The sequence below is a fragment of the Chryseobacterium sp. MIQD13 genome (assembly GCF_050496705.1).
Classification (GTDB): Bacteria; Bacteroidota; Bacteroidia; order Flavobacteriales; family Weeksellaceae; genus Chryseobacterium.
In genome coordinates this window covers 692056-748024 of record NZ_JBNWAF010000002.1, presented here as the reverse complement: position 1 = coordinate 748024, position 55969 = coordinate 692056, and the positions used below count along the sequence as shown (strand labels likewise).

The 55969-nt window shown below is 37.0% G+C and carries 60 protein-coding genes, 2 tRNA genes and 1 pseudogene (2 of these 63 running past the window's edge); 38 read left to right on the top strand and 25 right to left on the bottom strand.

Features of this window, described 5'->3' with window-relative positions:
• A protein-coding gene (locus ACQWU4_RS10390) for a penicillin-binding transpeptidase domain-containing protein (protein ID WP_429935696.1) crosses the window boundary here: on the bottom strand, positions 1-852 show its 5' portion. It extends 6 nt beyond the left edge of the window; only the first 852 of its 858 coding nucleotides appear in the window; it begins with the start codon at positions 850-852; its stop codon lies beyond the left edge, outside the window.
• A gap of 456 nt (positions 853-1308) precedes the next feature.
• On the opposite strand from ACQWU4_RS10390, the gene ACQWU4_RS10385 reads away from it, so the two are divergent.
• Positions 1309-2184, top strand: a complete 876-nt coding sequence (locus ACQWU4_RS10385) for a hypothetical protein (RefSeq protein ID WP_429935695.1) — start codon at positions 1309-1311, stop codon at positions 2182-2184.
• Between the two features lie 285 nt (positions 2185-2469).
• On the top strand, positions 2470-4599 hold the full coding sequence (locus tag ACQWU4_RS10380; RefSeq protein ID WP_429935694.1) for a carboxy terminal-processing peptidase: 2130 nt from the start codon (positions 2470-2472) through the stop codon (positions 4597-4599).
• A 51-nt stretch (positions 4600-4650) separates the two neighbouring features.
• Here ACQWU4_RS10380 and ACQWU4_RS10375 read toward each other — a convergent pair whose 3' ends face one another.
• Positions 4651-5154: a superoxide dismutase family protein gene (locus tag ACQWU4_RS10375; protein ID WP_429935693.1), complete on the bottom strand. Its 504-nt coding sequence runs from the start codon at positions 5152-5154 to the stop codon at positions 4651-4653.
• A 149-nt stretch (positions 5155-5303) separates the two neighbouring features.
• Here ACQWU4_RS10375 and ACQWU4_RS10370 point away from each other — a divergent pair, with 149 nt between their 5' ends.
• From ACQWU4_RS10370 to ACQWU4_RS10330, 9 genes are all read left to right on the top strand, one after another.
• Complete coding sequence (locus tag ACQWU4_RS10370) at positions 5304-6206, top strand: AraC family transcriptional regulator (RefSeq protein WP_429935692.1); 903 nt, start codon at positions 5304-5306, stop codon at positions 6204-6206.
• Positions 6207-6298: 92 nt separating this feature from the next.
• Positions 6299-8542, top strand: coding sequence for a TonB-dependent receptor (locus ACQWU4_RS10365; protein ID WP_429935691.1), 2244 nt, complete (start codon positions 6299-6301; stop codon positions 8540-8542).
• Positions 8543-8623: 81 nt separating this feature from the next.
• A complete protein-coding gene (locus tag ACQWU4_RS10360) occupies positions 8624-9274 on the top strand; it encodes a hypothetical protein (RefSeq protein ID WP_429935690.1) in 651 nt (216 codons plus the stop codon).
• Positions 9275-9403: 129 nt separating this feature from the next.
• Entirely contained in the window at positions 9404-10732 is a 1329-nt protein-coding gene (locus ACQWU4_RS10355; RefSeq protein ID WP_429935689.1) for a 2TM domain-containing protein, read from the top strand.
• Positions 10719-11021: a 2TM domain-containing protein gene (locus tag ACQWU4_RS10350; RefSeq protein ID WP_429935688.1), complete on the top strand. Its 303-nt coding sequence runs from the start codon at positions 10719-10721 to the stop codon at positions 11019-11021. The genes ACQWU4_RS10355 and ACQWU4_RS10350 overlap by 14 nt, the downstream gene beginning before the upstream one ends.
• 72 nt (positions 11022-11093) lie before the next feature.
• Positions 11094-11663: a methyltransferase family protein gene (locus tag ACQWU4_RS10345; protein WP_429935687.1), complete on the top strand. Its 570-nt coding sequence runs from the start codon at positions 11094-11096 to the stop codon at positions 11661-11663.
• Positions 11664-11861: 198 nt separating this feature from the next.
• Entirely contained in the window at positions 11862-12158 is a 297-nt protein-coding gene (locus ACQWU4_RS10340; RefSeq protein ID WP_429935686.1) for a 2TM domain-containing protein, read from the top strand.
• 21 nt (positions 12159-12179) lie between these two features.
• The gene (locus ACQWU4_RS10335) at positions 12180-12455 is read left to right on the top strand and encodes a 2TM domain-containing protein (protein ID WP_429935685.1); all 276 of its coding nucleotides are present in this window, start codon (positions 12180-12182) and stop codon (positions 12453-12455) included.
• Between the two features lie 55 nt (positions 12456-12510).
• Positions 12511-13254 carry a LytR/AlgR family response regulator transcription factor gene (locus ACQWU4_RS10330; RefSeq protein WP_429935684.1) on the top strand — a complete coding sequence of 248 codons (744 nt, stop codon included), beginning with the start codon at positions 12511-12513 and terminating at the stop codon, positions 13252-13254.
• 126 nt (positions 13255-13380) lie between these two features.
• Here the strand turns inward: ACQWU4_RS10330 and ACQWU4_RS10325 are convergent, their stop codons facing one another.
• Positions 13381-14277: a hypothetical protein gene (locus ACQWU4_RS10325; protein WP_429935683.1), complete on the bottom strand. Its 897-nt coding sequence runs from the start codon at positions 14275-14277 to the stop codon at positions 13381-13383.
• A gap of 99 nt (positions 14278-14376) precedes the next feature.
• Here ACQWU4_RS10325 and ACQWU4_RS10320 point away from each other — a divergent pair, with 99 nt between their 5' ends.
• From ACQWU4_RS10320 to ACQWU4_RS10300, 5 genes are read left to right on the top strand one after another with little or no spacing between them, the layout of a single operon-like run.
• Complete coding sequence (locus ACQWU4_RS10320; RefSeq protein WP_429935682.1) at positions 14377-16227, top strand: SPFH domain-containing protein; 1851 nt, start codon at positions 14377-14379, stop codon at positions 16225-16227.
• A 39-nt stretch (positions 16228-16266) separates the two neighbouring features.
• Positions 16267-16701: a hypothetical protein gene (locus tag ACQWU4_RS10315; protein ID WP_429935681.1), complete on the top strand. Its 435-nt coding sequence runs from the start codon at positions 16267-16269 to the stop codon at positions 16699-16701.
• Between the two features lie 34 nt (positions 16702-16735).
• On the top strand, positions 16736-17167 hold the full coding sequence (locus ACQWU4_RS10310) for a hypothetical protein (protein WP_429935680.1): 432 nt from the start codon (positions 16736-16738) through the stop codon (positions 17165-17167).
• A 31-nt stretch (positions 17168-17198) separates the two neighbouring features.
• Positions 17199-17957, top strand: a complete 759-nt coding sequence (locus ACQWU4_RS10305; RefSeq protein WP_429935679.1) for a glycine-rich domain-containing protein — start codon at positions 17199-17201, stop codon at positions 17955-17957.
• Positions 17958-17973: 16 nt separating this feature from the next.
• A complete protein-coding gene (locus ACQWU4_RS10300; protein ID WP_429935678.1) occupies positions 17974-18327 on the top strand; it encodes a hypothetical protein in 354 nt (117 codons plus the stop codon).
• A gap of 72 nt (positions 18328-18399) precedes the next feature.
• Here the strand turns inward: ACQWU4_RS10300 and ACQWU4_RS10295 are convergent, their stop codons facing one another.
• Together ACQWU4_RS10295 and mnmA are read right to left on the bottom strand one after the other, a co-directional pair.
• On the bottom strand, positions 18400-18591 hold the full coding sequence (locus ACQWU4_RS10295) for a hypothetical protein (RefSeq protein ID WP_429935677.1): 192 nt from the start codon (positions 18589-18591) through the stop codon (positions 18400-18402).
• Positions 18592-18669: 78 nt separating this feature from the next.
• On the bottom strand, positions 18670-19857 hold the full coding sequence (gene mnmA / locus ACQWU4_RS10290) for a tRNA 2-thiouridine(34) synthase MnmA (RefSeq protein ID WP_429935676.1): 1188 nt from the start codon (positions 19855-19857) through the stop codon (positions 18670-18672).
• A 117-nt stretch (positions 19858-19974) separates the two neighbouring features.
• Here mnmA and ACQWU4_RS10285 point away from each other — a divergent pair, with 117 nt between their 5' ends.
• The gene (locus ACQWU4_RS10285; protein WP_429935675.1) at positions 19975-20502 is read left to right on the top strand and encodes a hypothetical protein; all 528 of its coding nucleotides are present in this window, start codon (positions 19975-19977) and stop codon (positions 20500-20502) included.
• A gap of 303 nt (positions 20503-20805) precedes the next feature.
• Here the strand turns inward: ACQWU4_RS10285 and ACQWU4_RS10280 are convergent, their stop codons facing one another.
• The gene (locus ACQWU4_RS10280; protein ID WP_429935674.1) at positions 20806-23340 is read right to left on the bottom strand and encodes an ATP-dependent Clp protease ATP-binding subunit; all 2535 of its coding nucleotides are present in this window, start codon (positions 23338-23340) and stop codon (positions 20806-20808) included.
• 152 nt (positions 23341-23492) lie between these two features.
• On the opposite strand from ACQWU4_RS10280, the gene ACQWU4_RS10275 reads away from it, so the two are divergent.
• The 5 genes from ACQWU4_RS10275 to ACQWU4_RS10255 are packed head-to-tail and all read left to right on the top strand — an operon-like array spanning position 23493 to position 27147.
• On the top strand, positions 23493-23717 hold the full coding sequence (locus tag ACQWU4_RS10275; protein WP_111954019.1) for a uroporphyrinogen decarboxylase: 225 nt from the start codon (positions 23493-23495) through the stop codon (positions 23715-23717).
• Positions 23717-24811 (top strand): glycosyltransferase, encoded by a 1095-nt coding sequence (locus tag ACQWU4_RS10270; protein WP_429935673.1) that lies wholly within the window; start codon positions 23717-23719, stop codon positions 24809-24811. The genes ACQWU4_RS10275 and ACQWU4_RS10270 overlap by 1 nt, the downstream gene beginning before the upstream one ends.
• A 49-nt stretch (positions 24812-24860) precedes the next feature.
• The gene (locus ACQWU4_RS10265) at positions 24861-25280 is read left to right on the top strand and encodes a SufE family protein (RefSeq protein WP_429935672.1); all 420 of its coding nucleotides are present in this window, start codon (positions 24861-24863) and stop codon (positions 25278-25280) included.
• Between the two features lie 2 nt (positions 25281-25282).
• Complete coding sequence (locus ACQWU4_RS10260) at positions 25283-26254, top strand: glycosyltransferase family 9 protein (protein ID WP_429935671.1); 972 nt, start codon at positions 25283-25285, stop codon at positions 26252-26254.
• Positions 26254-27147 (top strand): glycosyltransferase family 2 protein, encoded by an 894-nt coding sequence (locus ACQWU4_RS10255; protein ID WP_429935670.1) that lies wholly within the window; start codon positions 26254-26256, stop codon positions 27145-27147. The genes ACQWU4_RS10260 and ACQWU4_RS10255 overlap by 1 nt, the downstream gene beginning before the upstream one ends.
• Before the next feature lie 54 nt (positions 27148-27201).
• Here ACQWU4_RS10255 and ACQWU4_RS10250 read toward each other — a convergent pair.
• From ACQWU4_RS10250 to ACQWU4_RS10240, 3 genes are all read right to left on the bottom strand, one after another.
• A tRNA-Val gene (locus ACQWU4_RS10250) sits at positions 27202-27276 on the bottom strand.
• Positions 27277-27309: 33 nt separating this feature from the next.
• Positions 27310-27384 (bottom strand) — tRNA-Val (locus tag ACQWU4_RS10245).
• A gap of 42 nt (positions 27385-27426) precedes the next feature.
• Entirely contained in the window at positions 27427-28671 is a 1245-nt protein-coding gene (locus tag ACQWU4_RS10240; RefSeq protein WP_429935669.1) for a bifunctional folylpolyglutamate synthase/dihydrofolate synthase, read from the bottom strand.
• Positions 28672-28769: 98 nt separating this feature from the next.
• On the opposite strand from ACQWU4_RS10240, the gene ACQWU4_RS10235 reads away from it, so the two are divergent.
• From ACQWU4_RS10235 to ACQWU4_RS10215, 5 genes are read left to right on the top strand one after another with little or no spacing between them, the layout of a single operon-like run.
• Positions 28770-30095, top strand: a complete 1326-nt coding sequence (locus tag ACQWU4_RS10235; RefSeq protein WP_429935668.1) for a TolC family protein — start codon at positions 28770-28772, stop codon at positions 30093-30095.
• A gap of 1 nt (position 30096) precedes the next feature.
• Positions 30097-30696: a SprT-like domain-containing protein gene (locus ACQWU4_RS10230; RefSeq protein ID WP_429935667.1), complete on the top strand. Its 600-nt coding sequence runs from the start codon at positions 30097-30099 to the stop codon at positions 30694-30696.
• Positions 30690-31772 carry a mannose-1-phosphate guanylyltransferase gene (locus ACQWU4_RS10225; RefSeq protein WP_429935666.1) on the top strand — a complete coding sequence of 361 codons (1083 nt, stop codon included), beginning with the start codon at positions 30690-30692 and terminating at the stop codon, positions 31770-31772. The genes ACQWU4_RS10230 and ACQWU4_RS10225 overlap by 7 nt, the downstream gene beginning before the upstream one ends.
• A gap of 32 nt (positions 31773-31804) precedes the next feature.
• Entirely contained in the window at positions 31805-32467 is a 663-nt protein-coding gene (locus ACQWU4_RS10220; protein WP_429935664.1) for a hypothetical protein, read from the top strand.
• Positions 32436-32969: a GNAT family N-acetyltransferase gene (locus ACQWU4_RS10215; protein WP_429935662.1), complete on the top strand. Its 534-nt coding sequence runs from the start codon at positions 32436-32438 to the stop codon at positions 32967-32969. Before ACQWU4_RS10220 ends, ACQWU4_RS10215 begins: the two co-directional genes overlap by 32 nt.
• A 99-nt stretch (positions 32970-33068) precedes the next feature.
• Here the strand turns inward: ACQWU4_RS10215 and bcp are convergent, their stop codons facing one another.
• Entirely contained in the window at positions 33069-33518 is a 450-nt protein-coding gene (gene bcp / locus ACQWU4_RS10210; RefSeq protein WP_429935661.1) for a thioredoxin-dependent thiol peroxidase, read from the bottom strand.
• A gap of 33 nt (positions 33519-33551) precedes the next feature.
• Between bcp and ACQWU4_RS10205 the strand changes: the two genes are divergently transcribed.
• Positions 33552-34172: an endonuclease III domain-containing protein gene (locus ACQWU4_RS10205; protein ID WP_429935660.1), complete on the top strand. Its 621-nt coding sequence runs from the start codon at positions 33552-33554 to the stop codon at positions 34170-34172.
• A gap of 76 nt (positions 34173-34248) precedes the next feature.
• On the opposite strand, the pseudogene ACQWU4_RS10200 reads toward ACQWU4_RS10205, so the two are convergent.
• Together ACQWU4_RS10200 and ACQWU4_RS10195 are read right to left on the bottom strand one after the other, a co-directional pair.
• Positions 34249-34684 (bottom strand): annotated as a pseudogene (locus ACQWU4_RS10200) (DinB family protein).
• 122 nt (positions 34685-34806) lie between these two features.
• On the bottom strand, positions 34807-36603 hold the full coding sequence (locus tag ACQWU4_RS10195) for a DUF885 domain-containing protein (protein ID WP_429935659.1): 1797 nt from the start codon (positions 36601-36603) through the stop codon (positions 34807-34809).
• Between the two features lie 168 nt (positions 36604-36771).
• Here ACQWU4_RS10195 and ACQWU4_RS10190 point away from each other — a divergent pair, with 168 nt between their 5' ends.
• The 4 genes from ACQWU4_RS10190 (at position 36772) to ACQWU4_RS10175 (ending at position 39440) form a co-directional block, all read left to right on the top strand.
• Complete coding sequence (locus ACQWU4_RS10190) at positions 36772-37233, top strand: hypothetical protein (protein WP_429935658.1); 462 nt, start codon at positions 36772-36774, stop codon at positions 37231-37233.
• Between the two features lie 172 nt (positions 37234-37405).
• Positions 37406-38110, top strand: coding sequence for a MotA/TolQ/ExbB proton channel family protein (locus ACQWU4_RS10185; protein WP_429935657.1), 705 nt, complete (start codon positions 37406-37408; stop codon positions 38108-38110).
• Between the two features lie 9 nt (positions 38111-38119).
• Complete coding sequence (locus ACQWU4_RS10180) at positions 38120-38518, top strand: ExbD/TolR family protein (RefSeq protein WP_429935656.1); 399 nt, start codon at positions 38120-38122, stop codon at positions 38516-38518.
• A gap of 34 nt (positions 38519-38552) precedes the next feature.
• A complete protein-coding gene (locus ACQWU4_RS10175) occupies positions 38553-39440 on the top strand; it encodes a ferric siderophore ABC transporter substrate-binding protein (protein ID WP_429935655.1) in 888 nt (295 codons plus the stop codon).
• A 15-nt stretch (positions 39441-39455) separates the two neighbouring features.
• Here ACQWU4_RS10175 and ACQWU4_RS10170 read toward each other — a convergent pair whose 3' ends face one another.
• The 10 genes from ACQWU4_RS10170 to ACQWU4_RS10125 form a co-directional block, all read right to left on the bottom strand.
• A complete protein-coding gene (locus ACQWU4_RS10170) occupies positions 39456-39848 on the bottom strand; it encodes a hypothetical protein (protein WP_429935654.1) in 393 nt (130 codons plus the stop codon).
• A 65-nt stretch (positions 39849-39913) separates the two neighbouring features.
• On the bottom strand, positions 39914-40147 hold the full coding sequence (locus tag ACQWU4_RS10165; protein ID WP_429935653.1) for a four helix bundle protein: 234 nt from the start codon (positions 40145-40147) through the stop codon (positions 39914-39916).
• 201 nt (positions 40148-40348) lie between these two features.
• Entirely contained in the window at positions 40349-41752 is a 1404-nt protein-coding gene (locus ACQWU4_RS10160) for a nucleoside recognition domain-containing protein (RefSeq protein ID WP_429935652.1), read from the bottom strand.
• Between the two features lie 178 nt (positions 41753-41930).
• Positions 41931-42464 carry a DUF6973 domain-containing protein gene (locus ACQWU4_RS10155; RefSeq protein ID WP_429935651.1) on the bottom strand — a complete coding sequence of 178 codons (534 nt, stop codon included), beginning with the start codon at positions 42462-42464 and terminating at the stop codon, positions 41931-41933.
• 54 nt (positions 42465-42518) lie between these two features.
• A complete protein-coding gene (gene accD, locus ACQWU4_RS10150) occupies positions 42519-43373 on the bottom strand; it encodes an acetyl-CoA carboxylase, carboxyltransferase subunit beta (protein ID WP_429935650.1) in 855 nt (284 codons plus the stop codon).
• A gap of 91 nt (positions 43374-43464) precedes the next feature.
• Positions 43465-44535, bottom strand: coding sequence for a class II fructose-bisphosphate aldolase (fbaA, locus tag ACQWU4_RS10145; RefSeq protein ID WP_429935649.1), 1071 nt, complete (start codon positions 44533-44535; stop codon positions 43465-43467).
• A gap of 70 nt (positions 44536-44605) precedes the next feature.
• Positions 44606-45472, bottom strand: coding sequence for an NAD kinase (locus ACQWU4_RS10140; RefSeq protein WP_429935648.1), 867 nt, complete (start codon positions 45470-45472; stop codon positions 44606-44608).
• Between the two features lies 1 nt (position 45473).
• Positions 45474-46049: a CBS domain-containing protein gene (locus tag ACQWU4_RS10135; protein WP_429935647.1), complete on the bottom strand. Its 576-nt coding sequence runs from the start codon at positions 46047-46049 to the stop codon at positions 45474-45476.
• Between the two features lie 262 nt (positions 46050-46311).
• On the bottom strand, positions 46312-46842 hold the full coding sequence (locus tag ACQWU4_RS10130; protein ID WP_429935646.1) for an RNA methyltransferase: 531 nt from the start codon (positions 46840-46842) through the stop codon (positions 46312-46314).
• Positions 46843-46847: 5 nt separating this feature from the next.
• Complete coding sequence (locus ACQWU4_RS10125; RefSeq protein WP_429935645.1) at positions 46848-47465, bottom strand: toxin-antitoxin system YwqK family antitoxin; 618 nt, start codon at positions 47463-47465, stop codon at positions 46848-46850.
• 55 nt (positions 47466-47520) lie between these two features.
• Between ACQWU4_RS10125 and ACQWU4_RS10120 the strand changes: the two genes are divergently transcribed.
• Positions 47521-48120, top strand: coding sequence for a hypothetical protein (locus tag ACQWU4_RS10120; RefSeq protein ID WP_429935644.1), 600 nt, complete (start codon positions 47521-47523; stop codon positions 48118-48120).
• Between the two features lie 9 nt (positions 48121-48129).
• On the opposite strand, the gene ACQWU4_RS10115 is transcribed toward ACQWU4_RS10120, so the two are convergent.
• Positions 48130-49092: a bestrophin family protein gene (locus ACQWU4_RS10115; protein ID WP_429935643.1), complete on the bottom strand. Its 963-nt coding sequence runs from the start codon at positions 49090-49092 to the stop codon at positions 48130-48132.
• 171 nt (positions 49093-49263) lie between these two features.
• Between ACQWU4_RS10115 and ACQWU4_RS10110 the strand changes: the two genes are divergently transcribed.
• The 3 genes from ACQWU4_RS10110 (at position 49264) to mutS (ending at position 54321) form a co-directional block, all read left to right on the top strand.
• Entirely contained in the window at positions 49264-50142 is an 879-nt protein-coding gene (locus ACQWU4_RS10110) for a cupin-like domain-containing protein (protein WP_429935642.1), read from the top strand.
• Between the two features lie 56 nt (positions 50143-50198).
• Positions 50199-51662, top strand: a complete 1464-nt coding sequence (locus ACQWU4_RS10105; protein WP_429935641.1) for a T9SS type A sorting domain-containing protein — start codon at positions 50199-50201, stop codon at positions 51660-51662.
• A 67-nt stretch (positions 51663-51729) separates the two neighbouring features.
• Positions 51730-54321 carry a DNA mismatch repair protein MutS gene (gene mutS, locus ACQWU4_RS10100; protein ID WP_429935639.1) on the top strand — a complete coding sequence of 864 codons (2592 nt, stop codon included), beginning with the start codon at positions 51730-51732 and terminating at the stop codon, positions 54319-54321.
• 106 nt (positions 54322-54427) lie between these two features.
• Here mutS and ACQWU4_RS10095 read toward each other — a convergent pair whose 3' ends face one another.
• Positions 54428-54586: a bacteriocin gene (locus ACQWU4_RS10095; RefSeq protein WP_429935638.1), complete on the bottom strand. Its 159-nt coding sequence runs from the start codon at positions 54584-54586 to the stop codon at positions 54428-54430.
• A 32-nt stretch (positions 54587-54618) separates the two neighbouring features.
• A complete protein-coding gene (locus tag ACQWU4_RS10090; protein WP_429935637.1) occupies positions 54619-54780 on the bottom strand; it encodes a hypothetical protein in 162 nt (53 codons plus the stop codon).
• A 139-nt stretch (positions 54781-54919) separates the two neighbouring features.
• Between ACQWU4_RS10090 and ACQWU4_RS10085 the strand changes: the two genes are divergently transcribed.
• Positions 54920-55408 (top strand): TlpA family protein disulfide reductase, encoded by a 489-nt coding sequence (locus tag ACQWU4_RS10085; RefSeq protein WP_429935636.1) that lies wholly within the window; start codon positions 54920-54922, stop codon positions 55406-55408.
• Positions 55409-55418: 10 nt separating this feature from the next.
• A protein-coding gene (locus ACQWU4_RS10080) for a thioredoxin family protein (protein WP_429935635.1) crosses the window boundary here: on the top strand, positions 55419-55969 show its 5' portion. Its footprint extends 109 nt past the window's final position; the window shows 551 of its 660 coding nt (coding positions 1-551); it begins with the start codon at positions 55419-55421; its stop codon lies beyond the right edge, outside the window.

Below are 55969 nucleotides of genomic sequence, written 5' to 3'. Positions count from 1 at the left end.
ATTAATAAAATCAGATAATACGGATTCTGTTATAGATTTACGGCATTTTGCGAACTGGGAATTTTCAGGATATACACTTTCTGTAAGGCGGGTTGCAAAGAAATAGACATTACCGGCAGTTTCTGTATATCCTACCCACCAGCCTATATCTTTTCCATTTTTTCTGGTCCATCCTGTTTTGTCATGAAATACCATTCCGTTTTCTTTTTTGGATATCATCATTTCCTTTACGGTATCCATATTCTTTTCGGAGAAAGGCAGCCTGTTTTCGTACAGGTCAACCAGGAATGTGATTTGATTCACCGGAGTGATACCGAATTCACCATAATTCCAGAAGTCTGTACCTGTGCTGGTGATATTCTGGTTTCCATAGTGGATTTCCTTAAGAAACTTTTTATACTTTTCCTTTCCTATTCTTTCAGCCATCTTTACATAGAACCATATCGTTGAATTTTTATAGGCATTCTTCATATCAGTATTTTTATTCCATGCATCCATTCTGCCTCCAAAAAATTTTTTTTCAGTACCGTCCCATTTCAATACCTCATTTTCATCTAAGACAGCTTTGGTTTCCAATGCAATTAATGAATTAGGTATTTTGAAAGTGGAAGCGGGAAGCGTTTCTGTATAAGCGTCCAGACTGTCTGTATACAGCCATTTTTTGTGCTGATAATCATAAATAGTAGTGCTTCCTTTAACCTTACATTCATCAAAATATTTTTGAAAGAGGGATTGGCCCTTTATTCCGTTAATATTGAAAAACAACACCAGTATGATCAGGAAGATGAATTTTAATTGCTTACTTAATAAATGGAGACTTTTTGGTTTTAGAAAATAGATATGGGTAATCATGTTAGATATATTTCAGGAAATAATTATACAATACAGGAACAGAGATTTTATTCTGATTTTAGAAAATTTTTTTCGTACAAACGTATAAGGTAAACAAATATAATTGCAATTATTAGTCTTGTATATTGATGAAAAATACAAGCCTTAATGGATTGAAACTGCATATAAAATTTAAAGATTTGTTAACCCCGGAGAATAATTTATTTTCAATTTAAATTATTGATAATTAGCATGTTTTGTTATTATGTAACGCTTGTTTTTTTCATGATAAAGCAAACTGTAATCTTGTTATTAAAAAGTTTTATTTGAAATTTTGTAATCATTCTTGTCTTACAAAATAAATAAGGAGAACTGACATTGAAAAAGTCTACATATAGTATCTCATATTTTTTTATCAGACTCAAGTAGGGATTTAAAAAATGCTAAATATTCTAAAAACACAACTTAAATTTTAAAATGAAAAAAACTATTTTGATTATTACGTCTATAATGGGTTCAATGCTCATGGCGCAAACCGGAAATGTTGGGATCAATACGGACATGCCTCAAAAAACTTTAGACGTAAACGGGGATTTCCGTACCCAGAAAACAGACTCTTCCACAAATGTGAACTATTTAATGGAAACCAATAATAGTACGATGCTGCCTGGTTTTAATCTATCTATTATTTCTGATACAAACAGTGGTGACGGGCATTATGAGTTGGCTAATAAAAATTCGTATATGAATTCAATAGGAGAGGGAAGCAACGTTTCTAGTATAGGAATGTCATCTTCAGGAGCTATTAACATAGGAGCAAACACCGGAAACATTAATTCAAGTATTGGAATAAACAGTAATGGGGTTGGAACAATTGTTCAGAACCCTACAACTTCAACTGTTACAAGGTTCAGTATACTGAATACCGGAACTCTTGGCCCTTTTTTCAGTTACTCAAATAATGGAACAATAACCGGAGAGTATTTTCTGCCGAGAAATTATGGGAAAAGAGGGCAGATACTAACTACACATGGTGCACCAAGCGATGCCGGTAATGGCGGACAATCAAATGTTCTTACATGGCGGGATGTTGCCGACCTCATTATATTAAAAGCACCCAATGGAAGCTGTTATAAGCTTACAGTTAATAATTTGGGAATACTTGGAACGGCAGCTGACGGCGATTGTGCGGTGGATGCCTATAATCCGTCCTCATTCGCAAAAACTTCTTCATCTCCTGTATTGCAGGAAGATAATTTGTTAAAAATGATCAATGAACAGAATAAAACGATTGAAATGCTGAAATCTCAAATGAAACAGGTACAGGACAGGAATAAAAAAACAAGAAAATAATATAAACTAAATAAACTCCACAGCTGCCATAGAATGCAATTCTGTGGCAGTATTTATTCAGATATTCCCGGATTTCACAGGAAGAACTTATGATAAATATCCATTAAATACGACATAGATAATAAAATCGGCTTTAACTATAATACATTTCGTTAAATTTCTTGTAAAAGTGTCCTGTAATTGTAAATAAGGTATTAAATTTGATAGTTTGTAACACTCAGTTAATTACTGCTACTAATTGAGATACTTTTTTATAAAAAATTAATAAAAATACATGACCCGTTTATGTGGAAAAATTTCAAACTGAATAAATTTTTACTTCTTATTCCATTAACAAGTCTAATGTTTTGTTTCAACTCGCCGAAGAACGATGATGAAAAGATGCAGACGATTATGGTGAGCGTAAAGAATACACTTTCTTATTTACATTACAGCCCGAAACCCATCAATGATGCCTATTCCAAGGACGTTTATAAACATTATTTCGAACTGGTAGATCCCGCAAAAAGATATTTCCTGCAGTCTGATATGGATGAATTCAGCAAGCATGAAACAAAGCTTGATGATTATATCAGCCAGGGTGATCTTACCTTCTATAAACTTACGATAGACAGACTGTACCAGAGAGTGGACGAGATAGACAAGATTACTCAGGACATCTTCAGCAAACCAATTAACCTGCAGGAAGACGAGTCTTTGACTCTTGAGCCTAAACTTAAAAAAGTACCTGTGAACAAGCAGGAGCAGTATAACGAATGGAGAAAGTATATAAAATACAATATTCTTCAGGAGGTTGAATCTATGAACAGCAAAGAAGAAGCCCAGAAAGAAAAGAAAGACTCCGTTCAGAAATATAAGTTGAAAGATACAATCAAATATCAGCCGCTTAGCCAGGATCAGAAGATCAAAAAAGCAACTGATGAAGTGAAAGATCTTGTAAAAGATACCTTCACAAGATTCAAAAAAAGAAAGAAAATGGATTGGTTTACCGTGTATATGAATGCGTATACTGAAGTATTCGATCCACACACCAATTACTACTCTCCAAAAGATAAAGAAGACTTTGATACTCAATTCACTGGAAAAGTGATTGGTATCGGAGCTCTTATTCAGGAGAAAAAAGGAAATCTTTTCTTAGGAGCATTAACAATCGGTGCGCCGGCATGGAAATCTAAACAGCTTTCAGAAGGTGATAAGATCTTAAAAGTTAAATCGAAACCGAAAGATGATGCCGTAAATGTTGTGGGAATGCTTTCTGATGAAGCTGTAAGGTTGATCAGAGGTGAAAAAGGAACGCCTGTGACGCTTACAGTTCAGAAAAAAGACGGAACCATTAAAGATGTAACCATGATCCGTGAAGAAGTAGCTATTGAAGACACATTCGCAAGAAGTATCGTAGTAAATTCTCCAAACGGAAAGAAATACGGATTTATCAATCTTCCAAGCTTTAATGCTGATTTTGAGGATGCTAAAGGAAGAAACGCTTCTGATGATATCAAAAACGAGATCATTAAACTTAAGCAGCAGAACATTGAAGGAATTGTCCTTGACCTTAGAAATAACGGAGGAGGATCGCTGACGGAAGTTGGGGATATCATGGGACTTTTCATGGATGCAGGACCTTATGTACAGGTAAAAGACGGAAACGGAAAGATCCAGACTTTAAAGAATAAAAATGAAACTCCGATTTGGACAGGACCTTTAGTGATTATGCAGAATGAGCTTTCGGCTTCGGCTTCCGAGATCCTTGCAGGAGTAATGCAGGATTACGGAAGAGCAATGATCATCGGTTCTCCGCAGTCTTTCGGAAAAGGAACAGTGCAGACTTTTGTAGATCTGAACAGATTCTTAAATACAGAAGACGATTTCGGATCATTAAAGCTGACGATTCAGAAATTCTACAGAATTACAGGAGAATCTACACAGAGAAAAGGAATTGTTTCCGATATCCAGATGAAAGACTTCTTTACCTATGCAGAAGTAGGAGAGCGCTATGATGATTATGCTTTAGCCTGGGATAAAATTCCAAGTACTAATTTCCAGAAACTGAACTACTTCAATATCCAGGCTCTTGAAAAAGCAAGTGCAGACAGAATGGCTAAGAACAGCAACTACCAGTTATTGCTTGAATCTGCCCAATGGAGAGAAAAACTGGATAAAGAAGAAAACATTACGCTTAACATCGATAAGTTTAATGAATTGATGAAGCAGAGAAAAGCTCAGATCGAGAAATTCAAAGCTTTAACCAAGTTTGAGAACGGTCTGAAATTCATGATGTATCCAAGCGAAGTGGAAAGAGAGAAAAAAGACGAAGCTTTCAAGAAAAAATCTGAAATGTGGATCAAAAACCTTAAAAAAGATCCATACCTGCAGGAAGCAATGAACATCGTTTCCGATATGGGAGCAAAATCATAAAAACAAAAAAACCGCTGAAATGTTCAGCGGTTTTTTTATTGCAAAAAAGAATTATTTAATTTCTACACACCCAACTCTTCCTCCTGCATTTCCGGTAGGCTGCGTATGGAAATCATCCGCAGAAGCATGTACGATCAAGCCTTTTCCGATGATATTCTTAGACTCATCTGTACAGCCAAGACACCATTTATTGGTTTTGAAAGTAAGGACAGCTTTTCCGCTCTGATCAGCCGTTAAATTACCGATATCTCCCATATGGAAATGTTCAGCACCCCATTTTCCATGATCATTCTTGGACGGATTCCAGTGTCCGCCTGTAGAAGTTCCATCCGCTGCAGAACAGTCACCTTTTTCATGAATGTGTACCGCATGAATACCCGGAGTAAGATTCGTTACTTCAAGTTTCATGGTCACTTCTTCTCCTTTCTGGGTAAACTTTGCCGTTCCGCCCGTCTGTGTTCCGCTCTTGGCATTAACTGTGTACGTTTTTGTTGTGCAGCATGAAGCCGCTAAAAATGCACACCCAGCCAGTAATGCTAATGTTTGTCCTTTCATTTTTAAATGATTTAAAGTGATTTTAACGTTAAATTTATAAAAGATTTTTCAAAGCACTTTATGATTTCAATCCTTTTTTCAAAAACAGCAACATATGACAAGTGAAACAGGATGTATCTTGATACCTTTACTGATCAGTATTTTTTAAAATGGAAGAACACAAAAAAAGAATCATTAAAGCAATACAATACATCGATAATAATCTCGATGCCAATCTTTCCCTCGAAAAAATTGCTGAAATAGCCATGTATTCCCCCTTCCATTTTCACAGGATTTTCAGGTTTATTACTGGCGAAACCCTCCAGAACTATATCATCAGAAAGAAAATAGAAAAAAGCGCCTTTTATCTGGCTGTAAAAAAGGAAATAGAGATAAAAGAGATCTTTCTTGATCTTGGATTTTCCAATCATTCCGTGTTCAGCAAGACTTTTAAAAAATATTATGGAATTGCCCCGTCTGTCTTCCGAAATTCTGCTCCGGAAATTTTTCACAAGATTTTACAGATACACAACAAGAACGGACAAATAGATACAGTTTTCAGCCAATACATTTGCAATGTAGAAAACCTGTTAAACTGGACAAAAATGAATTTAAAAATTGAAGTAAAAGAACTGCCGGAAATGAATCTGGCCGCAGTAATGAGCCTGGGAATTGCCAATGTGGAGCCTTCCTATGATGTACTCATAGACTGGGCAAAAAAGAAACAGCTGTTTCCCCGCGAGAATGTCAAAATGATCTCCGTGTATCATGACAGTTTTAAAGTGACTCCTCCTGACAAAGTAAGAATCCATGCATGTATGCTTCTGGATAAAAGTTTGGAGGGAAGTGAAGGACTGATCTTCTCAGAAACCATCAATGCAGGAAAATTTATCGTAGGAAGCGGAGAAGTTACCCTTCAGGATTTCGAGCAATGCTGGGTAGCTCTGTTTCTTTGGATGAATGAGCATCATTATTCCATGAGAAAAACATTTCCATTTGAAATTTATCATTCCAATTTTAAAGAACATCCGGAGGGTAAAATGACTGTGGATTTCTGTATCCCGATTCATTAATTTCCCATTCAGAAGCCAAAGTATGCCTTTCAGTAAAATTTATTTTAAAGAAAGGCATATTCCTTATTATTTTTGACCCGAAAATTAACTCCATGAAAACACAAGGAAATAAACTTTTACTGCTGATTGCTTTTCTGTCCTTTATTGCAGGATATTCACAGATCAGGATCTCAGGAAAGGTCACTTTTAAAGGCAAAGGCATTAACGAAATAAATGTCACATTAAAAGACACTTATGATGGTGCAACTACTGATGCACAAGGAAATTTCTCCTTTGAAACATCAGAAAAGGGTAATCATATTTTATCTTTTACCCATCCAAAATACCAGCAGGTGGAAAAACCTGTTGTTATTGAAAATCAGGATATTTCAGTCAATGCAGAACTTAAAGAACAGATCAGCGAAATTGATGCCGTGGTAGTTTCTGCGGGTTCTATAGAAGCAAGTGATAAAAAGAGAGCCACTGCATTGCTTACTCCCATTGATATTTATACTACAGCAGGAGCAGACGGCCAGATTTCTTCGGCTTTAAATTACCTTCCGGGTGTTCAGAAAGTAGGGGAAACAGAAGGCCTTTTCATCCGAGGAGGAACAGGAACAGAATCCAAAATCTTTATGGACGGAAGTCTTATTAATAATTACTTCTCCAATTCAGTTCCGGGGATTGCAGGAAGAGACCGCTTCAATACCTCTCTTTTTAAAGGAAATATTTTTTCAAGTGGCGGATATTCCGCATTATACGGACAGGCTCTTTCCGGTGCACTGATGCTGGAAAGTGTGGATCTTCCCGATCAGAGTTCTTACGATTTCGGAATTTCGCCGATCTTTTTAAGTGCAGGATTTCAGAAACTGAGTGAAGATAAAAACCATTCTTTCGGGGCGACTCTGGGCTATTCTCTTTTGAGCGTTATGCAGAAGGTTTTTAATTTCAATACAGATTTTATTGATGCTCCACAGGGTTTGAATGGTGATTTCAACTTTAGAATCAAAACAAAATCAGGCGGATTTTTCAAATATTACGGAATGTATGATTCCAATAAAATGGGTGTGAAAACAGAAAGCCTGGAGCCGGAATATGATTTTGCGCTGGTAAGACTTAAAGGGAAAAATACTTACCACAATCTGTCTTTTAAACAGAAATTCGGGAAATATCTTTTGAATGCCGGGACTTCTTATTCTTACAACAGGTCTGATCTTAATTTTTCTACGGAAACCAATGATACAGAGTCAGGTAAGACTGAACTTTTAACCGATGGAAATTATATTAATTTTAAAGCCGTTCTTGAAAGAAAGATCAATAAAATCAGTGCGGTGAGAGCCGGTTTTGAATTGAATAATACAAGTGAAAATCTGAACTTTGGAGAAGTCCAGAAAAACTATAAAGATCTCATATCTGCTGTTTTTGCAGAAACAGACCTTGGATTCAGCAATGCACTGTCTGCCAAAATAGGAGTAAGGGCAGAAAACTCTTCTTATTTGGGAAAAAGCAATATTGCACCGCGTTTTGCACTGGCTTACCGTCTGGCAAAAGACTGGACGACTTCCTTTGCTTACGGACTGTTTTACCAGAATCCTGAAAGCAAATATATCAACTGGCCAGCAGATCTTGATTTTCAGAAGTCCCAGCATTATATTTTTCAGGTTCAGAGAGCATCAGACGGGAGAAGTCTTCGTTTTGAAGCTTTTTATAAGAAATATGACCAGTTGATCAAAACATTTAATATCACACCGGATAAAGAGCAGAATCAGCAGGTACAGACTGCTTTGAACAATGACGGTTATGGTTATGCAAAAGGACTTGAACTGTTCTGGAGAGACAAAAAAACCTTTGAAAACATAGATTACTGGATCAGTTATTCCTTTCTTGATTCAAAAAGAGATTTTAATAATTATCCGGTAAGTCTGAAACCCAATTTCGCCTCTGCACATACGCTTTCTGCCGTTGCCAAAAGATTTATCCCGGAATGGAAACTGGGCGTTAATTTATCCTATACCTATTCCAAAGGCCGTCCTTATTATGATATTGCAACGAAAACTGAAAACAGCAACTCGGTAAATTACATCAGAAATGAAGGAAAACTGAAAGATTATAATGCCCTTAATATCAGCTTCAATTATCTTCCGAATCTTGGAAAAAAAGATGCTAAAGCTTTTACAGTCTTCGTATTGAGCGTTTCCAATGTTTTAGGATCTAAAAACGTTTACGGATACAATTTTTCCCTTGACGGATCAAGAAGTTCATCGGTCGTTCCGCCAGTCAATACCTTTGTATTTATAGGAGCTTTCATCAGTTTTGGAGTGGATAAAACTCAGGATGCAATCAATAATAATTTATAAAATAACAGCAACGGATATCATAATGATTACAAAATACATAACTTCGGAGATACAATTAACTAACTTAAAAAAATTGATATAATGAAAAAATACCTATTAAGTTTCGCTTTAGCTTTTATGAGTTTAACAGCTTTTGCACAGGCAGATTACGAAAAAATAATGGCCGAAAAAATTGCAAAAACAGAAACATGCAAAACCCCGGAAGAGTTCCAGACTTTAGCTAATGATTTTCAGAGAATCGGAAATAAGGAAAGCTCAAAATGGCTGCCTCCATACTATGCAGCATTCTCCCAGATCCAAAAAGGAAGACTGATGATGAGAAACGGCAATATGGATGGATTGGATGAAACGGCCGGTCAGGCTGATCAATATCTGGCTTCGGCACAAAACCTTGCAGGAGCAGACAACGCAGAAATCCATTTGCTGAAAAAAATGGCTGCTTCCTTAAGAATGATGGTGAATCCGGCTCAACGTTACATGACGGATGGCGCTAAAGCTATGGAAGAATTGGAGATTGCCGCAAAACTTGATCCTTCAAACCCAAGAATTGCTCTTATCAAAGCAGAAGATACCTATTTTACTCCTGAACAATACGGAGGAAGTAAGACTAAAGGAATGGAAATGTTCAAAGATGCCATTGTAAAATTCAATTCTTACCAACCAAAAACAGCCTTAGATCCTAACTGGGGCAGGGCGGAAGCTGAATATTTTATCAATATGCCGGCAAAATAATAACGAAAATCAAACCTTCCTTAGCCGGAAGGTTTTTTTATTCCATTCGGGAAAGAAAATCTGCCCTTCAGTAAAAAATAATTTTAGATACCTTTATTAAAGACTAATTTTGAGCCAAGAAAACGGACCATGAAACGTAAATATTTTATTTCATTACTTTGGATATCATTGGGAACAGCTCTATTCTTCTTTGTGTTTTTTAATGAGAAAACCTTAAAGAATTTTTTAATGACGCTGCTTCTTTCAATGATGTATTCCTTTGTGCTGGGAGTCGGAAATGGCTTAATTAATGATTTTCTCAATAAAAAGTTCCCCTGGTCCGAAACGACAAGAACAAGAGCCATTCTGAGTATTATTTCCATCGTTATCGGAAACTTTATTCTGGTGTATTTCTGTAATTACATGAACTATGTTGTGATTCAGAAGGTAACTACAGCTGACGTTTTTTTCTCCGGGAAATATGGAGTTACCAACTGGTTTATGATCAATATTGCACTTCTTATCTCTGCATTTCTTCATGCAAAGAGCTTTATGGAAGAGCTTAAAAAAACATCGAGGAAAGAAGTAGTGGAACAGAAGCTGATCGCAAAATCGGCCAATGCACAGTTTGAAAGTCTTAAAAACCAGCTGGATCCACATTTTCTTTTCAATTCCCTGAATGTTCTGAGCTCTCTTATCGATGAAAATCCGAATCAGGCACAGAAGTTTACTGCTTCAATGTCAAAGATTTACCGATATGTACTTGAACAGAAGGATAAAGAACTTGTAACGGTAGAAGACGAGATTGAATTTGCAAAAACCTACTGTGAACTTTTAAAAACCAGATTTGAAGACAGTGTAGATTTTGTTTTTGATGTGAAAAAAGAAGATTACAAAAGATATGTTGTACCGCTTTCGCTGCAGCTTTTGCTCGAAAACTGCATCAAACATAATTTTGCGACCTCTTCAAAACCTTTGGTTATCAAAATATTTTCAGACAACGATACGCTGTGTATTGAAAACAATCTTCAGGCAAGGGAACAGATGAAAGAAAGTGCAGGCATTGGTCTGGCTAATATTGTTCAGCGGTATGCATTACTTACGAAGAAAAATGTTTTCATTGAAAAATCAGAAGATTATTTTAAAGTAAAAGTTCCGATACTTTCTGATAAACCAAGCAATACCAGTGTAAAAGATGATGACGAGAACGGATCTTATGAGAAAGCCAAAAAACGCGTGAAAGAATTAAAAGGCTTTTATGCCAATTTAATTTCCTATTGTACGGTCATTCCGTTTTTGGTAATTATTAACCTGATGACTTCTCCCAGAGACCTTTGGTTTTATTTTCCAATGTTAGGGTGGGGTATTGGCCTCGTTTCCCATGCATTTCGTGTCTTTGGTGTAGGAGAATCCTGGAAAGAAAGGAAGATCCGGGAAATAATGGATAAACAAAAAAACAGAGACCATGGAAAATTATGACGAAAATGATATCCGCTATCAGCAGGCCAAAAGACAGGTTGAAAGGCTTAGCGGACTTTACAGACACTTATTCCTGTACATTGCTATTAATGCTGTAATAGTTATTTATAACTGTGAGCACCTGAGACCGGGAGAAAGCTATTTCCAGTTCAAAAACTTCTTTACGGCTACATTTTGGGGAATTGGACTTATAGCCCATGCAATAGTCGTTTTTTTGCCCAATCTGGACTTTGTTAAAAATTGGGAGAAGAAAAAGATCAGGAAACTGATGAATAAAAAGGAGAATTGAAGATTCAGAAATGATAGAATTCAGAATCCAGCTGTAAAATAACGAGTTTATATTTAACCTAAATCCAAAACTATGCATCTGTTGCAAATCATATTCTCAGTTTCCATGTTTGTTTGGTTTCTTACAGAGATTCTTTATAAAAACATGCTGAGATCCGGCAAAGAAGACCAAAAAGATAAAGATCATTCTACCCTGAATATTTTATGGATGGCCATTCCGTTTTCCATAGCGGCTTCGGTAACGGCATCTTATATGACGAAGTTTCCCATTGCAAAAGGAAGCTGGATCTTATATACAGGTGAGGCTTTTATCATTATAGGAATTATTTTTAGATTCATTATCATCAGATCTTTAGGGAAATACTTTACGGTAGATGTCACGATAAAGCAGGATCACAAAATTAAGAAAGAGGGTTTTTATAAATATATGAGGCACCCTTCCTATGCTTTTTCTCTTTTAACGTCTTTAGGATTAGGGATTTATCTCAATAATTGGATTTCGCTGATTCTGGCTTTCCTGCCTCCGTTCTTAGCTTTCATTTACCGCATTAAAATTGAAGAACAGGCTCTTGTAGAGCAATTTGGGGAAGAATATACAGAATACAGGAAAAAGACAAAAAAACTGATCCCTTTTATCTACTGATTCAATATTTTCAAAGGTTATTCATTCGAATACGGTTAGCTTATAGCCTTGTAATTTTACCCAAATAATAATTAAGCTTACCTTTTTACTGTTCAGTAATCATATTCTACCATTCGGTCATATAAAATTGAAACAAGGTCTTTTTCTGTATTACCTTTGACTCAACAAAATGACAAACAATCTTTAAAAATTATAATTATGGAAACAATAGGTTATACAAAAGAAACATTAGCTTACGAAAAAGCAGCAAAAAGAGTTAAAGAATTAAAAGGATTCTATGGGAATCTTACTTCTTACTGCCTGGTTATTCCATTCCTCTTAGCATTGAATCTTCTTACTTCTCCAAAACATTTATGGTTTTACTGGCCGATGCTGGGATGGGGAATAGGAATTGTTGCCCATGCAGTAAACGTTTTCGGGATAGGAAAAGAATGGGAAGAAAGAAAAATCAAAGAACTGATGGATCAGGAAAAAAGAAATACAAAAACATTATAATACCTTAAAAACTTTAAAATCATGGATTACAACAGTGCATACGAAAGAGTCAGCCAGCTGAAAAAATTCTATAAAAGCCTTCTTTGGTTTGGAATCGTGGCCGGAATTATATTTTTTGATGATATTTTTGAGAATGGAAGAATCGGCTTCTCTTTATTTGACGGATCTGTCATTCTGGTGATTTGGGGAATTATTTTAACTGTAAAAGCAGTAAAATTATTCCTTTTCGATACAGAATGGGAAAATGATATCATTGAAAAAGAGATGAAGAAAGATAAAAAGAACATAGATTTTTAAGCTGTCTGTTTTTTATCTAATTTTATCCGCTATTTAAAACTAAAACCATAACTCAATGATCAAAACTGTCATTATCGAAGATGAAAAGCCTGCTTCAAGAAAACTGGAAAGAATGCTGGGTAATTTTCCTGAAATTGAGATTGTTGCGAAAATAGAATCAGTAGAAGAAGGGGTAGCCTGGTTTTCAGAAAACGAGCACCCGCAGCTGATCTTTTCCGACATCGTTCTGGGAGACGGACTGTCTTTCGATATTTTTGAAAAAGTGCCTACCAAAGGATTTATCATCTATACCACAGCCTTTGATCAGTATACTTTAAAAGCATTCAAGCTGAACAGCATCGATTATCTTTTGAAGCCTATTCTGGAAGAAGACCTTTCCGGAGCAGTCGAGAAATTCAAATCCTTTATCCCGGCCAGTAATACAACCGGTTCTGAAGATATCAAACAGTTGATCAGGAAGGAGAAATCTACACTTTCCAGGGTTTTAGTGAAAATTGGGTATAATCTGAAAATCGTTCAGACCCATGAAATAAGCTGTTTTTTCAGTGAAAACAAGATCGTGTATCTTCAGACGGCAGACCGGGTTTATCCCTCAGATTTTACTTTGGACGAACTGGAAGATATCTTGGAAGAAAAGAAATTTTTCAGGGTGAACAGACAGTTTATCATCAATTCGGATTATATAAAAAACATCCACACATCACCTTATTACAAAGTTGATATGGAATTTCAGCCCCAGGAAGAGATCACAGTCAGCCGGGACAGAGTGAAAGATTTTAAAGAATGGCTGGTAGGCTAGAATAAGATGTCAGATTGGAGACATCAGACTTTAATAATGGGCTATTTATTCTGGATGTCTATACTTATAGCATGAATTTGACTTACACCCCCAAACTCTCTTACTCTAAAACTCTAAAACCCAAAATTACCTGTAATCTATCCTGTTAGACTCAGTATCTTCAAGCTGTTTTATAATAGATTTGGGGATCTCATCACTATCTATCGGAAAGCTGATAGAGTCTGAAATAAAAGACTTCCTGTCCGCCTTCTGAAATATTTCGAACAGAGCTATCGGCTCTTGGTTAAAACTGATACATGTACTTATAAAATGCAACTCATGGAGCTTATACTCTGGATTTTTAAGCTTTTCCTTGATATCTTTTATCCTTGAGATAAAATGCCTCTGCCGGATGAACGTATTGCTGTTCATAATGATGAATACATAATCTGAGTACGCAGTCACTTTTCCAAAATACTTGTGGTGATCTCCGCCGCTTCTCTCAATATAATACTCCCCCGAAGTCTCAGACTTATAAATTTCCATGGCGGAGCGCCAGATCCTGTTATCTTTTACTTCAGATGGGTTATCCGGTAAATTTCTGTTATAAGAATACCAGCAGCCTACCAAACGGTCTAATAGTGAAACATTCTGCTTACCGTTATTCATATCAATTCTGAGATCACTGAAGTTGAATGCTCCTGTATGGGAATTGATAAAATCAATGTAATTTGAATATCCCAGAACTTTGACAATCAGACTCAGTTTTGCCAGATTCGGTTTACTCAAAACTGAATTGTCATTCTGGTAATATTTCTTTAATTTGTTGATTATCAAATGCTCATAAAGATAATTGGAGCCTAAGATATCAGCTTTCCTTTTTATGTTTTTTTCCTCATTATCATTGATGATGAGGTCGTTAATTTCTGCCACAATATAGGACCATTCAGTTTTTGTGACATCTTCCCAATGGTTTTTCTTTAAGAAATGCAGACTCAGGAAATTCATAAGTTTCTCAAGATGCAGAATATCTTCTTTTTTCATAAGACTAATTTAAGATTTTTTTAAAACCAAAAAATACTGCTGTAAGACTTTTATATTTTAAAATCCATGAAAATTTGAATATAAACAAAAATAAACATCATGGAAATAGAAAACATTTTACAGTCGCCCTGGTTAATACCGGCAGCCATCATTATTGGAAGTCTCTTATTCTATAAATTCATTTTAAGAGTGTTTTTCGGACTTGTTATTATCCCAGAAGATAAAATAGGCTTGGTCACTAAAAAATTTGTGCTGCTTGGAAAACAGGAATTACCGGAAGGCAGAATCATAGCCACAAATGGGGAGGCAGGATTTCAGGCCCAGACTCTGGCTCCGGGAATCTACTTCTGGAAATGGATATGGCAGTATTCCATCCATTTTCAGCCTTTTACAATTATCCCGACCGGAAAAATAGGACTGATACTGGCAAAAGACGGTCAGGAACTTGAAACGGGAAGAATTTTAGCCCGAAAAGTAGAATGCGATTCCTTTCAGGATGCAGAAGCATTTTTAAAAAATGGCGGCAGAAAAGGAAGGCAGACGGGAGTTATTGCACCGGGATCATACAGGATTAATACCTTATTATTTGAAATTTCATTAACGGATATGACACAAATTCCGGATAATGCGGTAGGAATCATCACTACTTTGGAAGGGAAACCCCTGGAAGAAGGACAAATCGCCGGGAAAATAGTAGAAGAGCATAATAAATTTCAGGATGTCGATTCTTTCCTGAATAATGGCGGGTATAAAGGTTTACAGGAGCAGGTGATTTTAGCCGGCTCTTATTTTTTAAACCCCTGGTTTGTTATCCTGGAAATGGTGAAGATGACAGAAATTCCGATAGGCTCTGTAGGCGTAGTGATCAGCTACGTAGGAAATGAAGGAAAAGATTTAAGCGGGATAGAATTTAAACACGGAAATATTGTGGAAAAAGGATGTAAGGGAGTCTGGGCAGAAGCATTGGGACCGGGTAAATATCCTATCAATCCGTACATTATGAAGACAGAGCTGGTTCCTACCACAAACCTTGTCTTAAACTGGGCCTCTGCAAGAAGTGAAGCCCATCAGCTTGATAAAAATCTTTCCACAATCACAGTACGAAGTAAAGACGGCTTCCCTTTCAATCTGGATGTTTCCCAGATCATTCACATCCCTTCCAATGAAGCCCCAAAAGTAATCGCCCGTTTCGGGAATATGATGAACCTAGTAGGTCAGGTTTTAGAGCCGACCATTGGAAATTACTTCAGAAACTCAGCGCAGGACAGTGACGTAATTGCTTTCCTCGGAACCCGTAAAGAACGTCAGCAGTCGGCAAGAGAACACATCAGCAATGTACTGGAACAGTATAATGTTTCCGCAGTAGATACGCTGATCGGGGATATTGTGCCTCCTGAAACCCTAATGAAAACCCTGACAGACAGAAAGATAGCGGAAGAACAAAAGACAACCTTTGAAGTGCAGAAACTGGCACAGGAAACCCGCCAAAGCCTTGAAAAAGAAACTGCAGTTGCAGATATTCAAAAAGAAATAGTAACGGCCGATCAGGGAGTACTGATTGCGGAACGTGTTGCAGCAGCTGCAGTGAAAAAAGCAAACGGAGAAGCAGAAAAAACAAGATTACTTGCCAAAGCCAATGCTGAACAGATCTCCTTAATGGGTAATGCCGAGGCAGAAAAAATCCTTGCTATCGGTAGATCCAATGCTGAAGCTTATAAACTGTCGGTGGAAGCAATGGGAGAAGATAACTTTACCCAGCTGAAAGTAATGGAATCCATTGCCAGCCAGAATGTTAAAATAATGCCGGATGTACTTATAGGAGGAAGCAGTGATTCTGCTAACGGGGGAATCAGCGGGCTGCTCGGATTGAAGCTTTTAGAGCAAATAGACGCAAAAAAACCGGTTAAAAGGCCTGAAAAGAGAAATTTTGATGACACTTCTCAAGACTAATCATTAACTCTTTCCATAAAACTTTATAAAATCAAAACCATGTACAAACAAATATTAAAAACAGACAATCCAAACAAAATTGTAATTGAAAAATACATGAAAGAACCCGGCTTCTTAGGATTAGGCTTCCTTTTCGGGGACTATAAACTTCAGGTTACCGTTACGTTTGATCTCGAACAGAAGAAAATTACAGAGGCACGTAAAAACAAAACCACCGAAATATTTTTTAAGGAAATCACTTCCATATGGGTTCATAAAGCTCAGTTTATAGAAGAAGACGGATTGGATTACAGGGTAGCAGTATTTCTTGAAAAAGGAACCTTCTTCGGTCTGTATGTTTTCGAGGAACCTCACTTTGGAAGAGCCTTTTTTGAAATGCTTGAGCTGCAGATCACCGGGACAAATGAACCTTTTAGAATTCATTCTTTCCAGGAAGTTAATCAGAGAATGAAAAAAAATTCTTTAACAAAATAATTTAACCACAGAAAATAATCTTAAACATTAAAAAATGGCAACTATTCAATTTTACAGACCTGTGGGCCATCCACGGGATAACAGCAGAGCTTACATCATTAAAATAAACGGAGTAAAGAGAGCGGAACTTTTTAACGGTGATACCCGGTCCATTGAAATTAAAGAAGGGATCCATGAAATTAAGGCAAAAGTATCGATGGATACGGCAGGAAGCAAACCTTTAAAGATAAACGTTCAAAAAGATCAGGTATTGAAGTTTGATGTCATACAGAATGAAAGCAGCCTGAACCTGCTGTCTGTTTTCAGTATCGGAATATTTGCAATAGGGGGATTATACAGCCTTTTTGGTCACGTATTCTTCTTATTCCTCGCTATTCCCCTGATTATCTTCGGTATTCCGATGCTTATTGCAAAGAACGGAAACTATCTGTTATTTAAACAGAATAATAATGATATAAAAACCTGAAAACTAAACTAATCATTAAACAAATCAAAAAATGAACACCAGCACATTAATAAAAGATCAAGAGCTATGGCAAAGAATCTGTGATTTTTCCATAGACAGGAAGCATGCGGTATTTCCGTTTTCCAAAAAACTGGCTAAAGAAGAAAACTGGACGTCAGATTTTACGGAAAAAGCGATAGAAGAGTATAAAAAATTCGTTTATCTCTGCTGTATCGTGCCAAACGGAGCCTCACCAAGTGAAACCGTAGACAAAGTATGGCATATGCATCTTATTTATACCCAGAATTACTGGGAAGAGTTCTGCCCTGATATTTTAAGAAGAAACCTCCATCATCATCCTTCCAGTGGCGGAATTTCAGAAAAAACAAAACATCAGAACTGGTTTTCGGATACATTAAAGAATTATAAAGAAGTTTTTCACCAGGAACCTCCTCCGGAAATCTGGAATAACCAAAACGAAAAAACAGATACAAAACGGATGAATTTCTGGTCAAAAACGGTTAAAATATTGTCTTTTGTGTCTTTTATTTTAATGCTGAGTTCCTGCTCGGATTTTGGAGATATTATTGGAAATGTCATTTTTCTGGCAGCGGTTCTGCTTATTTTTTTCTTTGTGGTGTTGATGTGGTCTTCAGGGACAGGCAACAGTATTGACAATGAGGGGCTTAAGTCTAAAACCAAAGACGGAGGAAGTGACACTTCGGGAGGAGGTGGTTCAAGCTGCGGAAGTAGTTGTGGGAGCAGTTGCGGTGGCGGTTGTGGTGGCTGTGGCGGAGGATGTGGGGGTTAAATAAAAATGAAAAGTCATGACAAAGATCATCACACACTCAATACCGGCAGCACTAAGTTTTATCTGGCTTGCAATATGCTGCCGGACATTCAATCCGATTGCTTTAACGGGGCCGGGATTTTTAAAATTTTACCTGATTCTGACCATAGGATTTTATCTATCCGTTTTCTTTTTAAAATACCTGGGTGAAAATGTTTCAAGAACTTCCTTTTACTTCATGTCCCTTATTTTCGCTTTGGGAATTATAAAACTAATCAGAGGTTTAATTCTGGATAGACCTGTAGGAATATTGTTCAGTATTCTTGTGGCAGAGATTATTGCGATTATGGCTGTTAGGTCAATTCAGTTAAACCATAAGATTAAGAAATAAGATAATTCATTTAACAACAAGAAACCCGAAACAAAATGCTTCGGGATTTTATAAATATTAATTTTGATTTAATTATTTTCCAGCTTTGTAACCATATTTGCGGACCATTACACCAGTTACAACTGCAAGAATAAGGGTAACGGCAATATTGGAATTTTCCGGATGTACAATTACCTGATAAAGATTAAAGCCAAAAATAGCAGAAACAACAGCAATTAAAATTTGATTTGCGAAAGCATACAGGTTTTTTAAAGAAGTTTTCATAGTGATATTTTTATTGTTATTTACTAAGTAAGTCTGACAATCTAAAATACGTTACAGAAAATTTCAAAAAATTTTTCTTTATGCAATTACTCCGCTTCCGATCAGCTCTTCGCCAATATACCATGATGCAAACTGTCCTTCAGCAATGGCAGACTGAGCTTCTTCAAATTCAATATAGGCTGCATTCCCGAACTGATAAAGAGTAGCTTTCTGTAAAGGCTGTCTGTATCTGAATCTCGCCATTACCTCCATTGAACCACCATTTTCCAGTTTCATATCTTCACGAACCCAATGTACTTCAGAATTATCAATTTTTAAGGCTTTCTTGTGAAGCCCCGGAAAGCTGTGACTTTCACCAACGAAAAGAATGTTGTTTTCCATATCCCTGGAGATCACAAAACAGCTTTCTTTATGTCCGCCGATACCAAGGCCCTTGCTTTGCCCGATCGTGAAAAATTGGGCTCCCTGATGCTTTCCGATCACTTTTCCGTCCGTTTTTTTATAATTGATCTTCTGGGATAAAAATTCCAGTTCTTCTTCTTTTGATAAAAATTCCGGCTTTTCTGCTGAAAATATAGGTGAATCCTTGAAAATCTCTACAATTTCCCCTTCTTTAGGAACCAGTTGTTGCTGCAAAAACTGAGGAAGACTTACTTTACCGATAAAACACAATCCCTGCGAATCTTTTTTATCTGCAGTTACAAGACCGATTTCCTTGGCAATTTCTCTTACCTGGGGTTTTGTAAGCTCTCCAATAGGGAATAAAGCTTTCGACAGTTGATCCTGGCTTAGCTGACACAGGAAATAAGACTGGTCTTTATTGTTGTCTTTTCCTGCCAAAAGATGGAAAATTTCCTTTCCGTTTTCATCAATAGTAGAGCTGACCTGTGCATAATGTCCGGTAGCCACCTTATCAGCGCCTAAAGACATTGCTGTTTTCATAAAAACATCAAATTTAACTTCTCTGTTGCATAAAACATCAGGGTTCGGGGTTCTTCCTTTCTGGTATTCATCGAACATGTAATCAACGATGCGCTCCTTGTAAAGCTCACTCATATCAATTACCTGAAACGGAATTCCCAGTTTCTGGGCAACCATCAGGGCATCATTACTGTCCTCTATCCACGGACATTCATCTTCCAAAGTCACGGAAGCATCATTCCAGTTTCTCATAAACAGAGCTACCACATCGTGTCCCTGCTGCTGCAGAAGATATGCTGTAACGCTAGAGTCTACCCCTCCGGATAATCCTACTACTACTTTCATTTTATTTCAATTTTACGAAACTCTTAACGGGAGTTCTTAGTTTGACGTGGCAAAAATACAACTAAATAAATTCGTAAAAAAACCATAATTTTAAGCATTGATAAAAACGATATTAATATGAAAAAATTTATTATTCCTCTGATGCTGATGCTTTCAGGATCAGTATTTTCCCAGGTTTCGGTAGGTACACAGGGGCAGGATAACAACAGATGGACTTTCGGGGGCGGAATAGGTTTAGGGTTCGGAAGCAACAGTGCATTCTATCTTCAGGCTTCTCCCAGAGTTGGATACAGATTAACGGATGATCTCGAAGCCGGAGTTGTGGGAAGTGTTTCCTGGCAGACCTCCAATTATTATAAATCCACCATGTTCGGGGTAGGGCCTTTTGCCAATTATTATATTGCGAGATCTTTTTATGTAGGAGCCAATCTTCAGCATTATTTCATCAATTATAAAGATAAATATTATGATTATAAGGTAAATGATGAGGAGACGGCTTTATATCTTGGCGGAGGCTATATGCAGAGGATAGGAGGGAATTCTTTTATGCAGATCGGGGTGATGTATAATGTGCTTTGGAAAGAGAATTCCAGTATATTCTCAAGTGGATTGGTTCCAAGTATAGGATTTGTGGTAGGACTTTAAACTTTTGCTTTAAGGATTTCACTTATCCCGAAGGTTGATTTTTGCATATAATTTTTTAACCACAGATTTCACAAATTTGCACAGATGTTTGCGTTTTATTTTGAGAATATCATACCTCAATATTATTGAAAAATAATTTGTTTACAGGGTATGCTGCTCTTATTTATATATAATCATCTGTGTAAATCTGTGGTCAGAATAAGCACAGATCATTATCAATAAAAGCAGGCTTTAGACAAAACATATCTAAAACAAAAAGCACCGGAATTTTCCGGTGCTTTTTATTATAATTCTATTTTTTATTTACGATTGGGAAGATTTTTCCGTTGTTTTCTTTGTTTTCGGAGCTTTTCCAATCAATGCATCTTTGGTATCATTAAGATCTAAGATCACTGTTTCACCTTCAGATAATTGCTTGTTTACCAGCATTTCTGCCAACAAATCTTCAATGTATTTCTGAATAGCTCGTTTTAGCGGTCTTGCTCCAAAATCCTTATCCCATCCTTTTTCAGAAATAAAGTCTTTTGCCTCATCGGTTAGTTCTACTTTATAGCCTAGTTTTTCAAGTCTGCCGTAAAGTTTACCTAGCTCAATGTCAATGATTTTCTTGATATCATCCTGTACAAGGGAGTTGAAGATCACAATGTCATCAATTCTGTTTAGGAATTCAGGAGCAAATGCTTTTTTAAGGGCATTTTCAATTGTGCTTCTTGCTCTTGTGTCAGAGCTTGTCTTTTTAGCTGAAGTTCCGAATCCTACACCGTCTCCGAAATCTTTAAGATCTCTTGTTCCGATATTTGAAGTCAGGATAATGATCGTATTTCTAAAGTCGATTTTTCTTCCCAAACTGTCTGTAACGTGTCCTTCATCCAAAATCTGTAGAAGAATATTAAATACATCAGGGTGAGCTTTTTCAATCTCATCCAGAAGAACCACAGCATAAGGTTTTCTTCTTACCGCTTCAGTTAATTGTCCGCCTTCTTCATATCCAACATATCCCGGAGGCGCTCCAACTAATCTTGAAACAGCGAATTTTTCCATGTATTCACTCATGTCAATTCGGATCAGGGATTCATCAGATTCGAAAAGCTCTCTTGCCATTACTTTCGCAAGCTCGGTTTTACCAACTCCGGTTGTTCCAAGGAAGATAAATGTACCGATAGGACGGTTAGGATCTTTAAGACCTGCTCTGTTTCTCTGGATTGCTTTCACAACTTTCTTCACAGCGTCTTCCTGGCCGATTACTTTTCCGTTCAGCTTTTCATCCATCTGAGCTAATTTATCAAGCTCATTTTTGCCAACTTTCGTTACCGGAACACCACTCATCATAGAAACCACTTCTGCTACATTTTCCTCTGTTACGGTTTCTTTTTTCTCTTTTACATCTTTGTCCCACTTTTCCTGGGCGGCATTCAGCTCCATCTGAAGACGTTCCTCTTCATCTTTAAGCTTTCTGGCTTCAAGGTAATCCTGAGCTTTTACAGCTTTCTGCTTCATTTCTTTGATATCCTCGATCTTTTTCTCAAAATCAATGATTTCAGTCGGAACTTTCATGTTTTTGATGTAAACACGTGAACCGGCTTCATCCATGGCATCAATAGCCTTGTCCGGTAAGAAACGGTCTGTAATGTATCTTGATGTCAGGTTGACACAAGCCAGAATTGCTTCCGGAGTATACACTACATTATGATGCTCTTCATATTTATCTTTAATCTGATTCAGGATCTGAATGGTTTCATCAATAGAAGTTGGTTCCACCATTACTTTCTGGAATCTTCTTTCCAGAGCTCCGTCTTTTTCAATATACTGACGGTACTCATCCAGAGTCGTAGCCCCGATGCATTGAATTTCACCTCTTGCCAAAGCAGGTTTGAACATATTGGAAGCATCTAAACTTCCTGTAGAGCTTCCTGCGCCTACAATGGTGTGAAGCTCATCAATGAATAAGATAACGTCTCTGTTTTTTTCCAGTTCCGTCATGATTGCCTTCATTCTTTCTTCAAACTGGCCACGGTATTTTGTTCCGGCTACTAAACTGGCCAGATCTAAAGTAATTACACGTTTTCCGTAAAGAACCCTTGATACTTTCTTCTGCTGAATTCTTAAAGCCAGTCCTTCTGCAATTGCAGATTTACCAACTCCGGGTTCACCGATAAGAAGCGGGTTGTTTTTCTTTCTTCGTGATAAAATCTGAGAAACTCTCTCAATTTCTTTTTCACGGCCAATTACAGGGTCCAGTTTTCCGTCTCTGGCCAAAGAAGTAAGGTCTCTACCAAAGTTATCCAATGTAGGTGTTTTACTTTTTGCAGAACCTAAATTTCCTGTAGGCTTTCTCATTTGCTCAAATTCCTCTCTTTCATCGTCATCATCATAAGCACTCATTTGTGGTGACTGCCCGGAATTTTTAAGCATAGTCTGGTACTCTCTTGAAACTCCTTCATAATCGATGTCGTAAGCTCCCAGAATATTTGAAGTAGGGTCCTCATATTTGTAAAGAATGCCTAAAAGCAGATGAACGGTATTAATCTCATTGCTTTTGTATTGTCTGCATTCCAGTTCAGCACGTTTGATCGCATGATCTGCCATCTTGGTGAAAGAAATATTAGTAACCTCCTCAGAAATAGGATTAAGACTTGCTGTATTTAGAGTTTCAATTTTTCTTCTGATTTGTGTTAAATCCGCATTAAGGTTTTGAAGGATTTCTTTTGCAGAGTTTTCTGTTTTTATAATACCTAAAAGTAGATGTTCTGTATTAAGAAATTCACTTTTGAGCCTCTTCGCTTCGCTCTTGCTTTGTTTGAACACCTGGCTCAAACCTTGTGAAAACTTATAATCCATAATATATCTCATTAGAATAACGGCAGCATTGCCATTTATTCATTATCTAAATTACAAATATTTTACCAAAAATCAATTAATGACTTTATGGCAGAAAAAATTTTATTATCTTATTGAAAATGATTAAGTTTGTGATCCTTTAAAATTTCCCCATGAATCCCGAAATTACTACTTATATTGGTTATTCTGCATCTATTTTCATCGTACTGAGCTTCATATTAAAAGATGTAAGAAAAATTAGGATAGTCAATATGATAGGCTGTATCTGTTTTGTCATTTATGGCATTTTCAACGGAATGCTCTGGCCGGTTATTATTCCAAACGGCCTTATTTGCTTTATCCAGGTTTATCATTTACTGGCTGGAAACAAAAAGTAATGAAAAAAAAGATAATTACTTCTGCCTTCAGTAATCTGTATACGGATCAGCGGATAGAAAAGGTTTGCAGAACTCTGTACGAGGCAGGCTACGAAGTAGAATTGATCGGGAATGACTGGAAAGGAGCAGACCCTATGGAACGGCCTTATCCGTTTTCCAGGATACAGTTATCATCCGGAAGTTTAAAAACGGCTTACTTTGAATTTAACTGGAAACTGTACCACCAGTTAAAGAAAAAAGCGGATCATAATACTATCCTTCACGCTAATGATGTTGATGCTTTACTGGCCAATTATCTTATTGCTAAAAAATTGAATATCCCGTTGGTTTTTGACAGTCATGAAATTTTTTCAGAAATGCCTGCCATTCAGGGCAAAATGTCACAAAAAATCTGGAGATATTTAGAAAAGCAGGTCATTCCCAAGCTCAAATTTATGATTACGGCAAGTGGAAGCTATGCAAAATGGTTCCGGAAAAAATACGGAATTGATCCTGTCGTGGTTCAAAATGCGCCCAAAAAACAGGATTTCACAATAGAAATTCCTGAAAATAATCCTAAAATACTTTTATATCAGGGAGCGCTCAACCCATTTCGCGGGATTGACAAAGCAATTCTTGCCATGCACAATCTTGAAGGGGTAATTTTTAAAATAGCCGGAGATGGTCCAAGAAAAAGGGAATATGAAGAACTGGTTATTAAAGAAAAGCTTGAGCATAAGGTTCAGTTTTTGGGGAAATTAAAACCCGATGATTTAAGAAAAATAACAGTAACGGCTGACGTGGGGATGAGCATTGAAGAAAATGGGGGAGAGAGCTATTTTTATTCTCTTCCGAATAAGGTTTTAGACTGTATTCAGGCACGTGTTCCATTATTGCTGTCTAATCTTCCTGAAATGCAGAATATCAAAAATCAGTTCGATATAGGAGAGATCATTCAAGACCATCAGCCTGAAAATATCGCTGCTGCTGTAAATAAAATCTTAAATAAAGGAAGAAAAAGTTATCAGGGTGAACTTGAAAAAGCTTCTGCAGCCTTCTGCTGGGAAAATGAAGAAATAAAACTGCTGAAAGTTTTTGAAAATGCATCAAAATAAATAATCTTTATAAAAATGGTTATCTTTGCATTAAAAATTTGTTAAAAAAATGACCATTAAAGAAAAACAGCAAGAAATAATTGACGAGTTTGCATTTCTTGATGACTGGGAGCAGAAATATGAATACATTATTGACCTTGGGAAGGAGCTGAAAGGACTTCCTGAAAACCGTAAAACGGATGATAATTTAATCAAAGGCTGCCAGAGCAAGGTGTGGATCGATGCTGAATTCAAAGATGGTAAGCTTTTTTTTGATGCTGACTCGGACGGAATTCTTCCGAAAGGTATTGTTTCTCTTTTGGTAAGCATTTACAGCGGGCATTCTACCCAGGAAATTTTAGATTCTGATTTTGAATTCATTTCAGAGATCGGACTGCAGGAATTCCTTTCGCCTTCCAGAGCAAACGGATTAATGGCGATGACAAAGCAGATTAAATTTTACGCAGTTGCCTACCAGCTAAAATCGTAGCCGTGACCAGAATTCTAGCATATCGTTTTTCTGCTTTCGGTGATGTTGCCATGACAGCGCCTGTCTTCAGAGAATTTCTGGAGCAGAATCCTGATGTGGAAATTATTATGGTTTCCAGAAAAAATTTTGAAAGCTTATTTGCTGATATTCCGAATGTTATATTTAAAGGTGTTAACCTTGATGAGTATAAAGGTGTCTTTGGACTCAGGAGGCTGGCTAATGAACTGGCCAAAGAATTTAATCCTGATTTTATAGCTAATCTTCATGATGTGATAAGAACCAAAATTCTTGATAGAATTTTCAGAAGAAAAGGATTTAAGGTTTTTAAAATAAACAAAGGAAAAGAGGAAAAGGAGGAACTTACTGATGTGTGGAATCTGAATAAAGTTCAGTTGAAAAAGACCGTTGAACGTTATGCAGATGTTTTCCGTGTTATGGGCTTTAAAGTAGAGCTTTCTCATAAACTTCGACCGATGCCCGGACAAAAATCAGGGATCGGACTTGCTCCTTTTGCACAGCATAAAGGAAAGATGCTTCCTTTGGAAAAGTCTTATGAGCTGGCTAAAATTCTGGCCCAGAAACATACTATATATTTTTTTGGAGGCGGGAAAAAAGAAACAGAAACCCTTGAAAAATGGGAAAGTGAAATTCCAAATACGAAAAGCCTTTCCGGAAAATTAAATCTTTCACAAGAACTTCAGAAAATCTCGGAACTGGAACTTATGATCTCTATGGATTCCGCCAATATGCACCTTGCGAGCCTTATGGGAACAAGATGCATTTCCGTTTGGGGAGCAACTCATCCTTATGCCGGATTTTTGGGCTTCGGGCAGAGTGAAAATGATGTGGTTCAGGTGAAGGATCTTACCTGCAGGCCCTGCTCTGTTTTTGGAGATAAAGAGTGTTACCGCGGTGATTGGGCTTGTCTGGAAGAGCTGAATGTTCAGAAGATTGTTGAAAAAATTCAGTCATAATGTTGCTGTCTGTATGTATTCCGGTCTATAACTTTGATGTCCGCGGACTTGTTTTCGATTTAAAAAGGGAGATCAGCGTTAACGGAGTAGATGCCGAGATCATTCTGATTGATGACGCTTCGGATGAAGGCTTTAAAAATATTCATCAAATCCTTCAAACGGAGGTTGAAAACTTCATTTGCCTTGAAAAAAATATCGGAAGGTCCCGAATCAGGAACCTCTTTCAAAATTATGCATCCGGAAAATACCTGCTTTTTCTGGATTGTGACGGGAAAATTACTGAAGCCGATTTCTTAAAAAATTATACGGATTTCATTCAGAAACATCCGGATACTGATGTTATTTATGGAGGAAGAACTGTTTCAGTGTCTGCACCGGACGATGACCATTATTTAAGATGGAAGTTTTCTGTTGAGCGGGAAAACCTTCCGCTTGAGTTCCGTTTGAATAAACCTTACTTAAGTTTTCAGACCAATAATTTTGTCATTAAAAAAAATGTTTTTGAAAAAGTGGACTTCAACCCGGCATTTCAAAAATATGGGTATGAAGACCTTCTTTTTGCGATGGATATGAAATCAGCACAAATAAAAATTGATCATATCAGCAATTCTATTGTTAACAATGACCTGGAAAGTAACGCCGTTTATCTTGATAAAGTAGGGGAGTCTGTGGAAAGTCTGGCGACCATGCTGAAGGATAAAAATCTCGCTGAAAAATTATCAGAAGTAAAATTGGTAAAGCTGTACAGCGGGCTTCCTTTTAAGCCTTTATTTGAGCTTATTCTGGGTGATTTCACTTTGAAAGTATTAAAGAAGAAATTATCAAAGGGGAGAGTGAATCTAAGATATCTTGATTTATATAAACTGGGGCTTCTGATAAAAAAGATGAAGTAATATTTCTTTTACATCAAATAAAAAAAATCTCTCAGAAATCTGAGAGATTTTTTGTGGGTCCTGAGGGATTCGAACCCCCGACCCTCTGGGTGTAAACCAGATGCTCTGAACCAACTGAGCTAAGAACCCGAATTTTTTTGAAAGGTTTCGTTTCCTTTTCTGTGGGTCCTGAGGGATTCGAACCCCCGACCCTCTGGGTGTAAACCAGATGCTCTGAACCAACTGAGCTAAGAACCCTCTATACTTGTATCCTCGTTTAGAGTGGTGCAAATATACGACTTATTCGGAAATCTCCAAATTTTTTTCTAAAAATTCTCCCACAACAAAATTACTTCCGCCGATAAAAATCATTTCTTCCTTTGTACATCGCTCTTTTGCAGAAAGATACGCTTCCTGTACAGAATTGAAAATTTTATAGGAAATTTGTGCTTTCTGTAAAAGATTTTCATAGTCTTCAGGATGTCTTCCCCTGTTGATGGCTGGTTTGGCAAAATAATACTCTGAATTTTCAGGAAGAAGTGTCATTACTTCATCTATTTTTTTATCATTCACAAACCCCAAAATGACATGTTTGTGTTTGCTGATAGAATTCAGCTGGGAAAATACATATTCCAGCCCTGCCTGGTTGTGCCCGGTGTCACAGATTGTAAGAGGGTCTTTTGAAAATTCAAACCAGCGTCCGATAAAGCCCGTATTTTGATGTACGTGAAGCAATCCGTTTTGAATATTTTCCTCAGAAATATCAGTATTTAGTTTTTTTAATTCGTCAATCAATGCCAGAACAACACGGATATTTTTCTTTTGATAATTTCCTTTGAGATCTGAAATAAGGTCAGATTTAATTGTGGTGGCATCAATAAACAGAGCATTTTCATTTTCGGCTTTTTGTCTGATGATATCTTTTACAGCTTCATTTTCGTCTCCTGAAATGATTGGAATACCTTTTTTAATGATACCAGCCTTTTCGGCAGCAATCAGTTCAATCGTATTTCCTAAAATATTCTGATGATCCAGCTGTACATTGGTAATGGCGGCAACCAGAGGTTTAATGATATTCGTTGAATCCAGCCTTCCGCCAAGCCCCACTTCAATAATGGCAAAATCTACTTTCTGCTGGTAAAAATATTCAAAAGCCATGATGGTTGTAAATTCAAAAAAAGAAGGGAGAATGTCCTCAGGCAGGGTTTTTAGCTTCTGAATAAAATTATAGACAAATTCTTTGTCACAGTTTTTACCGTTTACTTTAATACGCTCCGTGAAATCAATAAGATGCGGGGAATTATACAGTCCAACCTTATATCCCGCCTCCTGCAGAACCGAAGCCAGCATATTGCTTGAAGAACCTTTACCATTTGTGCCTCCGATGTGGATGCATTGTATCTTTTCCTGTGGATTCGCAAAGAAGGCACAAAGCTTTGTAATATTGCCTAATCCCGGTTTATAGGCTTTAAGGCCGTCGATCTGATAATTAGGAGCCTGTACGAAAAGCCAGTCTACAGATTCCTGATATTGTTCGGTTGTCATGTTACAAAATTCTCAAAAGTTTTATTAAAATGAAACAATAATTTTTTTAAACTGTAACTTTTTTATATTTGGCTCGTCTAATATTGTAAATTATTAATATGAAAAAAGTTTGGATTATCGTTTTTGGATTAAGTTGCCTGGGACTAAGCGCTCAGAAGAAATGGTCCTTAAGAGAATGTGTAGACTATGCTGTAGAGCATAATCTTCAGGTTATCCAAAATCAATATTCTAAACAGATCCAGGATTCCAACCTTAAAATGGCTAAAAAAGAATACCTGCCATCCGTATCTGCCAATATGGGAAATAATGTAAGTTTCGGACAGGCTTCTCTGGGTACGGGAAGTATCAGAAATGACAGGTTCAGTAATAATGCGGGTATTGGAGCGGATGTCCTGGTTTACAACAATGGGAGACTGGAAAAAAACATCAGAAAGATCCAGTTTGATGTTGAAGCCAGCCAATACGATATAGAAACTATTAAGAATGATATTTCCCTGCAGATTGCACAGCAATATCTTACAGTTCTCCTGAATAAAGAAATTGTTAAGATCTCCCAGAGTGCTGTGGAAAATGCACAAAAGCAATATGACAGGGCAAAAATAACAACCCAGGTGGGAACTACAGCACAGACTGTTCTTGCTGAATCTGAGGCGGCGCTTGCAAGAGAAAAACAAAATCTGAAAACCGCAGAAATAAATGTGGGAAGAGCTTTGTTTGCCATTGTTCAGCTTTTACAGCTTCCTGATTATAAAGGTTTTGATGTTGAAGATGTGAATGTATCTGATACATTGCCTTCCCAGTTAAAATCTGTAGATGACGTTCTTACCACTGCTTATGAAAACCAGCCACAGATAAAGGCGGCAGAAAGCAGAATCCGTTCTGCAGAAGCTCAGACGGAAGTTACCAAGACCGGATTCTGGCCAACACTAACAGCGAATGCAGGACTTTCTTCTTTCTATAACAATCTTCTGAATAATAATGGAGTTAATTCCAGCCAGCCAAGTTTTTTCCAGCAGTATAAGGATAATTTCGGTCAGAATGTAGGACTTTCCCTGAATGTACCTATTTTCAATAAAGGGATTACAAGATTACAGGTAGAGCAGTCTAAAATTAATCAAAGTGTTGCTAAAAATACATTGGAACAGCAGAAAAATGCGGTAAGACAGAATGTACAGAAAGCCCAGTTTGATGCAGATGCCAATTATGAAACATTCCTTTCCGCTGTGGAAACTGAAAAAAGTACCAAACTGGCTTTGGAATTTGCAGACAAGAGCTATGCAGCAGGAAGATCTACAATTTATGATGTGAATGTGGCCAGAAATAATTATGCAAATGCACAGGGATCAGTTGCACAGGCAAAATACAACTATCTTTTCAGCCTTAAACTGCTGAATTTCTATTCAGGAATTCCATTAACTTTGTAAAATGTCTATTCAGTCATTAGAAAAATACTTACCTCAAAATACTCATAAATACCTAAGGATTTGGTTTGCGGATCATTTTATTCATATAAAAGTTACCCGCGGAAGAAATTCTAAGCTGGGAGATTACAGAAAACTTCCGGATAATTCCCATGAAATAACGGTCAATTCAACATTGACCCCACCACTTTTTTTCTTTGTACTTACCCATGAGCTGGCTCATCTTATTGCTTTTGAAAAATACGGACGAAGAATCTCACCACATGGCAGCGAATGGAAAGAAACATTCAGAAATATGCTTCTTGAAAGTCTTGAGGTATATGACGAGGACCTAAGGCCTATCATCATTAGATTTTCAAAATCTCCAAAAGCCAATTTTATGGCCAGCCCGGACCTTGTAAGATATTTTCACACAGAGAAACAAGATGATAGACTGCATTTCATTGAAGAGCTTCAGAAAGGAGAATTTTTTATATACCGGAACGAAAAGTATTTATTAGAAGGTCTGATTAAAAAAAACTATCTTTGTAAGAATCTGGCTACAGGAAGGAAGTATTCTTTCAAGCCTCTGGCTAGGGTTGAAAAATGTAGGCAAGAATGTTAAAATCAGATAGATACTGTGTCATCATGGCGGGAGGAATCGGAAGCCGGTTCTGGCCTATGAGTACACAGAAATTTCCAAAACAGTTTCAGGATATTTTAGGAACAGGACGCACCATGATTCAGCAGACTTATGACAGAATCAGCCGTATCATTCCTAAAGAACAGATATTCGTGATTACGAATAAAGAATACGTTGCGCTTTCCCATCAGCAGCTTCCGGAAGTTCCTGAAGAGAATATTGTGGGAGAACCTCTGATGAAAAACACAGCGGCCTGCAACCTGTACATGGCCAATAAGATTGCTGAAATTAATCCGGATGCTACAATGATTGTTCTTCCGGCAGATCACCTGATTTTAAAAGAAGAAATATTTCTGGAAAAAGTAGAGCTTGCCTTTGATTTGGCAGCAAAACATGAATATCTGGTAACTCTTGGAATAACACCTACAAGACCTGATACGGGTTATGGATACATTCAGTTTGTTGAAAAGAAAGGTTCAGATTATTTTAAAGTAAAAACCTTTACGGAAAAACCTATTTTAGAAATTGCCCAAAGCTTTTTAGAAAGCGGGGATTTTCTGTGGAATGCCGGAATTTTTATCTGGAATGTGAAAAGTATTCATCATGCATTTGAAATGTATCTGCCTGAAATGATGCAGCATTTTATGGCATGTGAATATAATTCCGCGAAAGAAAACAGCTGCATTGAAACCATTTATCCAAAAGTTCAGAAAATTTCTATCGATAATGGAATCCTGGAAAAAGCAAAGAATGTTTATGTGATTCCTTCGGATCTTGGATGGAGTGATTTAGGAACATGGACTTCGGTATATGAGAATACAGAGAAAGATGAGAATGAAAATGCTGTAAAACTGAAACATTTTCTGAACTACAATTCCAAAGGAAATATTATCCGACTTAAAAATAACAACAAAGCTGTGATTATTGACGGTCTTGAAAATTTTATTGTTGTAGATACGGATAAAGCACTTCTGATTTGCCCAAGAAACAATGATCAGCTGATCAAAGACTATGTTCTTGATCTGAAAAGTTTAAAAAAAGGAGATAAATTCATGTAATATTGGTATATTTCTACTGATTTTTTTGAATTATGACAAAAACTGCAACACGAGCAACAGCCCTTGTATTTTTGCTTTTGGGAGTCTTAGGATATTCCCAGAGCAAGAAAAACTTTTCCGGTATCCCGAATATTTTACAGAAAATTATCCCCGATGATAAGGTAGATTCCTGGGTACTGGTGTATAACAGCTACGGAAAAAATCAGGAGATTAAGATTGCTGATGGAAAAACGGATTATATCCCGCAATCCTCCGGATTTGATTTATTCCCTGAGGAAGACAGCTTTTATTATATCGCCTATGCTGCAGGTGGAAAAGTAAATTATGTTACGGATCTTGAAGGACTGAAAAAATTCGTCGGGAAAATCGACAATGCTGAAGAGGCTGCTATTGTCCTGACGACCGAAGGATATATGGTAGATGAAGAGTTTAAAGATGTTGCAGGTAACTATTATGAAGATACAGCCAATTATTATCTGGATATAGGTAAACTTACCTCACAGGAATGCCCTTACCAGAAAACCCACTACACAGTTACTGTAAGCAAAGCTTCCGGAGCTGTTTCCAAGGTAAAAGATAACGGAACCTATATTGAGCTTTACAATAAGAAATGTGCCAATAACCCAAGGCTTTTAAAAATCCAGAAAAAAGAAGAACCAAAAGATGAGCCTAAAAAATCAACCAAACGAAAATAATGTTTATGAAACGGAAAGACTGATCATCCGGCCTATGTCTGTGGATGACAGGGACTTTATTTTTGAACTTTACAACAGACCTAAGTTTATTAAATACATTGGAGACCGCCACATTAAAACTGTTGATGATGCAGAAGATTATATCAAGAACAGGTTTCTTCCGCAGTTTGAAAAATTAGGTTTCGGAAATTATCTGATTGTAACCAAAGATAAAAAAGAGAAAATAGGCGGAGTAGGCATTTTTGAAAGAGAAGGCCTGGATGTTGTGGATATAGGGTTTTCCCTGTTGGAAGAATTTGAAGGCAAAGGATATGCTTATGAAGCAGCAGAGAAGGTAAAATCTATCGGTATGGATGAGTTCGGTTTAAAGAAGTTATCTGCCATTACTTCTAAAGATAATTTCTCTTCCCAGAAGCTGATTGAGAGGTTAGGGCTAGAATTCAAAAATTACGTTACGCTTCCTAATGATGATGAAGAGCTGATGTATTTTGAAACAGAATAATTCTGAATTTTTACATTATTTAATTAAAATAAAAAATCAAACCATTAAGCCTGTTAAAAGAGGATTTAATGGTTTGATTTTTAGCCGTTAAGCTTTAAATTATCCTTCGAGGATCTGCTCCGCTGCAGTTTTTGAAGTTACTTTCTCTATTACTCTGATACAGATTCCGTTTTCATCAAAAATAAAAGTTGTTCTTACAATTCCCATATAGGTTTTCCCGAATGTTTTCTTTTCCTGCCAAACTCCAAACTTTTCAATCACATCATGGTTCTCGTCAGCAATAAGATCATAGGGAAAAGCAAATTTGCTGTGGAAGTTTTTCTGCTTTTTAATAGTGTCTCCACTCACTCCCAGAAGTTGGAATCCCGCTTTTTTAAGCTTTGAATAATTATCGCTCAGGTTACACGCTTCCACCGTACATGTGGGAGTATTGGCTTGAGGATAAAAGAAAACGACTAATTTCTTTCCGGTCAGTTTTGATGAGGTTATTGGTTTCCCATCCTGATTTGTTCCTTCAAATTCGGGTAATTTATCTCCAACTTTCAGCATAATGAATTAATTTTGTTCAAATTTAATGGTTACATGACAAAAAAGCAAAGGGCGGAACTCGTTCAGACAGAATTGGAAAAATTATATCCTGCAACACCTATTCCTTTAGATCATACAGATCCTTATACCCTGATGGTTGCTGTAGCACTTTCTGCACAGACAACGGATAAAAAGGTGAACCAGGTAACCCCTGATCTTTTTGCAGTGGCGGGTACTCCGCAGAGAATGGCCAGACTGGAGGAATATGAAATCAAAGAACTGATCAAAGAAATCGGATTATCCAATACAAAAGCAAAAAACCTTAAAAGAATGGCTGAACTTTTACTGGAAAGACATAACGGTATCGTTCCCCAGACTTATGAAGAACTGGAAGCGCTTCCGGGAGTAGGACATAAAACCGCTTCCGTAGTGATGAGTCAGGGCTTCGGTTTTCCCGCTTTTCCTGTTGATACGCACATTCACAGACTGATGACGCAGTGGAAGCTTACTTCAGGAAAAAATGTGGTAGAAACAGAAAAAGATGCTAAGAGCCTTTGGAAAGAAGAGGTATGGAATAAACTTCACCTTCAGATCATTTATTACGGCAGGGAATATTCTCCGGCCAGAGGAAAAGGAGAGAAAGATTTCATTACAAAAATGTTGTTTGAAAAATAAAAACTCAATTGCACCATTAATTCCCCTCTCTTGAAGGGGTGGATTTGCATAGCAAAAAGGCGGGGTAGTTAAAGCATTAAAAATCTAACAGCCTTCTGTGATAATTAATCTGTCCCAGATGATAATCAAGATGGGTAATCAGATGAATAAGAAAATATCCTGTTGTCATTTTATCTTCAAAAACCACAAGAGGGTATTCTTTCTCTAAATCTTCCAGAGCCAATTGATTTAGGGTATGATCAACCATGGCTGCGGTTGCTGACACTTTTTCAATAAGCTCTGCCTGAGGAACATCTTTCTAATTCCCTGTTTCTGATATAGCCGGTATTTCCAAGCTCTTTGCCAATAAAATGGTTGAGGTTTCCGATCAGGTGCAGACAGAGGTTTCCTGCAGAATTGGAGATGCTTTTATCAGTTTTCCAGAGTGCTTTTTCATTCTGATAGGACTCTATTTCTTGTTTTAATTTATTTAAATCTCTGTTGTATAGAGACTTAAGGCTTTCTATAATCATATCAATTGAACTTGGTTAAAATTTATATTTATTGAATCGGCTTTTCATAAAATTTTTCTCAAAAATAAAAAAGACGGAATAAAATTAATCATCCCATCTTTAATATTATCTGTTTTTGTAATCTATTTTTGCTTCTTCGCCCAAAGCTCCATTTTTCTGTTCAGAACGTCAAGAGGAAGACATCCCTGGCTTAAAACTTCATCATGGAAGCTTGCCAGATTAAATTTGTTGCCAAGTTCCTTCTGATATTTTTCTCTGAGCTCACGGATACGGAGAGAGCCAATCTTATAGCCCAAAGCCTGTCCCGGCATCGCCATATATCTTTCCACTTCTGCAGTAGCGCCCGCTTCGTCATAAGATATATTGTTCAGGAAATATTTGATGGCTTCTTCTCTGCTCATCGTTCCGGTATGAATTCCCGTATCAACTACCAGTCTTACGGCTCTCAGCATCTGATCACTCAGATAGCCCATCTTTTGGTAAGGATCTGTATACAATCCGAATTCGGGACCTAATGTCTCACAATAATGTGCCCATCCTTCACCATAAGCGCCGAACCATCCGAATCTCATAAATTTAGGAAGCTTGGTGTTTTCCTGCTGAAGAGAAACCTGATAATGATGTCCCGGAATAGCTTCATGAAGGAAAAGTGATTCCATTCCTGAAGTTACATTGAATTTGGAAGGATCGGGAAGAGGGATGTAAAATATCCCCGGCCTTTTTCCATCCGGAGTTCCCTGAATATATTCTGCACTGGCACTTGCCTCTCTGAATTTTTCCGTTTGCCTGATCTCAAACTTCGTTTTCGGAGTTACATTGAACATGGTCTTTAATTTGGGAGTAATCTTTGCCAAAATACCATTGAATCCATTCAGGACCTCTTTGGATGTTTTGTACGGCATTGCTTTAGGATCAGTTTTCACGAAGTTGATAAACTCCTCCAATGTTCCTGTGAAACCTACCTGCTGCTTTACTTTTTCCATTTCTGCACGAAGCATGGCTACCTGCTGCAATCCGATTTTATTGATCTCTTCAGGTGTTTTCTTTGTTGTTGTCCAGCTTTTAGCATAATACTTGTAAATCTCATTTCCGTTCGGAAGGCTGTTGTACCCATCCGTATCTCTGGCTTTCGGAAGATATTCTTTCTCTAAAAATGTTCCCATTTTAGTATAAGCAGGAATAATCTTTTTGGTAATTGCTTCTGCATAAAGAGCAGAAAATTTATCTTTTTGAGCTTTTGTAAAGTCTTTCGGGAATTTTTTAACAGGTCCGTAGAAAATATTTTTTTCCATGTCGGTTGTGGTGATCTCTTCAGCTCTCATCTGAGGGATCATTTTCATAACCAGTTTTTTAGGAAGTACAAATTTATTGTTGATTCCCTCACGGAAATTGTCTGTCGCGGCATTCATCCAGTCCGGGAACTTTTCCATTCTTTTCAGCCAGTCGCTGTAGTCCTTTTCAGTTTTGAAAGGCTGGCTTCCCTCACCGCTTCCATATAGTGGAAAACTCAGCGGAAGACCTCCAAACTGGGTAAATGGGATATATTCGGGGTGATAGGCATATGCTTCAATTTTATCTTTTAAAGTATAATCCAAAACATCATAAACCACCTTTTCTTCGTCAGAAAGACCTTTATAATCAACACTTTCCAGCTGTTTCTGAACAGAATTGTAAAAAGCAACTTCTCCCGAAATAAAGTCCCTGTCAATATTGATAGGAAGCTGGTCATTATATCTTGTATCTCCCTGAGAAGTAGCATCTAAAGGGTATAATTTAAGATACTGCTCATAATAATTGGATGCAATAGAATCCATATTCGTAGGGGTTACCTTCGTGAGCGGAGAATCATTTTTTTTGCAGGATGCAAGACTGATTACCAGTCCCAGTCCTAAAATACCTTTTGATAAAATGTTTTTCATTTTCAAAATCTTTATGTAGCAAAAGTAAGTATTATTGGCATATACAGAATAATCAATCATAATGATTTAAAAAAATAATTTTCAAAATATTTTCAACTTTGAATCAATTTTTTATCTTTGTTGAAAACATTTAACAATCATATTATTACAGCTCTTTTTTAAGAAATAATGAAAGGGATTTTAAAAATTTACCATCCGGAGGAGACTCTAAAATACAATATTAGAAACACTTATTGTAAAGCAGTCTACAGCAACCAGCAACATTTTTTAGAGGTTGAAATTATAACGGATGACAGTTTGGATCATGTAGATGATGATTCATTACAGTACAACTTTCCGCAGCTTTCACTTGAAATCTTTGATTTTCCTATCGAATCGACGGAGATTGAGGGAAAAGCAATCAGAATTAATGATTCTGATGAAGAAACCTACACGGAAGTGGATTTATTCGATGATGAAGAAGCCTTTATCTATGATAATGAGCTCTTGTTTGAGAAAAATGAAGAAGGTGAACTTCAGGTGATCTGGAAAGGTACCATCGACGATTTCTATACAGGATCAGATACTCCGATCCCATTCCGTTTAAAATGCGAATTTAAGCAGGACGATATTGATATAGACGAAGACTAACCGTTTTCTCATCATATTTTTATAGTAAATATCTTTTCAAAATCTCTTTTGGAAAGATATTTGCTGTTTCTGAATCATAACAAACTTTAAGTTGTTTTTAAGCAATTTTTAAGAGATCAATTCATAATATTCCACTACATTTGTCGTTAAATTTTTATAAAAATTCACATTAATGCTGTTAACGGAACTTACTCAGATTTTATTTGCACAAATTACTGCACCTGCAGTGGCAACAGACGAATTAGAATTTTCATTTTGGAAGATCATGTTCCACGGAGGGGCTTTCGCTAAAATAGTGATGGTTACCGTTTTGGCTTTGGGTGTTTTTTCATTATATCTGTTCTTTGAACGTTTTTTCTTTATTAAAAGGCTGACTTCAAAGACAGATGCCAATTTCATGGAGAATATTGAAGATTTTATCAAAGAAGGAAAGATAGAATCTGCAGCAGATTACTGCAAAAGACAAAACTCTCCGGAAGGAAGAATTCTGGAAAAAGGAATTTCAAGACTGGGACGCCCTGTTTCGGATATTGTAAGTGCTATGGAATCTCAGGCGCAGGTAGAAGTAGCGAATATGGAAAAGAACCTTAACCTTTTAGCTGTTGTACCGAGTATTGCGCCAATGCTGGGACTTTTAGGAACGGTTATCGGGATGATCATCGCCTTCTTCAATCTTTCCCATGCAACAGGATCTTTCTCGCCTAAAACACTTTCTGAAGGTATTTATACAGCATTGGGACAGACGGCGGTAGGTCTGGCTGTAGCAATTCCTGCTAACTTTTTCTATAATATCCTTTTAACCAGAATTGATAAGTTTGTCCTGAAGGCACAGAATATGTCAGGAGAATTTTTAGACCTTATCAACAAACCTTTATAAATCTTTCTTATGAAAATTCAGAGAAGAAATAAAGCGAATCCTGAATTCAGTTTAGCGGCAATGACAGATGTTATCTTGCTGATGCTGATATTCTTTATGATAACTTCATCAGCAGCCAATCAGAGTGCAATTGATGTAAAGTTGCCAAAAGCAGGAGCGGTAGAAGATAATATTCCCAATCCTTTAACGGTAAGTATCAAACCGGACGGATCTTATTTTGTAGATGACAATCCTGTAACGAAAGATCAGTTAGAGCAGTTGATTGTCAGTAAACTAACTAATCAGACTAATAAGTCCTTTACCATCCGTGCAGATGAAAATACTATGCATAAAGATGTTGTTTTTGTAATGGAAATTGCTGAAAAGAATAAGTTTAATATTGCTATTGCAACGGTAAAAGATAAATAATGTATCCGGAATGCCGGAAAGAATCATTTAAAAAATGAAAAGCTACACTGTAAACAAAAATGAGCAGAATAAAGACAGGATAAAAAGTGCCATACTTTCTATTCTTATCTGGTCTGCAATTTTACTTTTTGTTTTTCTATACAAACTGAAACCGGAGCTGGATAAGCAGAAGGATGAAGTGATAACAACAATGCTTGTGAATTTCGGCGACAACCGGAATGGAAAAGGAATTGAAGAACCTGCTGACCAGCCGGGTAGTTTAGCTGCTGCAACAGAAGAAGTAACTCCTGAGCCCGCTGAAACACCAGTTCCGGAAACAAAGACAGTAATAAAGCCTGAACCGGCACCCGAACCGAAAAAAACGGAGGTAAAGGAAAAAGTAATTACAGGAAACAATTCAAAAATAAGCGTTCCGAAAAAAGAAGAATCAAAAAAGACGGATAAAAAAACGTCAACAAGTTCAAGTGCTTCAAAGAGTACCAAAAAAGCTGGAGCAACAACTGCTAATGCTAAAACAGGAAACGGAGACGGAAAAGGAAATGCAGCCATTGGAAACCTGATCAGAGGTAGAGGAACAAAAGCAGGAAGTCAAGGTACAGGAGAGGGAATCGGAAATGCAGGAGATCCTTTAGGCGGAGATGGAAACGGCGACAGCAAAGTGGGGATTGACAGAAAGCTGGTAGGATATATTCCCGGAACAATGGGAAGAGGAGGATCACAGCCATCTCACAGCTGTACAGCAGGCGGATCTATTACTATTGCCTACACAGTAGATAAGGCCGGTAATGTAGTTTCTGCAAGAAGGTCAGGAGGGGTTTCAGATCCCTGTGTAGCTTCTACATCAGTCGCCTGGGTCAAAAAGTATGTCAAGGCTGAGAAAGCAAGCACATCTTCCACAGGAACATATAAAATAACATTCTAAAAATACAAAAGCACTTTATTCAAGTGCTTTTTTTATTTCGTTGATTCTGTTGATAACAGGAAGTGCAAAAATTCCGCTGGTCTGTAGATAGAGCTCATAGAATGTTTTTGATTTATCTAAAAAGTCTTTATTACTTTCCTGTTTGCCTTTAAAATAGAAAAGATTCCCCAGCATTTCATAATAATCCTTGTGATCTCTTTCCTGTCTTTCGTTGACAATGGCAATGATCTCTTCTTTCGTTTTTGAAGAAATTGCTGTAAAATCTATCTTGAAAATGTCTTTCATTAAAGAGTCAAAATCCAGTTCTTTCTGCATTAAACTTTCTTCAGGTTTGTCTAAAATCAGTTTTTCCAATGCTTGAGTTAACTGGCGTATTAGTCTTAATGTGAATTCTTTATCTGTGATCATTGCTAAATTATTTATTGCTGGTTGCTAGTTATTGATTATTCTGTAGTTAGTTACTAGTTAAATAATTATGTACGCCAGCTTAATTGGACATATTTTATAAAATTATTTATTTTTCCTCCTAAAAGTTGGTATTGTTCTATTTTTTCTTTTAAATCTGGACTTATATCAGGATAAAGTCTTATTATTTTGGATAAGTGGCTCACAGTTTCATCACAGCTTGCCTGAGAATAAATCAGAAATCTGAGGAAATCTCCTTTGTAATTCTTCCTGCCATAACCCTCAGCAATATTGGTTGCCACAGAATCGGCAGATCTTCTCAGTTGGCTTCTAATTCATATAGCTCATATTTTGGGAGTTTTAATGAGAGTTGGTGAGTTTCAATAAACAGCTCAAATGCTATAGTATAGATGTCAAGTTTCTGATAGCTCATAATCCATTATTTTTAAAGTAACCCATTAAAACTGATATCAGCAACTAAAAAACCAGCAACTGTCAACAAATTAAGCGAAGAAAAGATAAGCTAATCCAATTGAAACAATAACTCCCACTAAATCCGCCAGAAGCATAGCAATTACCGTGTATCTCGTATTCTTTACGGCTACGGCCCCAAAATAAACTGCAATCACATAGAATGTCGTATCTGAGCTTCCCTGAAGAACGGCTGCAAGTTTACCCTGGAAACTGTCTGCTCCGAATGTCGTCATCGTATCTACCATCATTCCTCTTGCTCCGGATCCGGATAGAGGTTTAATCAATGCAGTCGGAAGTCCATCCACGAATCTTGGATCGAATCCAACTGTATTGGCAACCCATTTCATTCCATCTATTACAACATCAAAAACTCCCGAAGTTCTTAAAAGGGAGATTGCTATTAACATTCCAACCAGATAAGGAATAATCTTAACGCAGGTTGTGAAACCTTCTTTTGCCCCTTCAATAAAAGCATCAAAAACATTGATCTTTTTATAAACGGCACCAAGAACAATTGCCAGGAAAATAAAGAGAATCAATCCGTTACTTAATACTTTACTGAAGGTATCCAATTCATCTTTACTTAACTGAACCAGATAAACAACCAGAAGAGCAATAACAGCCGAAATTCCTCCTACATAAGCAATCACTACCGGACGAAGAAGATTGATCTTCTGATAAAGAGATACGATGATCATTGCAGCCAGTGTTGCGGCAAATGTGGCAATCATACACGGAAGAAAAATATCAGTTGGGGTTTTCGATCCCATTGAAGCCCTGATGGCAATGATAGAAACCGGTATAAGAGTCATTCCGCCTGCATGAAGGCAGAGAAACATGATTTGTGAATTACTTGCGGTATCCTTATTGGGATTTAACGTCTGAAGACTTTCCATTGCTTTCAATCCAAACGGAGTGGCGGCATTGTCCAGCCCCAGAAGATTCGCACTGAAATTCATCAGCATATGTCCGAAAGCCGGATGGTTTTTGGGAATTTCAGGAAATAGTTTTGAGAAGAAAGGCTGTATAAAGCGGCTTAAAAGATTGATTCCGCCAGCTTTCTCCGCAATACTCATGAATCCCATAAACAGGGTCATAATGCCGATTAAGCCTATACAAATCTTTACTGCTGTTTCGGAAGTTCCGATTACACCGTCTGCTTCCTGAACTCTGTAGACCTTTACATTTTGCTTTAAAGAATCTGTTTTATAATGAATCCTGCTGTCTGCAAAATCATTTTTTTTCATCAGACTGTCTCTGACAATCGGAGTGAGAGTGTTCATCGGCTGTGAAGCGATCTGAACCGTATCACCTCCTTTTCCTACCACCATATCATTAAAGATGGTTTTATAGTGGTCTGATGAAATGTATTTAATACTGGCTATGGCAATGGCAATGATAATGAAAGCCGACCAAATTCTGCTGAGGACCATTCGATTGAATTAAAATTTTAGAAAAGATAATAAATTATATATAAAACTGACTAATTTTTTATTTTTTTGGACCATTAAGGAGAAATAAGCAGATAAGAATATTAAGAATGAATCTCATTTAAGACTACTCTTATCAAATCAGAATGATTTTTTAACCAAAATTAAAAACTTAGTGCTCTTAATGTTTTTTAAGAGGAAATCTTTCTTCATCCAGATAAACGAGATATCCTTCAAAATTATCATCCAGACTTTTCAAAACCTTTGCATCATCCATTTTTTTGATTAGACTATCAATAAAAAAACTTTTCTCAAAAAACTGGCGGTGGATTCCCGGAAGCAGTTCCATGAAATAATCCATCCCGATTTTATTATTGTGAAGATCCATTTTGGTTTCCAAAGGCTCATTGGGGAAAAGTTCTTCATGCATATCCGTTAACCTTTTACAAAAGCTTAATGCTTTTTGAGGTGAAGACACTTTGCAGCAGTACATCATGATGAAACAGCACCACAAAGCATGCCTGAAGGCATTTCCGATACCATTGTTAGAGGCCGTTTCCGGGAATTTTTTCTGAGCAATGGCAAATGTCTGTACCGTTGCATGAAAGCTTAATAATGCAAAAAGAGGATGGGGAAGAAGGAGCGACAAAAGACGGATGATCTTTTTCAGGCTCATACTCCGGATAGTATTAAAAAATATCTTAAAAGTCCTCATAAATAAAAATCTCTCCCTAATTAGAGAGAGATTGTATGGTGTTTGTTACAGATCCTAAGCGTTTACAGCCAATAAATTTACTGTTTTAGCTACTGTATCTTTAATTTCAGTTCTTTTTACGATGAAATCTACAAATCCTTTTTCCTGTAAGAATTCAGAGGTCTGGAACCCTTCCGGAAGATCTCTTCCGATGGTTTCACGGATTACTCTCGGGCCTGCAAAACCGATCAGTGCTCCCGGTTCAGCCATGATAATATCTGCTGTCATAGCAAAAGAAGCTGTAATTCCTCCAAAAGTAGGGTCACAAAGATAAGCGATGTATAAAAGTCCTGCTTCTGAAAGCTGGGCAAGCTTAGCCTGTACTTTGGCAAGCTGCATCAGTGAATAGGTAGCTTCCTGCATTCTTGCTCCTCCGGACTGACAGATGATCATGTACGGAAGTTTGTTGGCGATACAGTAATCTACAGCTCTTCTGATTTTTTCTCCCATTACAGAGCCTAAAGATCCGCCGATAAAAGCGAAATCCATACAGGAAACCACCATTTCAGTTCCTTTTACGGTTCCAACAGCGTTTCTGATAGAGTCTGTAAGTTTTGTTTTAGCTTTTACTTCTTTTAAACGGTCTTTATAAGGTTTTGTATCCTTGAAATTCAGGATATCAATACTTTCAACATTGGCATCCAGTTCAGTGAACTTACCTTCGTCAAAAAGGATGTCAAAAAATTCCGCACTTCCTATTCTTACATGAAATCCGTCTTCAGGAGAAACGTAATTGTTTCTTCTGAGTTCATCATGTTCCACTACTTTTCCAGATGGTGTCTGATGCCACAGGCCTTTGGGAACATCCTTTTTTTCATCAGTAGAGGTGGTAATGTTTTTTGCTTTTCTTTTAAACCAGTCGAATGCCATTTTGATTGTATTAGGGTATAAATGTAAAATGTATTAATGTAAACTGCCTCCTTTACGAAAGCTTTTTACATTAATACAAATGTACAAGTTCTTATTTTAAAGTATTTACGTTATTTAAGTCTTCAAACGCTTTAACCAGTCTTGTAGAGAAAGTTTCTTCACCTTTTCTTACCCAAACTCTTGGATCGTAGAATTTCTTGTTAGGTTTCTCTTCTCCTTCAGGGTTTCCGATTTGAGCTCTTAAATAATCAATATTGTTAACCATGTAGTCTCTAACTCCTTCCGTATAAGCGAACTGAAGGTCAGTGTCGATATTCATTTTGATAACTCCGTAGTCGATGGCTTCTCTGATCTCCTCTAAAGTAGATCCTGAACCTCCGTGGAATACAAAATTAACAGGCTTTGCAGCTGTTCCGAATTTCTCCTGAACATATTTCTGAGAGTTGTCAAGGATTTTTGGAGTAAGAACTACATTTCCTGGCTTGTAAACTCCGTGTACGTTTCCAAATGCAGCAGCAATAGTAAAGTTATCGGAAATAGCTTTCAGTTTTTCGTAAGTATAAGCGATATCTTCAGGCTGAGTGTATAATTTAGAGTTGTCTACATCAGAATTGTCTACACCATCTTCTTCACCACCTGTAACCCCGATCTCCACTTCAAGAGTCATCTGCATTTTAGCCATTCTTTCGAAATATTTAGCAGAAATCTCAAGGTTTTCTTCTAAAGGCTCTTCGGAAAGATCCAGCATATGAGAAGAATAAAGAGACTTTCCTGTCTGCTTATAATGCTCTTCACTTGCATCTAATAATCCGTCGATCCAAGGCAATAATTTCTTTGCACAGTGGTCTGTATGTAAAATTACAGTAGCTCCGTAAGCTTCTGCAAGAGTATGAATATGTTTGGCTCCGGCAATAGATCCTAAAATCGCTGCTCTCTGACCATCATTGTTTAATCCTTTTCCTGCGTTGAATGCAGCTCCGCCATTTGAAAACTGGATAATTACAGGAGAGTTCAGCTTCGCTGCAGTTTCCATTACAGCATTTACGTTGCTTGAACCAATTACGTTTACTGCAGGCAGTGCAAATTTGTTTTCTTTGGCATACTGAAAAATATCAGTAACTAATTGACCTGTGGCAACTCCTGCCGGAAAAATTCTGCTCATGTTTACTTTTTATTTTAAATTATTAGGCGTTTTTAAAATTCCTGTAAAGGTAATCATTTTTGAGGAATTACTAATTTCTTTTGTCCCTGCCCCAAAGCAGCTTCTGACGGATCGTTTCGTAGAAACTTAAATGGTTTGGCTGTACCAGAAGAATTTGAAAATCTGCCTTTTTGATGATAATTTCTTTGTCGGTTTCTATATGAACCAATCTTGAGTCCAGAGAAAGAGAATACTGTGGTACCCTGCTTTCCACTTTAAATTTTATTTCTACCCTGTCATTTACAACCAAAGGCCGTACATTCAGGTTGTGGGGGGCAATAGGTGTAATGACAAAATTTTCGTTGTTCGGAGAAATAATTGGTCCTCCGCAGCTTAAAGAATAGGCTGTGGATCCCGTAGGTGTGGAAACAATAACTCCGTCACCCCAGAATACATTCAAAAATTCGTCATTGATATATGAATCCACCGTAATCATAGAGGTTGTTTCCTTTCTTGACACGGTAACATCGTTCAGTGCATAAGGGAAAAAATCCCCGGATTTTGGAGAAACAACTTCAATAACTGCGCGGCGGCTGGTTTTTACATCTCCTTTTAAGATGGCATCAAGCTCTTTAAAAGCTTCTTCTTTCGTAAAACTGGCCAGAAATCCTAATCTTCCGGTATTCACCCCAACGATAGGGATTTCAAGGTCTTCAATAAAGGTCAATGAATTCACAATCGTCCCGTCGCCACCGAATGTAAAGAAAAGGTCTACTTCTTTATCCAGAAGATCCTGTTTGTTGTTGAATGTTTCAAATATTTTTGAGAACTGAAGCGCTTCAGCCATTTCATCATACAGAACAGATTTTACGCCTCTGGTTTCAAGTTCTGAAATAAACTTGCTTAAATATAAAAAAGTATCGAGGTCTTTTTTCTGAGAATATACGGCTGCCTTCATGTTATATTTCTATGAATTTTTGGAAAAACCCGAATCTGTCCTTAAACAGATCTGATTTCTCATCAGAATAGTATTTTTCAACAATTCTATAATCGTAGCGGTCAAAAGTGGCATCTATCGAAGACAGGTTTTCATTGCTGATCTTAATGGTTACCTGGATTACTTCATCAGACATTAAAGTGATAAACCCTCCGTAGAACTTGGAGTTGTTGCTTTCCACAATATTGGCAATCTCCGTCATCGAGTACTTTCTGGCCGGTGTTTCTATCGTAAGGATAGCTCCGGTCTCTGAAAACAGCGGATAGCGGGAAAGATTCTGGAAAATATCCTCACAGGTAATGTACCCGAGGTATTTTTCATTTTTATTGATCACCGGAATCACATTGGCATTGAAAGTATAAAAAAGACGGATGCTGTCCATGATATTGTTGTCTTCCAGGATGGCAAAACGCTCGATCTGATGTTCAAGATCCTTTAACGGCCCGTCGCCTTCATAAAGGAAATCCTCTGCAATAGCACCATAAAAGTGATGGGATTTTTTTATGAAAACATGGGAATAGCCAAAATCCTCTAACATATTCCTTGCTGATTCTATTGAATCAGTCAGGCTAAAACATGGAAAGTCTTTTGAGATATAATCCTTGATAAACATTGTGCTAATTTATAAAAAATTAAATGAAACTTTTTCTCAAAACATCACTTTTTTTCAGGAAAAATAAAAAAAATGATGTTAAAATTTGTTTGTAAAGAAAAAAAAGGTATCTTTGTCGCCTTTCATTTTTACTTTTTATTAGATTTATTTCAAACTGCACTGTCTACTAAGGACATATGCAGTTTTTTTATTTTAGGGCTTTTGCAAATTCCCACATCACAATTCCGCCGCATACACTCACATTCAGGGAATGCTTTGTTCCAAGCTGAGGAATCTCAAGAAACGCGTCAATATTCGGCAAAGCTTCGTCACTTATTCCTTCCACTTCATTTCCTAAGATCAGAGCATATTTTTTCGACCTGTCAATACTGAAATCTGTGATCATAACACTGTTCGTGGTCTGTTCGATCCCTATGATTTCGTAACCACGGCTTTTATAATCATTAATTGCTGTATTGATATCGCTTTCATGGCCCCAGTCCACACTTTCTGTGGCTCCGAGGGCTGCTTTATGGATTTCACGGTGAGGTGGCTGTGGTGTAATCCCGCAAAGAATTATTTTTTCAATCAGAAAAGCGTCAGCCGTTCTGAAAGATGCCCCTACATTGTGCATGCTCCTTAAATTGTCTAAAATAATGACCAATGGAATTTTCTCAACCTTTTTAAATGTTTCCACATCTATTCTGTTAAGCTCTTCCAGTTTTAGTTTTTGTACCAATTTTTTTATTTTGTTGAGATTAATTTTCCGTCCTTGTATATTTCTGTCTTTTCAACACTGCCGTCTTCACGGTAATGAACACGGGTCCCGTTCCATTTATCGTTGGCAAATTCCGTTTCCCGCTGTACTTTTCCTGACGGATAAAGGGTTTTCCATTTTCCGACGGCTATTCCGTTTTCGTATTGGCCTATTTGCTTCACAGATTTCCCGTCATCATGGAACAGCTTGCTTTCACCATTCAGCTTTCCTAATCTGTAATTGGAAATCTCGGTTATTTTTCCGCCCGGAGAGTAGAAAGTAGCGGTTGAACTATCATCATAGACATTTTTTTCGCCATTTCTGAAAACTTCCCTGGAGGTCAGAACACCGTTTTTATCATAATAAGACCATTCTTTTGACTTATAACCCTTTTTGTTTTCTCCTTTAGCCTGTATTTTTCCGTTATCGTAATAATAAACAGCCTCGCCTTCTATTTTGCCTTTTTTCCACTCCACAACCTGCTTTACCTGTCCATTTTCGTAGAAATCTTTACAGGAGCCTTCCTGCAACCCGTCTTTGAATCCGCATGGTTTCTGTGCCATAACCCATGATGAAGTCATTAATAGCAGAAAAAAGTATTTCATAGATATTTTTATTTCAAAAATAGCAAAATACTTATATTTGATTTAAATTATTAACATGAAAAAAATATCCGCTTTACTGTTGTTGGTATTCGCTTTTATATTTTCACAGGCACAGAATACCTATTATCCGCAGGCTTTCTTTGATAAAAAACTGGCCAAGGATATGCTTAGTTTTGGAAATTCTACGATAGAAGGAGTGGCTTCTACAAAGCAGAAAAACAATTGGGGAATCAAACCTCTGCTTGGGGCAAAACATTATGCTCCCAAAGGAACTGTTGTGATGCTTTTTCCTGTAACACCATATTTTGATGAGTTTTACAGTATGAGAAGAAAGTACGAGAATAAGAAAACAACGGTATATATGTCCGAAGATGCTTTTAAATACAGATTAGAGGCATTAACAGATGATTACGGAAGATTTAAGTTTGAAAAATTAAAACCGGGAAAATACTATCTGGAAACCATTGTTAATTTTACTGCAACGGCAAGTTATCAGCAGCAGACAGGGACATCGGATGCATATAATGCTTATGGCGGTTATTTGTATTCCACCCCGATATACCAGACTTTTTTCTATGGTTATTCCGCAGCCAATCGCGAAAGTAAATTCGTAGAAATAAAAGAAGACGGTGAGCTCAAAGAAATCAACCTTTAGGGTTGATTTTTACTTTTTCAGTCCCATAATCTGATGAACACTCTTTTCAATATTTTGTGCTAAAGCCTCCATAGGAATATCATTTTCATCATTATTGAAAGGATCTTCAATTTCTTCAGCAATCAGTTCCAGACTCATCAGTACATAGTAAACAAATACTGTGAGAGGAATCATCAGAAGTCCGATCGTGATAACGTAAGCAACGGGTAATGCCAATACGTATAAGATGATGAATTTCTTTACAAATGAAGAATAAGAGTAGGGAATAGGGGTATTTTTAATTCTCTCGCAGCCTCCACAGACATCCAGAAACCCGGAAAGCTGGGTGTCAAGATATACCATTTCAATATCTGAGATCTTTCCTTCTTTTTTCAGCTGATTCAGCTTATGGGTTAAAAGAATTACGATTTCACTTGGTCCATGATGTTTCAGTGACTTTTCAATTTCCGAATAATCTTCATCAAGAGCTAGCCGGGTAGATTCCCGCGAGAGATGTTTAGCCAGAAAATGAGGAAAGTATTTTAAATATCTTGAAATTTGCTCTGCATCCTGGCGGTTATCTCCCAAAATAGCATTGATTTTTACTGCAAAATTCCGGGTGTCATTTACCAGTTTTCCCCAAAGTTTTCTGCCTTCCCACCACCTGTCATATGCTGTATTGGTCCTGAAAACAAGAAGAAGAGAAAGTACGAAACCAAGCAGAGAATGGATCATCCCAACATTACTTACACCTGATTTTGCCGTAAGATGAAGGTATTCCACTTCCAGATACTGAATTCCCCACGAATAAAGTCCCACAAGGATCATCGTCGGAAAAAGGATCTTCATAGTATCGCTTTTGTGCATGCTGAAAAGGATTTTCAGGAAATGCTTGGTGTTGTAGACTCTCATAAATATACTTGGTCTTACAAAGATAATTTTTTTCGTTTTATCTGTTTTTTGCAGGAAATCATAAATTTCATTGGGACACATGGAATTTCTTTGTAAGAAAAAGGATGAGCTGCTGCAGAAAAGGTCATTTCAGAAAAGAGAAATGGATAAGCGATATTATTGATTGAGATATAAATTTTGTTTTTCTTCTATAGATTTTTAGATATTTTAAAAAAACACTATTTTTATTTCGCATTAAAACAACAAAACAAGATGATCCTCGAAAACGTAGATGTAGTCAGCGATATCAGTAAAGAAGATTTTCAGAAGAATTATTTCAAAAAACACAAGCCGCTTCTGATCAAAAATTTTGCCAGCAGATGGGACGCTTTTGATAAGTGGAACCTGGCTTATATTCGGGAAAAAGCAGGTGATCAGAATGTACCGCTTTACGATAATAAACCGGCTGACGCTTCCAAAAGCACGGATGCACCTGTAACGAATATGAAAATGAAGGATTATATTGATACCATAAAAAGTAAACCTTCTGATTTGCGGATTTTCTTCTATATCATTACCGACAGGCTGCCTGAATTGCTGAAAAACTTTACGTATCCTGATCTGGGAATAAGGTTTTTTAAACGGCTTCCGACCCTTTTCTTTGGAGGGAGTGAAGCTCATGTTCTGATGCATTACGATGTAGACCTTGGGGATTTTCTCCATATCCATTTTGAAGGCAAAAAAAGAATATTATTATTCGATCAGAAGCAGTCAGATTTTTTATATAAAGTTCCGCTTTCTGTACATACCGTATATGATATAGATTACGAAAATCCTGATTATGAGAGGTTTCCGGCCTTACAGTATGCCAAAGGCTATGAAATTTTTATGGAACATGGTGATGCTCTTTTCATTCCCGGAGCATTCTGGCATTTCAACAGGTATCTGGAACCAGGATTTTCTATGTCTCTCAGAGCACTTCCTAATAAACCCAATGTTTTTGCCAATATGATGTATCATGTTTTTATCATGAGATATACAGATAAGCTGTTTCGTAAGCTTTTTAAGGCTAAGTGGGTGAGATACAAACAGAAATGGGCTTGTCGCAAAAGCACACAAACCTTGGAGAAATATTTAAAGAACAAAATTTAATTAAGTGAAGAGCGTGTAAAAATTATCCGAAAATTTGTATTTTTACAAAAAATACAATGAAAAAAAATTATCTTTTTTTAATTCTTTTTTTATTATCCGGATTCTTTTTAAAGGCACAGACTATAGCATGGTATAAAGATTTACCAACGATTCCGGGTTTTCCTTATGTTACCATAGCCGTATCATCTACAGACTCATTAGATAATATATATGTAGGATGGACCATTCACCGTACTTCTCCTGATCAAACATTATTATGTGTTGCAAAATATAATTCAGCTGGAGAATTAGACCCTACATTTGGAAATGGGGGCTTTACTAATTTCAGTCCTTTTTCAAGTGCCACTATTATGGGCTTAAAAGTATTAACAGGAGGCAAAATTGTATTGTTTATGCGAGATGGGACGGCTTTAAGACTGAATTCTGACGGAACCCAGGATACAAGCTTTGGTTATAATGGAATTAAACAGATATTCGAAGGAGCACAATACTATTATAGAACTATAAGTGTATACGAATACGACAATCACTCTTTCATTACCAACAGTTATAAAGATATTTTTAACAATTATAAAGCTGAGATTGTTTGTTTAGATCAAAATCTTAATGTGGATCCCACTTATCTCAATCAAGGACGCTTGGATGTTATTCCGGGTTTTATCGTTTCATCAACCAATAAACCTGATATAAAGGGGCTATATTTTTATAATAATAAGATATATCTCAATATTAATGGTGAATATGTTTCTGAATATGATTTACATACGGGAGTGAAGAATTTCAATTATGGGAATAATGGTGAATCTGGAGCTTATAACCTGGCTGATGCTGTACAATATGGAAAACCGCTTTATGTTGGTATGCATCTGATAGGATCAAACAACCGTCCTTTAGTAGTTAAAAGATATTTGCCTGATATGCAGGTAGATCCCTCTTTTTCTATGATTTCACCACCGGGAGTACAATTTTGGCCTGATAAAAGGACATATATTCTGCCCAATAATCAAATCTTAATATCAACAACTGTAGATATTTCACAGAGTTCAGATCGTAGGGTATTGCTTTGCTTAAACCCCAATGGAGATCGAGATATTGGTTTTGGAGGAATGGTTATTAATCCTTATTCTACGGCTTATGGTGTGTTTGATGTATCATCTGCTATTGACATAAGAAACCCCAACTGGTATATTCATGATAATTATTTACTAGGGGTAACATCAAGACGTATAGCTAAAATTTTATATAATACCACTACACTTTCATCAGTTGAAACAGAAAAGCTGTCTGCAAAAATTGAGCTGGTACCTAATCCTGTTTCCGATAAAGCACAATTAATGATGAGCCAGGTAAAAGATAAACCCTCTGCAGCCATTTACAGTGCAGATGGAAGGAAAATATCAGAAATGATCATTACTCAAAGAAATACAGAATTAGATTTTTCTTTACTGCCTTCCGGAAATTATATTATCAAAATTCAAAGCAAGGATAGGAAAGAGACCTTGAAGTTTATAAAGAAATAAATTTTATATTTTTCAGCACCCCTATAACCCCAAATTTATTTTTTAAATTTGGGGCTCATTTTTTATTATGGCAAAAGCAGCGAAGAAAGAAACCCCGTTAATGACGCAATACAATACCATCAAGGCAAAATACCCTGATGCTTTGCTGCTTTTCAGAGTGGGGGACTTTTATGAAACATTCGGACAGGATGCTGTGAGAACATCTCAGATTCTGGGCATTGTTCTTACCAAAAGAGCCAATGGCGAAGGCCATATAGAGCTTGCAGGATTTCCACATCACTCAGTAGATTCCTATCTTCCCAAGCTGGTAAGGGCCGGTATGAGGGTTGCTATCTGCGATCAGCTGGAAGATCCTAAAATGGTGAAAGGAATTGTAAAGAGAGGCGTTACAGAGCTTGTGACACCCGGAGTTACCTTTAATGACCAGGTATTAAATTCAAAAAAGAACAACTTCCTTCTTTCCCTACATAAAGAAAAAGAAAAGTACGGAATTGCTATGGTAGATGTTTCTACCGGTGAATTTCTGGTAAGCGAAGGAAATCTGGAAAAACTGCTGCACATCATCAATACTTTTGATCCGAGTGAAATTGTTTTTCAGAGAAGTGTTCAGCTGCCGGAACAGCTTAAAAATAAAAGTGCCTTTAAACTTGAAGACTGGGCTTTTCAGTATAATTTTGCCTACGAAAAACTGACTTCCCATTTTAAAACAAACTCTTTAAAGGGTTTCGGAGTTGAAAACCTTCCGCTCGCCATTACGGCTGCCGGAGCTATTTTCGCTTATCTGGTGGAGGATACCCATCATAATCTGCTTGCCCATATCACGAAACTTCAGGTGATTCCTCAGGAAGATTACCTGATGATGGACAACTTTACCTTAAGAAATCTTGAAATTGTTTATCCGAGTAATCCGCAGGGAAAATCGCTGCTGGATATTATTGATAAAACATCGACTCCGATGGGTGGGAGGCTATTGAGAAGAAGGATTATTCTTCCTTTGAAATCAGTAGATGAGATTATGAGAAGGCTCTCCCTGATCGATTTTCTGAATGAAAATGACCAGTTGAAATACGAAATCTGCCAGCTTCTGAAATCTATCTCAGATCTGGACCGTCTGATGGGAAAGCTGGCTGCAGAAAAAATATCTCCAAAAGAACTGGGTTATTTGCGTCAGAGTTTGATCAATATTCACCAGATCAAGGCGTTACTTCATCCGCACGCTGATGTTCTGGCATGGCTTGATTCGCTGTTTGATATGGAGGAGCTGATTAAATTTTTACAGAATCACCTTAATGAAGAGCTTCCTGTAAACATTTCCAAAGGAAATATCATCAAAGAAAATATTTCGGAAGAGCTTGACAGGCTAAGAAACCTTCAGAGCAAAGGCCGCGGATTCCTAGATGAAATGTGCCAGAGAGAAATAGAAAGAACGGGGATTTCAAGCCTTAAAATTGATTTTAACAATGTTTTCGGATATTATATTGAGGTAAGGAATGCCCATAAAGATAAAGTCCCGGGTGACTGGTTAAGAAAGCAGACCCTTGTCAATGCAGAACGTTATATTACCGAAGAACTCAAAGAATATGAAAGCCAGATTCTGGGTGCCGAAGAAAAGATAAGCATTCTGGAAAATGAGCTGTATAGAAATGTATGCTCTGAAACGATGGTTTATATGGATCAGATTCAGGGAAATTCCAATATTATAGCACAGCTTGATGTAGCAGCCGGACTTTCTGAACTTGCGGTTTCTGAAAGCTATACAAAACCTGTGCTTAATCAGGGATATGCAATTGATCTTAAAGAAGCAAGGCATCCGATTATTGAAAATGCACTTCCTTTAGGAGAAAAATATATTCCGAACGATATATTTTTAGATAAAGATTCCCAGCAGATCATTATGGTGACAGGACCGAACATGGCCGGTAAATCCGCAATTCTGCGCCAGACGGCTATTGTATGCCTTTTGGCTCAGATTGGTAGTTTTGTTCCCGCAAAACATGCTGAAATCGGAGTTTTAGATAAAATTTTTACAAGGGTAGGAGCTACCGATAATATTTCTGCCGGTGAATCTACTTTCATGGTGGAAATGAATGAGGCAGCTAATATCCTGAACAATATTTCAGAAAGGAGCCTTATCCTGCTTGATGAAATAGGCCGCGGAACCTCTACCTATGACGGGGTTTCCATTGCATGGGCTATTGCAGAATATCTTCACCAGCATCCTACACAGGCAAAAACTTTGTTTGCCACTCATTATCATGAGCTGAATGAAATGACTGTAAATTTTGAAAGGGTAAAAAACTTTCATGTTTCCATCCAGGAGAATAAAGGGAATATCATTTTCCTTAGAAAGCTGGTTCCGGGAGGTAGTGAACACAGTTTCGGAATTCATGTGGCTAAACTGGCAGGAATGCCTTCAAAGGTGGTCAACAGAGCGAATGAAATTCTCAAAACTCTTGAAGCAAGCCGTACACAGACCACAAATACTTCAGAAAGCATTAAAAGGGTAACGGAAGAAAATATGCAGCTTTCTTTTTTCCAGCTGGACGATCCTGTTTTGGAAAATATCCGGGAAGAACTTACGAAAATAGACATTAATACTTTGACACCTATTGAAGCATTAATGAAATTGAATTCAATCAAAAAAATGATCGGAGGATAGTTTAGGGATATAATAAGTTAATATTTAACGTTGATAAACAATACTTTACTATAAAAAAATGACCGGATAAGTTTCGGTCATTTCATATTTATATTATATTGTAAAACTAACAGCAATACCCATCACTACCTCTCGGTCCGATAATCATGAAGTGGCTGCTTACGCCTCTAAGCTTACATTGACCTTCAGCACATGTCCCGCCTCCGTTGATTTCTTTCAGTTCTTTTTTAGTAAGTTTTCTGCTTTGGATGTTTGAATTTTTCATACTATTTTGGTTTAATGTTCATTAACTAAATTCTAACAGCAATATCCGTCCTGGATACCGGTAACACCATATAATTCTACTCCTGTATCAGGATCAATGCAGCTTATTACTCTTGGACAAATGGGTCTTGCTCCTTTAATCTCTTTCAATTCTTTTTTTGAAAGTTTTTTCTTTTGAAGATTTGACTTTTTCATAATAATTTTAATTTGGTTGTATGCTAATTTACATTTTAATTCAATTGACTGTGAAAAAATATTAAACAAAATTAAAGCTCTTAACAAAGTTTAACATATTGATTATTAAAGAAAAGGAAAGCATTTATTAATTTTAAGCATGAAGAATTTATTAAGTATACTTGTCTTTTTTCTATCCTTTATTTCCTTTAATGCCCAGCAGACGGAAGTCCTTACTATGAAATATGAAGATGTGGAAGAGAGGATACAGAAAGAAAATGATAAACTGCTGGTTGTCAACTTCTGGGCAACTACCTGTGCTCCCTGTGTAAAAGAACTGCCACATTTTATGGAGATCAATAATAAATTTAAGGAGAATCCAAACTTTAAAATGATTTTGGTTTCGTTGGACAGGCTTGTGGATAAAGACAGAGTGGTAAGATTTATTAAAAATAAAAACCTTACTGCTGAGGTTATTTTGCTGGATGATATTAAAAGGATGAATACCTGGATTCCGAGATTTGAAAAAGAATGGGATGGAAATATTCCGGTAACCCTTTTTTATAAGGATGGCAAAAAAGTACATTTTAACGATGGTGAAATGAGCAAAGAAGATCTGGAAAAAACCATCAGCGAACATTTAAAATAAAGAATATCATATGAAAAATCTGAAAATTTTAATGACAGCATTCATTGCAGGGCTTGGACTTTTGAGCTTTACAACAAAGGCTCATAAGATTGGGGAACCTCAAAAAATAAATGCAGCCTCTTCTGTAAAAGGCTATGAAGTAGGAGATGAAGCAGCTGATTTTAAACTGAAGAATATTGACGGGAAAATGGTCTCATTGAGCGATTTTAAAGCGGCAAAAGGATTTATAGTTGTTTTCACCTGCAACCATTGCCCCTATGCGAAAAAATATGAAGACAGAATCGTAGAGCTTGATAAGATGTTTAAAGATCAGGGTTATCCTGTTATTGCTATTAACCCCAATGATCCGAATGTACAGCCGGAAGACGGCTACAAACAAATGATCGAAAGGGCCAAAGAAAAAGGCTTTACTTTTCCTTATCTTGTAGACGAAGGACAAAAAATCTATCCTCTTTACGGAGCAACCAAAACTCCCCACGTTTTTATACTGCAGAAAGAAAACGGGAAAAATATCGTAAAGTATATCGGTGCTATCGACAATAACTACGAAAATCCCAAGGA

What these genes read in the sequence shown, in the direction of transcription:
- ACQWU4_RS10355 (WP_429935689.1), top strand. Translation starts at nt 9,404, where the DNA reads ATGAAACGTAAATATTTTATTTCATTACTTTGGATATCATTGGGAACA.
- ACQWU4_RS10300 (WP_429935678.1), top strand. Translation starts at nt 17,974, where the DNA reads ATGACAAAGATCATCACACACTCAATACCGGCAGCACTAAGTTTTATC.
- ACQWU4_RS10315 (WP_429935681.1), top strand. Translation starts at nt 16,267, where the DNA reads ATGTACAAACAAATATTAAAAACAGACAATCCAAACAAAATTGTAATT.
- ACQWU4_RS10110 (WP_429935642.1), top strand. Translation starts at nt 49,264, where the DNA reads ATGATCCTCGAAAACGTAGATGTAGTCAGCGATATCAGTAAAGAAGAT.
- ACQWU4_RS10270 (WP_429935673.1), top strand. Translation starts at nt 23,717, where the DNA reads ATGAAAAAAAAGATAATTACTTCTGCCTTCAGTAATCTGTATACGGAT.
- ACQWU4_RS10190 (WP_429935658.1), top strand. Translation starts at nt 36,772, where the DNA reads ATGAAAGGGATTTTAAAAATTTACCATCCGGAGGAGACTCTAAAATAC.
- ACQWU4_RS10120 (WP_429935644.1), top strand. Translation starts at nt 47,521, where the DNA reads ATGAAAAAAATATCCGCTTTACTGTTGTTGGTATTCGCTTTTATATTT.
- accD (WP_429935650.1), bottom strand. Translation starts at nt 43,373, where the DNA reads ATGGCATTCGACTGGTTTAAAAGAAAAGCAAAAAACATTACCACCTCT.
- ACQWU4_RS10255 (WP_429935670.1), top strand. Translation starts at nt 26,254, where the DNA reads ATGTTGCTGTCTGTATGTATTCCGGTCTATAACTTTGATGTCCGCGGA.
- ACQWU4_RS10230 (WP_429935667.1), top strand. Translation starts at nt 30,097, where the DNA reads ATGTCTATTCAGTCATTAGAAAAATACTTACCTCAAAATACTCATAAA.
- ACQWU4_RS10175 (WP_429935655.1), top strand. Translation starts at nt 38,553, where the DNA reads ATGAAAAGCTACACTGTAAACAAAAATGAGCAGAATAAAGACAGGATA.
- ACQWU4_RS10220 (WP_429935664.1), top strand. Translation starts at nt 31,805, where the DNA reads ATGACAAAAACTGCAACACGAGCAACAGCCCTTGTATTTTTGCTTTTG.
- ACQWU4_RS10090 (WP_429935637.1), bottom strand. Translation starts at nt 54,780, where the DNA reads ATGAAAAAGTCAAATCTTCAAAAGAAAAAACTTTCAAAAAAAGAATTG.
- ACQWU4_RS10325 (WP_429935683.1), bottom strand. Translation starts at nt 14,277, where the DNA reads ATGAAAAAAGAAGATATTCTGCATCTTGAGAAACTTATGAATTTCCTG.
- ACQWU4_RS10155 (WP_429935651.1), bottom strand. Translation starts at nt 42,464, where the DNA reads ATGAGGACTTTTAAGATATTTTTTAATACTATCCGGAGTATGAGCCTG.
- ACQWU4_RS10115 (WP_429935643.1), bottom strand. Translation starts at nt 49,092, where the DNA reads ATGTGTCCCAATGAAATTTATGATTTCCTGCAAAAAACAGATAAAACG.
- ACQWU4_RS10305 (WP_429935679.1), top strand. Translation starts at nt 17,199, where the DNA reads ATGAACACCAGCACATTAATAAAAGATCAAGAGCTATGGCAAAGAATC.
- ACQWU4_RS10350 (WP_429935688.1), top strand. Translation starts at nt 10,719, where the DNA reads ATGGAAAATTATGACGAAAATGATATCCGCTATCAGCAGGCCAAAAGA.
- ACQWU4_RS10295 (WP_429935677.1), bottom strand. Translation starts at nt 18,591, where the DNA reads ATGAAAACTTCTTTAAAAAACCTGTATGCTTTCGCAAATCAAATTTTA.
- ACQWU4_RS10320 (WP_429935682.1), top strand. Translation starts at nt 14,377, where the DNA reads ATGGAAATAGAAAACATTTTACAGTCGCCCTGGTTAATACCGGCAGCC.
- ACQWU4_RS10335 (WP_429935685.1), top strand. Translation starts at nt 12,180, where the DNA reads ATGGATTACAACAGTGCATACGAAAGAGTCAGCCAGCTGAAAAAATTC.
- bcp (WP_429935661.1), bottom strand. Translation starts at nt 33,518, where the DNA reads ATGCTGAAAGTTGGAGATAAATTACCCGAATTTGAAGGAACAAATCAG.
- ACQWU4_RS10215 (WP_429935662.1), top strand. Translation starts at nt 32,436, where the DNA reads ATGAGCCTAAAAAATCAACCAAACGAAAATAATGTTTATGAAACGGAA.
- ACQWU4_RS10310 (WP_429935680.1), top strand. Translation starts at nt 16,736, where the DNA reads ATGGCAACTATTCAATTTTACAGACCTGTGGGCCATCCACGGGATAAC.
- ACQWU4_RS10285 (WP_429935675.1), top strand. Translation starts at nt 19,975, where the DNA reads ATGAAAAAATTTATTATTCCTCTGATGCTGATGCTTTCAGGATCAGTA.
- ACQWU4_RS10160 (WP_429935652.1), bottom strand. Translation starts at nt 41,752, where the DNA reads ATGGTCCTCAGCAGAATTTGGTCGGCTTTCATTATCATTGCCATTGCC.
- ACQWU4_RS10105 (WP_429935641.1), top strand. Translation starts at nt 50,199, where the DNA reads ATGAAAAAAAATTATCTTTTTTTAATTCTTTTTTTATTATCCGGATTC.
- ACQWU4_RS10235 (WP_429935668.1), top strand. Translation starts at nt 28,770, where the DNA reads ATGAAAAAAGTTTGGATTATCGTTTTTGGATTAAGTTGCCTGGGACTA.
- ACQWU4_RS10275 (WP_111954019.1), top strand. Translation starts at nt 23,493, where the DNA reads ATGAATCCCGAAATTACTACTTATATTGGTTATTCTGCATCTATTTTC.
- ACQWU4_RS10085 (WP_429935636.1), top strand. Translation starts at nt 54,920, where the DNA reads ATGAAGAATTTATTAAGTATACTTGTCTTTTTTCTATCCTTTATTTCC.
- fbaA (WP_429935649.1), bottom strand. Translation starts at nt 44,535, where the DNA reads ATGAGCAGAATTTTTCCGGCAGGAGTTGCCACAGGTCAATTAGTTACT.
- ACQWU4_RS10370 (WP_429935692.1), top strand. Translation starts at nt 5,304, where the DNA reads ATGGAAGAACACAAAAAAAGAATCATTAAAGCAATACAATACATCGAT.
- ACQWU4_RS10125 (WP_429935645.1), bottom strand. Translation starts at nt 47,465, where the DNA reads ATGAAATACTTTTTTCTGCTATTAATGACTTCATCATGGGTTATGGCA.
- ACQWU4_RS10360 (WP_429935690.1), top strand. Translation starts at nt 8,624, where the DNA reads ATGAAAAAATACCTATTAAGTTTCGCTTTAGCTTTTATGAGTTTAACA.
- ACQWU4_RS10265 (WP_429935672.1), top strand. Translation starts at nt 24,861, where the DNA reads ATGACCATTAAAGAAAAACAGCAAGAAATAATTGACGAGTTTGCATTT.
- ACQWU4_RS10345 (WP_429935687.1), top strand. Translation starts at nt 11,094, where the DNA reads ATGCATCTGTTGCAAATCATATTCTCAGTTTCCATGTTTGTTTGGTTT.
- mutS (WP_429935639.1), top strand. Translation starts at nt 51,730, where the DNA reads ATGGCAAAAGCAGCGAAGAAAGAAACCCCGTTAATGACGCAATACAAT.
- ACQWU4_RS10365 (WP_429935691.1), top strand. Translation starts at nt 6,299, where the DNA reads ATGAAAACACAAGGAAATAAACTTTTACTGCTGATTGCTTTTCTGTCC.
- ACQWU4_RS10185 (WP_429935657.1), top strand. Translation starts at nt 37,406, where the DNA reads ATGCTGTTAACGGAACTTACTCAGATTTTATTTGCACAAATTACTGCA.
- ACQWU4_RS10280 (WP_429935674.1), bottom strand. Translation starts at nt 23,340, where the DNA reads ATGGATTATAAGTTTTCACAAGGTTTGAGCCAGGTGTTCAAACAAAGC.
- ACQWU4_RS10135 (WP_429935647.1), bottom strand. Translation starts at nt 46,049, where the DNA reads ATGTTAGAGGATTTTGGCTATTCCCATGTTTTCATAAAAAAATCCCAT.
- ACQWU4_RS10180 (WP_429935656.1), top strand. Translation starts at nt 38,120, where the DNA reads ATGAAAATTCAGAGAAGAAATAAAGCGAATCCTGAATTCAGTTTAGCG.
- ACQWU4_RS10140 (WP_429935648.1), bottom strand. Translation starts at nt 45,472, where the DNA reads ATGAAGGCAGCCGTATATTCTCAGAAAAAAGACCTCGATACTTTTTTA.
- ACQWU4_RS10170 (WP_429935654.1), bottom strand. Translation starts at nt 39,848, where the DNA reads ATGATCACAGATAAAGAATTCACATTAAGACTAATACGCCAGTTAACT.
- ACQWU4_RS10385 (WP_429935695.1), top strand. Translation starts at nt 1,309, where the DNA reads ATGAAAAAAACTATTTTGATTATTACGTCTATAATGGGTTCAATGCTC.
- mnmA (WP_429935676.1), bottom strand. Translation starts at nt 19,857, where the DNA reads ATGAAAGTAGTAGTAGGATTATCCGGAGGGGTAGACTCTAGCGTTACA.
- ACQWU4_RS10095 (WP_429935638.1), bottom strand. Translation starts at nt 54,586, where the DNA reads ATGAAAAATTCAAACATCCAAAGCAGAAAACTTACTAAAAAAGAACTG.
- ACQWU4_RS10380 (WP_429935694.1), top strand. Translation starts at nt 2,470, where the DNA reads ATGTGGAAAAATTTCAAACTGAATAAATTTTTACTTCTTATTCCATTA.
- ACQWU4_RS10225 (WP_429935666.1), top strand. Translation starts at nt 30,690, where the DNA reads ATGTTAAAATCAGATAGATACTGTGTCATCATGGCGGGAGGAATCGGA.
- ACQWU4_RS10330 (WP_429935684.1), top strand. Translation starts at nt 12,511, where the DNA reads ATGATCAAAACTGTCATTATCGAAGATGAAAAGCCTGCTTCAAGAAAA.
- ACQWU4_RS10195 (WP_429935659.1), bottom strand. Translation starts at nt 36,603, where the DNA reads ATGAAAAACATTTTATCAAAAGGTATTTTAGGACTGGGACTGGTAATC.
- ACQWU4_RS10340 (WP_429935686.1), top strand. Translation starts at nt 11,862, where the DNA reads ATGGAAACAATAGGTTATACAAAAGAAACATTAGCTTACGAAAAAGCA.
- ACQWU4_RS10205 (WP_429935660.1), top strand. Translation starts at nt 33,552, where the DNA reads ATGACAAAAAAGCAAAGGGCGGAACTCGTTCAGACAGAATTGGAAAAA.
- ACQWU4_RS10375 (WP_429935693.1), bottom strand. Translation starts at nt 5,154, where the DNA reads ATGAAAGGACAAACATTAGCATTACTGGCTGGGTGTGCATTTTTAGCG.
- ACQWU4_RS10240 (WP_429935669.1), bottom strand. Translation starts at nt 28,671, where the DNA reads ATGACAACCGAACAATATCAGGAATCTGTAGACTGGCTTTTCGTACAG.